At 43.5% G+C, this 57,671-nt stretch carries 49 protein-coding genes and 3 tRNA genes (2 of these 52 cut by a window edge); 25 read left to right on the top strand and 27 right to left on the bottom strand.

Going from position 1 to position 57,671, the window contains the following annotated elements:
- From K429_RS0123440 to K429_RS0123415, 6 genes are all read left to right on the top strand, one after another.
- On the top strand, positions 1-346 hold the 3' end of the coding sequence (locus K429_RS0123440; RefSeq protein WP_007213594.1) for an AraC family transcriptional regulator. Its footprint begins 473 nt before the window's first position; 346 of the gene's 819 nt are visible here — the last part of the coding sequence; its start codon lies beyond the left edge, outside the window; its stop codon occupies positions 344-346.
- A gap of 79 nt (positions 347-425) precedes the next feature.
- Positions 426-833, top strand: coding sequence for a pyridoxamine 5'-phosphate oxidase family protein (locus tag K429_RS0123435; RefSeq protein ID WP_007213593.1), 408 nt, complete (start codon positions 426-428; stop codon positions 831-833).
- 109 nt (positions 834-942) lie between these two features.
- Entirely contained in the window at positions 943-2,271 is a 1,329-nt protein-coding gene (locus tag K429_RS0123430) for an MATE family efflux transporter (RefSeq protein WP_007213592.1), read from the top strand.
- Between the two features lie 95 nt (positions 2,272-2,366).
- On the top strand, positions 2,367-3,041 hold the full coding sequence (locus K429_RS0123425; RefSeq protein ID WP_007213591.1) for an OmpA family protein: 675 nt from the start codon (positions 2,367-2,369) through the stop codon (positions 3,039-3,041).
- Between the two features lie 111 nt (positions 3,042-3,152).
- Entirely contained in the window at positions 3,153-3,887 is a 735-nt protein-coding gene (mtgA, locus tag K429_RS0123420) for a monofunctional biosynthetic peptidoglycan transglycosylase (RefSeq protein ID WP_029328285.1), read from the top strand.
- Between the two features lie 34 nt (positions 3,888-3,921).
- Complete coding sequence (locus tag K429_RS0123415; protein ID WP_029328284.1) at positions 3,922-5,163, top strand: DUF5103 domain-containing protein; 1,242 nt, start codon at positions 3,922-3,924, stop codon at positions 5,161-5,163.
- A 79-nt stretch (positions 5,164-5,242) separates the two neighbouring features.
- On the opposite strand, the gene K429_RS0123410 is transcribed toward K429_RS0123415, so the two are convergent.
- From K429_RS0123410 to K429_RS0123400, 3 genes are all read right to left on the bottom strand, one after another.
- Complete coding sequence (locus tag K429_RS0123410) at positions 5,243-6,388, bottom strand: cytochrome d ubiquinol oxidase subunit II (protein WP_022209500.1); 1,146 nt, start codon at positions 6,386-6,388, stop codon at positions 5,243-5,245.
- Between the two features lie 123 nt (positions 6,389-6,511).
- Positions 6,512-8,068, bottom strand: coding sequence for a cytochrome ubiquinol oxidase subunit I (locus K429_RS0123405; protein WP_007213587.1), 1,557 nt, complete (start codon positions 8,066-8,068; stop codon positions 6,512-6,514).
- Between the two features lie 68 nt (positions 8,069-8,136).
- Positions 8,137-8,364, bottom strand: coding sequence for a DUF4492 domain-containing protein (locus K429_RS0123400; protein WP_007213586.1), 228 nt, complete (start codon positions 8,362-8,364; stop codon positions 8,137-8,139).
- A gap of 190 nt (positions 8,365-8,554) precedes the next feature.
- Here K429_RS0123400 and K429_RS0123395 point away from each other — a divergent pair, with 190 nt between their 5' ends.
- The 6 genes from K429_RS0123395 (at position 8,555) to K429_RS0123370 (ending at position 15,235) form a co-directional block, all read left to right on the top strand.
- A complete protein-coding gene (locus tag K429_RS0123395; RefSeq protein ID WP_029328283.1) occupies positions 8,555-9,982 on the top strand; it encodes a TolC family protein in 1,428 nt (475 codons plus the stop codon).
- A gap of 96 nt (positions 9,983-10,078) precedes the next feature.
- On the top strand, positions 10,079-11,299 hold the full coding sequence (locus K429_RS0123390) for an efflux RND transporter periplasmic adaptor subunit (protein WP_007217864.1): 1,221 nt from the start codon (positions 10,079-10,081) through the stop codon (positions 11,297-11,299).
- A 78-nt stretch (positions 11,300-11,377) separates the two neighbouring features.
- Positions 11,378-12,124: an ABC transporter ATP-binding protein gene (locus tag K429_RS0123385; protein ID WP_007213581.1), complete on the top strand. Its 747-nt coding sequence runs from the start codon at positions 11,378-11,380 to the stop codon at positions 12,122-12,124.
- 12 nt (positions 12,125-12,136) lie between these two features.
- Entirely contained in the window at positions 12,137-13,357 is a 1,221-nt protein-coding gene (locus tag K429_RS0123380) for an ABC transporter permease (RefSeq protein WP_007213580.1), read from the top strand.
- A 110-nt stretch (positions 13,358-13,467) separates the two neighbouring features.
- Positions 13,468-14,562 carry a sensor histidine kinase gene (locus tag K429_RS0123375; RefSeq protein WP_007217862.1) on the top strand — a complete coding sequence of 365 codons (1,095 nt, stop codon included), beginning with the start codon at positions 13,468-13,470 and terminating at the stop codon, positions 14,560-14,562.
- On the top strand, positions 14,534-15,235 hold the full coding sequence (locus K429_RS0123370; RefSeq protein WP_007213578.1) for a LytTR family DNA-binding domain-containing protein: 702 nt from the start codon (positions 14,534-14,536) through the stop codon (positions 15,233-15,235). The genes K429_RS0123375 and K429_RS0123370 overlap by 29 nt, the downstream gene beginning before the upstream one ends.
- Before the next feature lie 714 nt (positions 15,236-15,949).
- On the opposite strand, the gene K429_RS0123365 is transcribed toward K429_RS0123370, so the two are convergent.
- Positions 15,950-16,975 (bottom strand): linear amide C-N hydrolase, encoded by a 1,026-nt coding sequence (locus tag K429_RS0123365; RefSeq protein ID WP_226810811.1) that lies wholly within the window; start codon positions 16,973-16,975, stop codon positions 15,950-15,952.
- A 792-nt stretch (positions 16,976-17,767) separates the two neighbouring features.
- Between K429_RS0123365 and K429_RS0123360 the strand changes: the two genes are divergently transcribed.
- The 3 genes from K429_RS0123360 (at position 17,768) to K429_RS0123350 (ending at position 19,564) form a co-directional block, all read left to right on the top strand.
- Positions 17,768-18,022, top strand: coding sequence for a hypothetical protein (locus K429_RS0123360; protein ID WP_029328281.1), 255 nt, complete (start codon positions 17,768-17,770; stop codon positions 18,020-18,022).
- On the top strand, positions 18,013-18,339 hold the full coding sequence (locus K429_RS0123355) for a type II toxin-antitoxin system RelE/ParE family toxin (RefSeq protein ID WP_029328280.1): 327 nt from the start codon (positions 18,013-18,015) through the stop codon (positions 18,337-18,339). Before K429_RS0123360 ends, K429_RS0123355 begins: the two co-directional genes overlap by 10 nt.
- 181 nt (positions 18,340-18,520) lie before the next feature.
- Positions 18,521-19,564 (top strand): DUF2776 family protein, encoded by a 1,044-nt coding sequence (locus K429_RS0123350; RefSeq protein ID WP_029328279.1) that lies wholly within the window; start codon positions 18,521-18,523, stop codon positions 19,562-19,564.
- A 20-nt stretch (positions 19,565-19,584) separates the two neighbouring features.
- Here K429_RS0123350 and pgl read toward each other — a convergent pair whose 3' ends face one another.
- The 3 genes from pgl to gnd form a co-directional block, all read right to left on the bottom strand.
- Positions 19,585-20,310 (bottom strand): 6-phosphogluconolactonase, encoded by a 726-nt coding sequence (gene pgl / locus K429_RS0123345; protein WP_007217857.1) that lies wholly within the window; start codon positions 20,308-20,310, stop codon positions 19,585-19,587.
- Entirely contained in the window at positions 20,307-21,794 is a 1,488-nt protein-coding gene (gene zwf, locus K429_RS0123340) for a glucose-6-phosphate dehydrogenase (RefSeq protein WP_022209407.1), read from the bottom strand. Before zwf ends, pgl begins: the two co-directional genes overlap by 4 nt.
- A gap of 93 nt (positions 21,795-21,887) precedes the next feature.
- On the bottom strand, positions 21,888-23,375 hold the full coding sequence (gene gnd, locus K429_RS0123335) for a decarboxylating NADP(+)-dependent phosphogluconate dehydrogenase (RefSeq protein ID WP_044097141.1): 1,488 nt from the start codon (positions 23,373-23,375) through the stop codon (positions 21,888-21,890).
- Positions 23,376-23,502: 127 nt separating this feature from the next.
- Here gnd and K429_RS0123330 point away from each other — a divergent pair, with 127 nt between their 5' ends.
- The 6 genes from K429_RS0123330 (at position 23,503) to K429_RS0123305 (ending at position 31,614) form a co-directional block, all read left to right on the top strand.
- The gene (locus tag K429_RS0123330; RefSeq protein ID WP_029328277.1) at positions 23,503-24,657 is read left to right on the top strand and encodes a dicarboxylate/amino acid:cation symporter; all 1,155 of its coding nucleotides are present in this window, start codon (positions 23,503-23,505) and stop codon (positions 24,655-24,657) included.
- Positions 24,658-24,737: 80 nt separating this feature from the next.
- The gene (gene gmd, locus K429_RS0123325; protein WP_007213539.1) at positions 24,738-25,814 is read left to right on the top strand and encodes a GDP-mannose 4,6-dehydratase; all 1,077 of its coding nucleotides are present in this window, start codon (positions 24,738-24,740) and stop codon (positions 25,812-25,814) included.
- Positions 25,815-25,835: 21 nt separating this feature from the next.
- Positions 25,836-26,912, top strand: coding sequence for a GDP-L-fucose synthase (locus K429_RS0123320; protein ID WP_007213538.1), 1,077 nt, complete (start codon positions 25,836-25,838; stop codon positions 26,910-26,912).
- A gap of 212 nt (positions 26,913-27,124) precedes the next feature.
- Positions 27,125-28,783, top strand: a complete 1,659-nt coding sequence (locus tag K429_RS0123315; RefSeq protein WP_007213537.1) for a long-chain fatty acid--CoA ligase — start codon at positions 27,125-27,127, stop codon at positions 28,781-28,783.
- 36 nt (positions 28,784-28,819) lie between these two features.
- Complete coding sequence (locus K429_RS0123310) at positions 28,820-30,376, top strand: sulfatase (protein WP_007213536.1); 1,557 nt, start codon at positions 28,820-28,822, stop codon at positions 30,374-30,376.
- Between the two features lie 5 nt (positions 30,377-30,381).
- Positions 30,382-31,614, top strand: coding sequence for an LA_2272 family surface repeat-containing protein (locus K429_RS0123305; protein WP_029328275.1), 1,233 nt, complete (start codon positions 30,382-30,384; stop codon positions 31,612-31,614).
- A 244-nt stretch (positions 31,615-31,858) separates the two neighbouring features.
- Here K429_RS0123305 and K429_RS0123300 read toward each other — a convergent pair whose 3' ends face one another.
- From K429_RS0123300 to K429_RS0123280, 5 genes are all read right to left on the bottom strand, one after another.
- On the bottom strand, positions 31,859-33,844 hold the full coding sequence (locus K429_RS0123300) for a fructose-bisphosphatase class III (protein ID WP_007213534.1): 1,986 nt from the start codon (positions 33,842-33,844) through the stop codon (positions 31,859-31,861).
- Positions 33,845-33,975: 131 nt separating this feature from the next.
- Entirely contained in the window at positions 33,976-35,640 is a 1,665-nt protein-coding gene (locus tag K429_RS0123295) for a putative transporter (RefSeq protein WP_029328274.1), read from the bottom strand.
- 116 nt (positions 35,641-35,756) lie between these two features.
- Positions 35,757-35,829: transfer RNA gene (locus K429_RS0123290), tRNA-Lys, on the bottom strand.
- Positions 35,830-35,847: 18 nt separating this feature from the next.
- Positions 35,848-35,919: transfer RNA gene (locus K429_RS0123285), tRNA-Glu, on the bottom strand.
- A 9-nt stretch (positions 35,920-35,928) separates the two neighbouring features.
- A tRNA-Ser gene (locus K429_RS0123280) sits at positions 35,929-36,015 on the bottom strand.
- A gap of 444 nt (positions 36,016-36,459) precedes the next feature.
- Between K429_RS0123280 and K429_RS0123270 the strand changes: the two genes are divergently transcribed.
- The 4 genes from K429_RS0123270 to K429_RS0123255 all read left to right on the top strand — a co-directional run bounded on the left by K429_RS0123270 (position 36,460) and on the right by K429_RS0123255 (position 39,818).
- Positions 36,460-37,800 carry an MATE family efflux transporter gene (locus K429_RS0123270; protein ID WP_029328272.1) on the top strand — a complete coding sequence of 447 codons (1,341 nt, stop codon included), beginning with the start codon at positions 36,460-36,462 and terminating at the stop codon, positions 37,798-37,800.
- 122 nt (positions 37,801-37,922) lie between these two features.
- Entirely contained in the window at positions 37,923-38,507 is a 585-nt protein-coding gene (locus K429_RS0123265; RefSeq protein ID WP_007213530.1) for a Crp/Fnr family transcriptional regulator, read from the top strand.
- Between the two features lie 243 nt (positions 38,508-38,750).
- Positions 38,751-39,383, top strand: a complete 633-nt coding sequence (locus K429_RS0123260) for a YiiX/YebB-like N1pC/P60 family cysteine hydrolase (protein ID WP_007213528.1) — start codon at positions 38,751-38,753, stop codon at positions 39,381-39,383.
- Between the two features lie 30 nt (positions 39,384-39,413).
- Positions 39,414-39,818 (top strand): DUF4878 domain-containing protein, encoded by a 405-nt coding sequence (locus tag K429_RS0123255; protein WP_007213527.1) that lies wholly within the window; start codon positions 39,414-39,416, stop codon positions 39,816-39,818.
- 14 nt (positions 39,819-39,832) lie between these two features.
- Here K429_RS0123255 and K429_RS0123250 read toward each other — a convergent pair whose 3' ends face one another.
- The 15 genes from K429_RS0123250 to K429_RS0123180 all read right to left on the bottom strand — a co-directional run.
- Positions 39,833-40,594 carry a creatininase family protein gene (locus K429_RS0123250; RefSeq protein ID WP_029328271.1) on the bottom strand — a complete coding sequence of 254 codons (762 nt, stop codon included), beginning with the start codon at positions 40,592-40,594 and terminating at the stop codon, positions 39,833-39,835.
- 62 nt (positions 40,595-40,656) lie between these two features.
- Positions 40,657-41,529 (bottom strand): AraC family transcriptional regulator, encoded by an 873-nt coding sequence (locus K429_RS0123245; RefSeq protein WP_007213525.1) that lies wholly within the window; start codon positions 41,527-41,529, stop codon positions 40,657-40,659.
- 186 nt (positions 41,530-41,715) lie between these two features.
- Complete coding sequence (locus tag K429_RS0123240; RefSeq protein ID WP_029328270.1) at positions 41,716-44,037, bottom strand: TonB-dependent receptor; 2,322 nt, start codon at positions 44,035-44,037, stop codon at positions 41,716-41,718.
- Between the two features lie 337 nt (positions 44,038-44,374).
- Positions 44,375-44,704 carry a hypothetical protein gene (locus tag K429_RS0123235; protein WP_007215033.1) on the bottom strand — a complete coding sequence of 110 codons (330 nt, stop codon included), beginning with the start codon at positions 44,702-44,704 and terminating at the stop codon, positions 44,375-44,377.
- A gap of 55 nt (positions 44,705-44,759) precedes the next feature.
- Positions 44,760-46,505: a bifunctional UDP-sugar hydrolase/5'-nucleotidase gene (locus tag K429_RS0123230; protein WP_029328268.1), complete on the bottom strand. Its 1,746-nt coding sequence runs from the start codon at positions 46,503-46,505 to the stop codon at positions 44,760-44,762.
- 9 nt (positions 46,506-46,514) lie between these two features.
- Positions 46,515-48,449 (bottom strand): HAMP domain-containing sensor histidine kinase, encoded by a 1,935-nt coding sequence (locus K429_RS0123225; protein WP_029328267.1) that lies wholly within the window; start codon positions 48,447-48,449, stop codon positions 46,515-46,517.
- 207 nt (positions 48,450-48,656) lie between these two features.
- The gene (locus tag K429_RS0123220; protein WP_029328266.1) at positions 48,657-49,613 is read right to left on the bottom strand and encodes a glycosyltransferase family 4 protein; all 957 of its coding nucleotides are present in this window, start codon (positions 49,611-49,613) and stop codon (positions 48,657-48,659) included.
- Between the two features lie 21 nt (positions 49,614-49,634).
- Positions 49,635-50,669 carry an NAD-dependent epimerase/dehydratase family protein gene (locus K429_RS0123215; RefSeq protein WP_029328265.1) on the bottom strand — a complete coding sequence of 345 codons (1,035 nt, stop codon included), beginning with the start codon at positions 50,667-50,669 and terminating at the stop codon, positions 49,635-49,637.
- 7 nt (positions 50,670-50,676) lie between these two features.
- A complete protein-coding gene (locus K429_RS0123210) occupies positions 50,677-51,531 on the bottom strand; it encodes a polysaccharide deacetylase family protein (protein WP_029328264.1) in 855 nt (284 codons plus the stop codon).
- A 19-nt stretch (positions 51,532-51,550) separates the two neighbouring features.
- On the bottom strand, positions 51,551-52,135 hold the full coding sequence (locus K429_RS0123205) for a DapH/DapD/GlmU-related protein (RefSeq protein WP_029328263.1): 585 nt from the start codon (positions 52,133-52,135) through the stop codon (positions 51,551-51,553).
- A gap of 6 nt (positions 52,136-52,141) precedes the next feature.
- Positions 52,142-53,353: a glycosyltransferase family 4 protein gene (locus K429_RS0123200; RefSeq protein ID WP_029328262.1), complete on the bottom strand. Its 1,212-nt coding sequence runs from the start codon at positions 53,351-53,353 to the stop codon at positions 52,142-52,144.
- A gap of 2 nt (positions 53,354-53,355) precedes the next feature.
- Positions 53,356-54,375, bottom strand: a complete 1,020-nt coding sequence (locus K429_RS0123195; RefSeq protein ID WP_029328261.1) for a hypothetical protein — start codon at positions 54,373-54,375, stop codon at positions 53,356-53,358.
- A 9-nt stretch (positions 54,376-54,384) separates the two neighbouring features.
- Positions 54,385-55,566, bottom strand: a complete 1,182-nt coding sequence (gene wecB, locus K429_RS0123190; protein ID WP_029328260.1) for a non-hydrolyzing UDP-N-acetylglucosamine 2-epimerase — start codon at positions 55,564-55,566, stop codon at positions 54,385-54,387.
- Between the two features lie 177 nt (positions 55,567-55,743).
- Positions 55,744-56,817 carry a polysaccharide biosynthesis protein gene (locus K429_RS0123185; protein ID WP_029328259.1) on the bottom strand — a complete coding sequence of 358 codons (1,074 nt, stop codon included), beginning with the start codon at positions 56,815-56,817 and terminating at the stop codon, positions 55,744-55,746.
- 1 nt (position 56,818) lies between these two features.
- Positions 56,819-57,671, bottom strand: the 3' portion of a protein-coding gene (locus K429_RS0123180) for a hypothetical protein (protein WP_155923472.1). Its footprint extends 332 nt past the window's final position; the window shows 853 of its 1,185 coding nt (coding positions 333-1,185); the start codon falls outside the window, past its right edge — the gene reads right to left on this strand; it ends in the stop codon at positions 56,819-56,821.

Here is a 57,671-nt window from a genome sequence, read left to right as displayed (position 1 = left end):
GATTGTATTTGCAATAAAACAGATTAACCGGCATCAGGGAAAACTGTCCGTGCAGTCATTGATGGAGAATATTTGTCTGTGCCAGCGACAATTTGAACGCAAATTCAAGATGAACACAGGTTATACCCCGAAAATATACAGCAGAATCATGAAATTCAAGAACGCGGTGGATTTATTAAGGGGCACTACCAGTGACAATCTGCTCTCTACTGCTATCCATGCAGGCTATTATGACGTGCCGCACCTCTCAAGAGAAATTAAAAGGTTATCCGGCAATACTCCCTACTCTTTCCTTTCTATTCCTCTGACAGAAGAAGATGTCACACTGACTTACGTAGAAGCATAAATGTCGTTTTTGTACAATGCAGGAATATCTCCGACTACCTATATTTGCACCATTCAATTAACAAAACAAATTCTGCATTATGGAAACAATGAGAGAAAAAGCCGCACAAATGTTGCGCGAAAGTGAAGTAGTCGTTCTGACCTCAGTAAATAAAGAAGGATATCCACGCCCCGTACCTATGAGTATGGTTAAATCCGAAGACATTTCAACAGTATGGATGTCAACCGGAAGCGACTCCATGAAGACCGAGGATTTTCGCAAAAATCCGAAAGGCGGACTATGCTTCTATGCACAGGGAAACAGTGTTTGCATGACAGGTGATGTGGAAGTAATCACAGACCAAAATGTAAAACAAGAGCTTTGGCAAGACTGGTTCATCAATCATTTTCCCGGCGGACCGACCGATCCCAACTATGTAATACTGAAATTTACAGCAAACCACGCCACTTACTGGATTGACGGAAAGTTCATCCACAAGAAAGTTTAATGGAGTCCTGTTGAAGGAATTCAACTCAATAGACAGAAAAGCGACCGGCAGCGTGGTTATTAACAAATAATCCGTAAATTTGCAGCCCGAAATTTAGAGACTGTAAAGAATGCAAGGAACAAAGAATCTGACTAAAGGTCCCATTAACCGCCAACTATTCAATCTGGCGATGCCCATTATGGCTACCTCGTTCATCCAGATGGCATACAGCCTGACGGACATGGCATGGGTAGGCCGTATAGGTAGTGAAGCTGTTGCCGCCGTTGGTGCAGTGGGAATATTGACGTGGATGTCCGGCTCCATAGCCTTGCTAAATAAAGTAGGTTCGGAAGTCAGCGTAGGACAATCCATAGGTGCACGCAACGAACAGGATGCCCGGCAGTTTGCTTCGCACAACATCAGTATTGCCTTGCTCATCTCCATCTGCTGGGCTGCTTTGCTATTCTTGTTTGCCAATCCCATCCTGCGTATATTCGAGCTGAAAGAGCATATCACGGAAAATGCCGTGACTTACTTGCGTATTGTCTCAACAGGACTACCGTTCGTGTTTCTGTCCGCAGCCTTCACTGGAATATACAATGCGGCAGGACGAAGCAAAACACCCTTCTATATCAGCGGCACAGGATTGATTATGAATATCATACTCGATCCGCTTTTCATCTTCGGTTTCGGCTGGGGAACGGTAGGTGCAGCACTTGCCACATGGCTGGCCGAGGCTACGGTATTCGGTATATTCATCTATAAGCTACGCTATAAGGACGATCTGTTAGGTGGATTTCCCTTCCTGACACGTCTCAAAAAGAAATATACCCGGCGTATATTCAAGTTGGGACTTCCGGTTGCCACACTGAATACTTTGTTCGCTTTTGTCAATATGTTTCTTTCACGTACAGCTTCGGAACAAGGTGGACACATTGGTCTTATGGCCTTTACCACCGGAGGACAAATAGAAGCCATCACCTGGAATACTTCACAAGGCTTCTCTACCGGACTAAGCACTTTCATTGCACAAAACTATGCCGCCGGAGAGAAGTCGAGGGTAAAGAAAGCCTGGTACACTACATTATGGATGACATCCATATTCGGCACACTATGTTCGCTGCTGTTTATCTTTTTCGGAAGCGAAGTATTCTCTATCTTCGTACCCGAACCGGAAGCATTTCGCGTAGGTGGTGACTTCCTGCGCATAGACGGTTATTCACAACTCTTCATGATGCTGGAAATCACCATGCAAGGGGTCTTCTACGGATTAGGAAGAACGATTCCTCCTGCCATCATCAGTATATCATGCAACTATATGCGTATTCCCGTAGCACTGTTCCTGGTACACATGGGAATGGGCGTAGACGCCATATGGTGGGCTGTAAGTGCAACAACTATTGCCAAAGGAATTATCCTTACCGCGTGGTTTATATTGATAAAGAGAAAAATACTCTAAAAATGCAGAACAAAAGACCTAAACATAATAACAATAGAATTGTTATATAACTAACTTTGCATTACAAACATAGTAACATTTTAAAAGAATAAAGTATGAAAAAGATTAAGATTAGTGTACTGCTATTGAGCGGTGCCATATTATTAGGAAGTTGCAGCACAATGAATAACACTGCCAAAGGTGGTGTGATAGGTGGTGGATCGGGCGCTGCTGCCGGTGCCATTATCGGTGGATTGATCGGTAAAGGTAAGGGTGCGGCTATTGGTGCAGCAGTAGGTGCAGCAGTAGGTACGGGTGCAGGTGTTGCCATCGGTCATAAGATGGACAAGAAGGCTGCCGAAGCTGCCAAGATTGAAGGCGCACAGGTAGAGAAAGTAACAGATACCAATGGCCTTGCCGCTGTAAAGGTTACTTTTGAATCAGGTATCCTGTTTGGCTTCAATTCATCTACATTGAGCAATACTTCCAAGTCTTCTCTGCGCGAACTGGCCCAGATATTGAAAGAAGACCCTACAACAGATATTGCAATCGTAGGCCATACGGATAAAGTAGGTACATATGAAGCTAACATGAAGGTTTCAAAAGACCGTGCATATACCGTAGAGAATTATCTGCAAGATTGCGGTGTGTCTCCTTCACAGTTCAAGAAAGTGGAAGGCGTAGGCTACAATCAGTATGACGACAGCATGTCAGCCAGCCAGAATCGCCGCGTAGATATTTATATGTACGCCAGCGAGCAGATGATTAAGAATGCAGAAGCAGGCAAGTAAGTTACGAGCTACAAAAGGCTACGAGCTACAGGTTATTGCGCTATCAGTCCGAAAGGCACTTGTAGCTTGTAGCTTGTAACTCGTAGCTTTTTAACATTAAAAACCACGACAATGAGTATAAAGAAAGTCTTGCGGATAGTCCGCAACCTGATACTCTTTTTCTTCATTTCCACTATTCTGGCAGTGGTGCTGTATCGCTTTATCCCTGTTTACACCACTCCCCTCATGGTAATCCGCAGTACCCAGCAACTCTTCAAAGGCGAAAAGCCGGTATGGCATCATACTTGGGTTTCTTTCGATAAGATCTCCCCTCACTTGCCGATGGCAGTTATCGCTTCGGAAGATAATCGCTTTGCCACCCACAACGGCTTCGATTTCGAAGAGATAAAAAAAGCCATGAAAGAGAATGAAACCCGCAAACGGAAACGGGGTGCCAGTACTATTAGCCAACAGACCGCAAAGAATGTATTCCTTTGGCCGCAATCCTCATGGGTACGAAAGGGATTCGAAGTTTATTTCACCTGGTTGATAGAGCTATGCTGGTCGAAAGAACGGATTATGGAAGTCTATCTCAACTCCATCGAAATGGGACAAGGTATTTATGGAGCAGAAGCTGCCGCCAAATATAAGTTCCATACCACTGCCGCCAAACTGACTGCAGGACAATGTGCATTGATAGCGGCAACACTCCCCAATCCGATACGTTTTGATTCAGCGCATCCGTCAGCTTACATTCTGCGGAGACAGTCGCAAATCCTTAGATTGATGAAATTGGTTCCCAAATTCCCTCCGGTAGAAAAGAAAGAAGTCAAGAAGCAGAAGGCTGAGAAGAGGAAAAAGAAATAATCTGTGTATATTTGTATGCTTAATATGGTAAGGAATGAAAAAAATCTTGTCGCTATTCTTGATTTGTATCATCTGTTGCGGGGTGCATGCCCAGCGTACGGAGGTTTATAATCAGCATATACATACGGTGCAGGTCATTGCCAACAATGATTATATGTCGCCTGCCGTCATCCGGCTGGGAGAGAATGAAACTGTAGAAATATCTTTCGACCACCTGACTCACGATTACCACCGCTACCAGTACATCCTCACGCACTGCAATGCGGACTGGACCCCTTCGGATCTTTCCGAAACAGAATACCTGGATGGTTTCAATGACAATCCGATAGAAGATCATGATATTTCCGTCAATACTACCCTACCCTACACGCATTACCGTCTGACACTTCCTAACGACCAGGTACAACTGAAACTTTCGGGTAACTACCGTCTGACTGTTTATGACGATGCGGATGGAAAGGATAAGCCGGCTTTCACTACCTGTTTCCGGGTATTGCAAAAGGAGGTGAACGTATCGGCACAAGTCAGCAGTGACACTGAGATAGACCGGAATAAGACGCACCAGCAGGTGAGTTTTAGCATTCAGTATAAAGGATATCCTATCCGCAATCCGCAGAATGAAGTCAAAGTACACGTTTTACAGGATAATCGTACGGATAACTGGGTAACAAATCTGCATCCTTCCTATATTGGTCCCGATCAGCTACGTTACGAACATAACCGGGCCTTGATATTTTCTGCGGGAAACGAATACCGGCGTTTTGAAATGGTGAGCACCCGCTATGCTTCGCAAGGTGTGGAGAGTATTCGTTATCATGCTCCTTACTATCATGTCACACTCCGCCCGGACGAGCCTCGCTTACTAAACTACAGTTACGATCAGGATCAGAACGGACGCTTCGTAATACGATATGACGAGGCAGTAGATAATACTACGGAAGCAGATTACTTCTTCGTTCATTTCTCTCTGCTATGGGAGAACCCGCTAACTGAAGGGAACTTCTATCTGCAAGGAGCTTTTACTTATGATAATTTTAATGAAGAGAGTCGGTTGAAGTATAATGCAGAAACGAATGCTTATGAATGCACGCAATTGCTGAAACAGGGAGCGTATAATTATCAATACTTATATGTGGCTCCCGGTACCACCGCAGGAAGTACCGCACAGGCAGAAGGGAATTTCTATGAGACAGAGAATGAATATCTGATCCTTGTTTACCACCGGGCCTTCGGAGAAAGATACGACAGGCTGATCGGGATGCAACAGGTGAAATAGTTACGAGCTACAAGCTACGAGTGTTTTTCAGCGTAACAGTGCAGCAACTCGTAGTTTGTAGCTCGTAACTCGTAACTATCTAATATGCGTGTCCTCCATCTTTCATTTCCTTTTCACTAATCTTATGTATATCAATACTTCTCCAAGCATAGAAGATATACGCAAGAACAAACGGAACCAGGAAGGAAACATAGAACATTACCCTCAGTGTAAACTGGCTGGAGCAACTGTTTGCCAACGTCAGTGAACTCTGTAAATCATTGGTAGAAGGATAATAAGCCGTATTATTATATCCTGCAACCAGCAACAATGCAAGTACCGCCAGCACCGTACCTATGCCCGTAAACCAGATACCTTTATCAAACTTTGTCTTCAACAAACTCTTTCCTATACCGAACAGCACCAGCACCACTCCTATCAGAAACAGCACCAGTACCAGCGGCATTTCGATAAAGTTCGTCAGATACTTATACGGTTCCATAAAGACTTCACCCGTCTCCGGATTCACCGCATATCCATCTGCCAACAGCGTACGGATAACAAACGACAGGAAGAACACCAGGAACAGCACCGAATTACCTATCAACGAACGTCGGCTACGCGCCACCAAATCCTTATCATCAATATTATTAATAAAGTAAAGAGCTCCCAGAATACGAGCCAGGAAGAACACCGCCAATCCAAGCACTACATTCCACGGGTTAGCCAACGCATCCAGACCATGCCAGCCATTTGCCCAATGACTGATAACCGGCATCACCGTATTCGTCATATTCCCCTTATCGATATAAAACTCCGAACCGGTAAAAAACGTAGCCACCGCACCGCCCAGCAGCACCGGACCTACTACTCCATTAATCACCAGGAATGTACGGTATGTATTCTTTCCCAGCAGATTTCCCGCCTTGCTCTGGAACTCATAGCTGACAGCCTGCAACACAAAGCTGAACAGAATAATCATCCAAAGCCAGTACGCACCACCAAAACTTGTACTATAAAACAATGGGAAAGATGCAAAGAACGCACCACCAAACGTTACCAGCGTAGTGAACGTAAACTCCCACTTCCGCCCGGTAGAGTTAATCATCATTTTCCTGTGCTCTTCCGTCTTGCCCAGGCAGAAAATAAGCGAATTACCACCCTGCACAAACAGCAGGAATACAAGAAGGGCTCCCAGCAATGATACCACGAACCACCAATATTGTTGTAGAAAAACGTAGGTCATAAGATTTACGATTTATAATTTATGATTTATAATTTATGGGGGATGATTTATGATTTATAGAGAATAGAATATGATTTATACCACGCCATAATTCCGCATGGCATAAATCTTAAATCATAAATCTTATAAATCTTCTCCTTCCGGTCCTTTCTTTATCGCTTTCAGCAAGATACCGATTTCGGCTATCAGCATGACGGTAAACAATACCAGGAAGATGAAGAATGTTGTCTGCACGGAGCCGACATCCAACTTTGAGATAGCTGCATTTACAGGCAGCATATCCTGTATGGCCCATGGTTGACGCCCACATTCGGCAACCACCCATCCGGCTTGTCCGGCCAGATAGCCCAATGGAATAGTCAGCAGAGCTACCCAGTGCATCCATTTCATTTTTGACAAATCCCGCTTGTATGCCAGGAACAATACAACTATAAAGAATAGTATAAAGTATCCGCCCAACATCACCATCACACGAAATGCATAGAATGTCAGTGGCACATTAGGCACCAGGTCATTTACATCCTTAATATATCCATAACCAAAATAAGCTACATTTTCCTTCAACACCTTGGCAGCTTCCACAGCTTCGGCATCGTTATCCGCAGCCTGTGCGGCACGATAAGCTGCCAGCGCACCAATCGCTGTTTTCCCGCGTTCTATCTTCTCCTCGGCAGAAAGTGCCTGCGTTCCGTCTTTCAACTGATAACCACCCTCAATAAGGTCCGTGATACCGGGCACGAATCCATCCAACTTCCTTTCCGCCAGCAATGAAAGCATCTTTGGTATCTCTATTCTGAACAGGAAAGGATCCTGTCCGTCATTATAAGTCTTTTTTTCAGGATTCAGCATACCGATGGCAACCAATCCGGCCCCCTGCTGCCCCTCATAATATCCTTCCATGGCAGCCAGCTTCATCGGCTGCGTCTGTGCCACCTGATAGCCCGAACCGTCTCCCGTCCATGCAGAGAGCAGGGCCGAAACCAAACCTACCCAGGCAGCTATCTTTATGCTGGACAATGCGAACTTCTTATTCCGCTTCTTCAGCAGAAACCAGCACGCCACACCTACCACAAACACGGCACCCAGCACCCAGCCGGACAACACCGTATGGAAAAACTTATTCACCGCCGTAGGCGACAAAGCCACTGCCCAAAAGTCCACCATCTCATTTCTCACAGTATCCGGATTGAACTCCATCCCCACCGGATTTTGCATCCATGCATTTGCCACAAGTATCCACCAGGCTGAAATCGTAGCACCAAGTCCCGTCAGCCAGGTAGATGCCAGGTGAAACTTCTTGCTCACCTTATCCCAGCCAAAGAACATGACTGCGATGAAAGTAGCCTCCATAAAGAAGGCCAGAATGCCTTCGATAGCAAGCGGCGCCCCGAAGATATCGCCCACAAACCAGCTGTAATTGCTCCAGTTGGTTCCGAACTCAAACTCCAGAATCAGTCCCGTCGCCACGCCTATGGCAAAGTTGATACCGAATAGTTTCATCCAAAACTTGGCGGTGCGTTTCCAAAACTCATCACCCGTACGATAATACATAGTCTCCATGATACCCATGATGACTGCCAGCCCTAGCGTGAGCGGCACAAAAATCCAATGATAAATAGCGGTCAGTGCAAATTGTGCCCTCGACCAGTCAATCAGAGAAGTGTCGATGTGTTCAAGCATAAGAAATCGAGTTATAGTTATTAATTGTTAGTTGCTTTACTCAGAAGTTAAAGGAGTTATTGCTTTACTCAAGGCGGATCACCAATAGCACGATGGATGAGTTCCCTGCCCACATACTCTTCTTTATCTCCGCCTACGGCCGGCGTATTCAGATAATTGGGAAAGAAGAAAAGGCGCAATATGAAGAACATGATGAAGAGTTTCACCAGAATAATGAACCATAAAGTTCTCCCAAGTGTCATACCTCGGAAACCATCGACGTAAAAACGCCAGATTTTCAGGACTGTATTCTTCATAATAGAAATTTATAATCATTACAAATATAAAACTTTTATATATTAAATAACAAATAAAAGGGCAAAAAGTTAGTCATCGACACAAAAAAGCATTCCGACGACGAAAAATTCAGAACTGTCTATCTCTTTTGCGGGGCATTTTCCGACAACGTATCTTCGCAAGCGTTAAACAATATAGCATAACGAAGATATGAGAAACGTAAGAAGATTGACAGTGATAACACTCTGCGTAGCAAGCGCCTGTGTCGGCAGCACGACACTGCGGGCACAGGACGCCGCTCCCATTGCATCGCAAGAGTTAACGGCATCCGATGCCGCTCCCAAAGCTGACACTGCACTTCCCGCTCAGTGGGATTTGCAGACTTGCATCGACTATGCCTTGCAACACAACATCACCCTGAAGCGTAACCGTATCAGTGCGGAAAGCGCAGAAGTAGATGTAAAAACGGCCAAGGCTGCTCTTTTTCCCAGCCTCTCGGCAAGTATCAGCCAGCGCATTGTGAACCGCCCGAACAGTGAAAGCGGTACCATCATCAGTGGCGACAACATCACCAGCAGTAGCAGTAAGACCTCGTACAACGGCAGTTATGGCATTGATGCCAACTGGACCCTTTACAACGGTAGCAAACGTCTGAACACCATCAAGCAACAGCAACTGAACAATCGCATCGCCGAGCTCAACGTTGCCGAGAGTGAAAATTCCATTGAGGAAAGCATTGCACAGATATACGTGCAGATACTCTATGCTGCCGAAGCTGTGAAAGTGAACGAAAATACACTTGCCGTCAGCCAGGCCGAACGTGACCGCGGACAGCAATTGTTGGAAGCCGGAAGCATCGCTAAGAGCGACCTTGCGCAACTGGATGCACAGGTCAGCACAGATAAATATCAGTTAGTGACGGCACAAGCCACCCTTCAGGACTACAAACTACAACTGAAACAACTACTTGAACTGGATGGTGAAAAGGAAATGAACCTCTATCTGCCCTCCCTAGGAGATGAGAATGTATTGATACCCCTACCCACCAAGACGGATGTGTATCAAGCCGCCCTCACTTTCCGCCCGGAGATAGAGTCGGGCAAACTGAATGTTAAGGCATCCGACCTTGACATCAGCATCGCTAAAGCGGGATATATTCCGACATTAAGCCTCAGCGCAGGTATCGGTACAACGAATGCCAATGGCAACGATTTTTCCTTCTCCGAACAGGTAAAGAATAATTGGAACAACTCACTGGGACTGACCGTAAGCATCCCCATCTTCACCAACCGTCAGACCAAGAGTGCCGTGCAAAAGGCCCGTCTGCAAAAGCAGACCAGTGAACTGGACTTGCAAGATCAGCAGAAAACTTTATACAAGACCATAGAAAGCCTCTGGCTGGATGCCAACAGTGCACAGCAGCAATATGTTGCCGCTGCCGAGAAACTGCGCAGTACGCAGACCAGTTACGATCTGATTCAGGAACAATTCAACCTGGGCATGAAGAATACCGTGGAACTGCTGACTGAGAAGAATAATCTGCTCAACGCACAGCAGGAAACACTGCAAGCCAAGTACATGGCAATACTGAATGCACAGTTGCTCCGCTTCTACCAGGGCGAAGGTATACAGTTGTAACCGCATGACGTAAACAAGCCTGTATGTCAGCATAATTCAGATATATAATATATCATTCAACGAGATAAGAAATAAACGAGATAAGAAATATAAGGTATGAGTAAAAAGAAAATTATCAGCTTAGCGGTCGGAGTCATTATTGTAGCCGGCATAGCTATTTGGGCATTTGGCGGACAAGCCAAAAAGCGGAAAGTGGTATATGAGACGGCCACCGTAGACCGCGCCAACATTTCCAATTCCGTGACGGCCACAGGCACTATCGAACCGGTGACCGAAGTGGAAGTAGGTACACAGGTCAGCGGTATCATCGATAGATTGTACGCAGACTATAACTCAGTAGTAACCAAGGGGCAGCTCATTGCCGAAATGGACAAAGTAACCCTGCAAAGCGAATTAGCATCGCAAAAGGCTACTTACGACGGTGCCAAAGCCGAATATGAATATCAACAGAAAAATTACGAGCGTAACAAAGGATTGCATGAGAAACAACTCATCAGTGATACGGATTACGAGCAAAGTCTTTATAACTACCAGAAAGCAAAGAGCGCCTTCGACAGTAGTAAAGCCTCTCTGGCCAAAGCAGAGCGCAATCTGTCCTATGCAACCATCACCTCTCCTATCGACGGCGTTGTCATCAGCCGCGACGTGGAAGAAGGACAGACAGTAGCTTCCGGTTTTGAAACCCCGACCCTCTTCACCATCGCTGCCGACCTGACACAGATGCAGGTAGTGGCTGACGTGGATGAAGCCGATATAGGCGATGTGGAAGAAGGACAGCGTGTAAGTTTCACGGTAGACGCTTATCCGAATGATGTGTTCGAAGGAAAAGTGACACAGATTCGCCTGGGAGCCACAAGCAGTTCAAGCAGTACCACTACCACCACTACGGTAGTTACGTATGAAGTAGTCATTTCCGCCCACAATCCGGACTTGAAACTGAAACCGAGGCTGACGGCAAACATCACTATCTACACTCTGGATAAACAAGGAGTACTGAGCGTTCCGGCAAAAGCGCTGCGCTTTACGCCTGCCGTTCCACTGGTAGGATCGAATGCAGTGGTTAAAGATTGCGAAGGTGAACATAAAGTCTGGACTCGTGAAGGTGACACATTCACTGCACATCCGGTCAGCATAGGTATCTCTAACGGAATTGTCACCGAAATTACAGGCGGTATCAACGAAGGCACACAAATAGTATCCGATGCGGTGATTAGCACAGGTGCCGAAACCGCTGTAGCCGAAGGCCAGGGAGACGGCGAAAGAAGTCCTTTCATGCCGGGCCCTCCGGGAAACAACAAGAAAAAGAATAGTAAATAACCAGCGTAGCGCTGGAGCAAAGTTTCCTTTCGGCATGCAAGTAATTTTTCATTTATTCAACGAAACAATTCCGAAACAATGAGCAAAACAGTTATAGAATTACAAAATATTCGGCGCGACTTTCAGGTGGGCGATGAAACGGTCCATGCCCTGCGTGGCGTCTCCTTCTCCATCACCGAAGGAGAGTTCGTGACCATCATGGGTACGTCCGGCTCCGGTAAGTCAACGCTGTTGAATACCCTGGGCTGCCTAGATACTCCCACCAGCGGCGAATACCTGCTAGATGGCATATCCGTACGCACCATGAGCAAACCTCAACGAGCCATCCTGCGGAACCGGAAGATCGGCTTTGTTTTTCAGAATTACAACCTGTTGGCAAAGACCACTGCCGTAGAGAATGTAGAGTTACCTTTGATGTACAACGCTTCCGTCTCAGCAGCCGAACGTAAGCAACGCGCCATTCAAGCCCTGCAAGCAGTGGGACTGGGTAATCGTCTGGAACATAAATCGAACCAGATGTCCGGCGGACAGATGCAGCGTGTAGCCATCGCCCGAGCCCTGGTGAACAACCCTGCGGTAATCCTTGCCGATGAAGCAACAGGTAATCTGGATACACGTACTTCTTTTGAGATATTGGTTCTCTTCCAGAAACTGCATGCCGAAGGACGTACGATTATATTTGTCACCCACAACCCCGAAATAGCTCAGTACAGTAGCCGGAATATCCGTCTACGCGACGGGCATGTGACGGAAGATACGGTGAACCCGAAAATCCTCTCAGCGGCAGAAGCTCTGGCAGCGCTACCAAAGAGTGATGAAGACTAATAAATATAAATTATGAACGGAACAAACCTTTTCAAAATAGCCCTCCGCGCCCTTGCCAACAATAAGCTTCGCGCCTTCCTCACCATGCTGGGTATCATCATCGGTGTGGCATCCGTCATCACCATGCTCGCCATCGGGCAAGGCTCGAAGAAAAGCATTCAGGCACAGATCGCGGAAATGGGTTCGAATATGATTATGATTCATCCGGGCGGTGATATGCGTGGCGGTGTCCGTCAGGATGCCTCGTCCATGCAGACTCTGAAGCTGACTGATTATGAAGCCCTGCGGGATGAAACCAACTTCCTGGCAGCCGTCAGCCCCAATGTATCGTCCAGCGGACAGCTCATCGCAGGAAACAACAACTATCCTGCCTCTGTAAATGGTGTAGGTACCGAATATCTCGAAATCCGCCAGTTAAGCGTAGAGAGTGGCGAGATGTTTACCGAAGCGGACATTCAGAGTGCCGCCAAAGTCTGCATCATCGGTAAGACCATTGTGGACAATCTTTTCCCGGACGGACAGGACCCTATCGGACATATCATCCGTTTCAACCAGGTACCCCTGCGTGTAGTGGGTGTACTTAAAGCCAAAGGCTACAACTCCATGGGTATGGACCAGGACGAAATCGTACTGGCACCTTATACCACGGTAATGAAACGTATGCTTGCCGTCACATACCTGCAAGGTGTCTTCGCCTCTGCCCTCTCTGAGGATATGACGGATTATGCAACGGATGAAATCACCACCATCCTGCGCCGCAACCATAAGCTGAAAGAAAGTGATGACGACGACTTCACCATTCGCAGCCAGCAGGAACTCAGTACCATGCTGAACTCCACTACCGACCTGATGACAACACTCCTGGCATGTATCGCCGGTATCTCGCTGGTAGTAGGCGGTATCGGTATCATGAACATCATGTACGTCAGCGTGACGGAGCGTACCCGTGAAATCGGTCTGCGTATGTCTGTCGGTGCCCGTGGGGTGGATATTCTCTCGCAATTCCTAATTGAGGCCATCCTTATCAGCATCACAGGTGGTATCATCGGAGTTGTCATTGGCTGCGGAGCCTCATTCATCGTAAAGAACGTAGCCCACTGGCCTATCTACATCCAGGCATGGAGTGTATTCCTCTCCTTCGCCGTTTGTACGGTCACCGGTGTATTCTTCGGCTGGTATCCGGCTAAGAAGGCGGCGGATCTGGACCCGATAGAGGCAATAAGATACGAATAAAAGGGATTAGCGGTTAGTGATTAGTGGTTAGTTGGGAATTCCAATACGCTACACAGCAATTAATCACTAATCACTAAACGTTAATCACTAAAATTAATTATTTTTGTAACATGATTATGCAAGACTCCCAAACTCGCCGGATTGTAGAAGTTCTCATCCATATCATCGGATGGGGAATCGTTTTCGCTTTCCCATTTCTGCTGATGAATCGTAGCGGATTTACGGTAAGCTGGGTAGACTATTTACGTCATGGCAGTGCGGTTCCGGTATCATTCCTGATCGTGTTCTACCTAAACTACTGTTTCTTCATCCCCCGTTTCTTATTTGAGGGACACATCAAGCAATATGTATTACTGAATCTCCTGCTCATACTTTGCACAGCTGTCGGCGTACACTTTTGGCAAGATTTCATCTTCCATACGTATGTGAAACCCGAAGCTCACAAACGTCCCGGACCTCCCAGTTGGATCTTCATCCTGCGAGATGTCTTCTCAATGGTTCTCACCGTAGGACTGGCCGCTGCCATCCGTATGAGTGGCCGTTGGGTAAAAGTAGAAGCCGCACGCCGGGAAGCCGAGAAAAGCCGCACGGAAGCGGAACTGAAAAACCTGCGTAATCAACTGAACCCGCACTTCCTACTCAACACCCTGAACAACATCTATGCTCTTATCGCCTTCGACAGCGATAAAGCACAAGCCGCCGTTCAGGAATTAAGTCGCCTGCTGCGTCACGTTCTCTACGACAATCAACAGAATTTTGTCTCTCTTGGCAAAGAGATGGATTTCATCCGCAACTACATTGAACTGATGCGCATTCGCCTCTCCGCAAACGTAACTGTAGAGACACAAATAGATGTTCGTGCCGATAGTCGTACGGAAATAGCCCCGCTCATTTTCATCTCCCTCATAGAGAATGCCTTCAAACATGGCATCTCTCCCACCGAGCCCAGTTTTATCCACATCCATTTCAGTGAAAGCCCCGGTCGGGTATGCTGCGAAATAACCAACAGCTACCATCCCAAAAGCCAGACTGATAAAAGTGGAAGTGGCATAGGACTGGAGCAAGTGCGGAAACGCCTGGAATTAACTTATCCCGGCCAATATGAATGGACCCAAGGAGTAAGCGACGATGGGAAAGAATATAAATCAATCTTATCACTCTTTAACATTCAACATTATGAATCTAACTTGTGCCATAGTAGATGACGAACCTTTAGCTTTAGATTTACTGGAAAGCTACGTCAACAAAACTCCGTTCCTGACATTGAAGGGGAAGTATTCCAGTGCCGTACAGGCTATGAAGGAACTGCCGGATAAGCAAGTGGATTTGCTTTTCCTTGATATACAGATGCCCGAACTTAACGGTTTGGAATTCTCCAAAATGGTAGATACACATACCCGCATTGTCTTTAGTACCGCTTTTGAACAATACGCCATTGATGGTTATAAAGTAAATGCTTTGGATTATCTGCTAAAACCTATTTCTTACGTGGATTTTTTGCAGGCAGCTAATAAAGCCGTACAATGGTTTGAACTCTTACAACAGCCTAAAGAAGAAATAGAAAGTATATTTGTAAAAAGTGACTATAAGCTGGTACAAATAGAACTTAAAAAGATACTTTATGTAGAAGGTTTGAAGGATTATGTTAAAATTTATACAGAAGATACCGCCCGGCCTATTTTATCGCTTATGAGTATGAAATCAATGGAGGAATTATTACCAACATCCCGTTTCATGCGGGTTCACAGATCTTATATTGTACAGAAAGAAAAAATAAGAGTTATTGATCGGGGACGGATTGTGTTTGATAAAACGTATATCCCTGTCAGCGATAGTTATAAACAGGTATTTCAAACTTTCCTGGATAAAAGGAGCTAGGAAATAACATTCATTTGTCGATAAAATATCCGAATCTGTCGACAAAACATTATTTCCTATTGCATATTAAAAAATGTTTTTTTACCTTTGCATCGAACAGATAAAGGAAGTTGTGAAACTTCCCCCAATAGAATAGTTTAGTTAAGTCTAGTTTAGTTTTTGTGTGAAGCACTTCCTCCGTAAGCGAACGATAGGAAGTGCTTTTTTTATTTACTATCTGCTTAAATCATCAGGTATATAAAATTCTAATATCCAAATAACTTAGATTTTTATTTATATATACGAGGACTTTTATTTATAACAAATGAAGGCAAAAGAGTGTGATTACTTAATCAAATCGCTTACTTTGCCCTATCTTGTATAGTCTGTGAAGACTAAGATAGGCAATTTTTGGTTAAGATGCACCCTTTCATATAGTTAGGGTGCATTTTTTCAAATGCTTGATATATAGCATTATTGCACTTTTTTTAATACACCCGGAGACTTTTATTTATAACAAGTAAAAAAGAAATAGAGACATTTCTTTCAAAATTAGCTTCCTTTGCAGTTACAAGGTTTTTGGATAGAAAACCTAAGATATATTTGTAGTATATATAGTATATCTCAGTTTTGGTCATAAAAGGTTGAAACTGTTTGTTTGTTTTGCAGAGATGCACCCTTTCTAAGCGTAGTCAGGGTGCATTTCATTTTTTTTTATGAGCGTAAAACTCCATACTATTTGATTCCCAAGAACTGGAAAGGTTTTGTAGCGACAAACTCTTTGGCAGTATTTCCCGCATACGTTTTACCGGAAAGAAGATTCAACTTCTTGACAGGCGCTTTCTCTGAGAAATCCACATCCTTAAAGTCAATCCAAAATACATTGGGATATAAAGTAGACTCAAAGTAATAAACTTTATCCTTCTGATCGGAAACTGTCCTCCATCGGGTTGAAGAAATATTCGGCTGATCAGGAGTGCTGATACCGAACGGAACGGAAGTATTGCGTATCACGCTGAATACACTGGCCAAGGCTGTACGGGTATCTTCTGTTTTAGGAATAGCATTTATATAGAAAGAAGCTCTCACAAAACGGTCGGCAGCACGATTGGTACCCGGTAAAAAAGTGGTTCCTCCGATATTCTTCCAGTAATCATCAAGCGCCAGTTGCTGATCAAACACAGGTGAGTTTGTCATTACCTGATATGCTTTGCTATGATGAATATCCAACTTTCCGTCCACATACTCAAAAATAGCATTATCACCCGTAGCGTCCGAAATGGAAAGATGAAGGGTAGCCATACGCGTACCGTCGGGCATCATATCCGACACCACATCGAAAGTATTCTTTTCTACCTCGGCAACAGCCTCATCCACCGTTGCAAAATTATCAAGCATATATTGCACCCAGGCGGCTATGGACAAAGCCGGTCTCTCACCGTTCCATTGGGGATAGGATGATTCTGCCAGCCACAACAGATTGGCAACGAGTCCTTTTTCATTCATACCGTCAGTGCTACAGATGTCATAAGCCGAAGTTATCACACTGCCGTATTTAGATTTCCAACGCATCGGGTCCTTCCCTACCTCTCCGTTGCGCTCCATACCTCGCGGGAAAATCCAGATATTACTACGGGTATCTTCTTTCCAATCCATAGTACGACCGGTTATTATCATATTATTATCACCCTGATAGACTACACGGGTACAAGCATTCAAATGATTTACAGATACTCCAAAGAGTGTAATCATGAATACCATACTATAAAGAACATTCACTTTTCGCATAATTGATTCATGTTAAGTTGTTAGTTAATTTGCAGTATAAACAAACAATCACATTGCAAAGTTCTTAAAATGAGTAGATACATATTCCAATTTCTCAGACATGAGATCAAAGGAAATTGAAAGGATTAGAAAGCAAAACATCATAATAATAGCAAAACAGTTAATATGCACTCATCATGGTAGCATTTCAATATGTTTAGTGACATACTATATTGCACATATTTACATTCCAGCATATTCTATGAATAAAATGATTATAACAATGCGCTATTTCAGTATATACTTGCAGTTTTAACTGCTTTTTATGCAGAAAAGGGTTACTACTTATGATTGATATGGTTACTAGATATGGGCAAAAAGGTTACTACATACCAACAAAAGGGTTACTACATATCAGAATTTGACTTATTGATATTATATTTCCCACTTATCAGTGCGTTTATTTCATCCAGAATAAATGTAAGTATTTTGATACCGCATTAACTATCTGACGTTTATTCATTTTCGTTTGCACGCTTCCAATCCTATTGACCTCCGGACAGAAATAGCACATTCTCAGTCAACTAAAAATACAAATTGTCAAAATGACAATACTACAGCACTGAGTATTAACGCCGGTATCCGGTTCATCGTGAATCTGAAAAGCGATGATACCTACAATGCACACGAAGACCATGAGGTTTTCCTTCGACAAGCATTGCTTTTCCGGCAGCGAATCCGTATCTTTGTCAAATCAATAACCTAAAAGAAAAAAGGAGAAACCATATGGCAACAATGAATCTATATGCCGAACTGCTGAGCGAACTCGGCACCATCGGTAACGATGAAAGTCTGCTGCGGAAAGTGCTCAGCGCCGTAAAGGCACTGAAGAAGGAGAAAGAAGCCCACCATACTGAACCACCCTGCTGCTATACAGCAGAGGAGATAGAGCAACGTGCAACAGCCGCCATCCAGCGGTACGCACATGGAGAGTACGCCACCAACGACGAAATGCTGAAACGTACCGAAAGATGGAAATAAGATGGGACACTGCTGCTCTCGATGACTTAGAAGCCACCCTGAACTATCTTGAAACCGAATTTTCATTCACCTCAGCCCGTAATTTTAGAGCAAAGATAGCTACACTTACCCAAAAGTTAGTCAGCTTTCCACAGATAGGCAAGCACGAACCATTGCTAACAACAGTTCTTGATGGACGCATCCGTTCTATCCCCATAAACAAGCTCAGTAAACTTATCTATATTGAAATTAACAATGACGTTCTGCTCATTATAGCTCTGTGGAACACCCGCCAGAACCCCGCATCCCTGACGAAGGAACTGCTGCAACGAGTATAAATCCAAAGAACATTTTCGGCCACTGCGACCGTCCAATCGGATTTATAATCCGCAAGATACTGAGGAGGAACATCTGGAAATGCCATCTTTGAGAACTAAATCTGTGGTGAACAAATATTAAAACCGAAAACAAACCGTAAGGAATACTGTTGGAAGGGGAAACTTAAAAACGATAACAGTTATGAATTACGGTATTAGTATCCTTTTCAGGGCTATCCCATTGCTGATGGCCCTTTTTTGTTTCGGCTACGGAGCCTTTGTGCTCGACATGGGGACGGACACGAACCGATTCGTTGCGGGGCCCGTGGTCTTCTCTTTAGGAATGATATGTATTGCGCTGTTCGCTACGGCAGGTACCATCATCCGGCAGATTATCCACACGTATAGTACGGCAGCAAAATATGCCCTGCCCATCATCGGCTATCTGGCTGCCGTGGTGTGTTTCATCGGTGGAATGACATACATTAGTGACGGCAGTACGGTAGCCCATTTCGTTGCGGGACATGTCATTTGCGGAGTAGCTTTCATCACTGCATGTGTAGCCACTACCGCCACCTCTTCCACCCGCTTCACCTTCATCACGCAAAATTCCAAGAAGACTGACCATGCCGTACCTGCCAAGTCATTCTCTTCGGCACAGGCGGACATACTCATCATTCTGGCTGTTGTGTTCGCCGTCATTACATGGGTTTGGGCATTCTGGTTATTGGGACAAAGTGATATCCACACCGCTTACTATGTGGCCGGACACGTTATGGCCGGACTGGCATGTATCTGTACGAGCCTGGTTGCACTGGTTGCTACCATTGTCCGGCAGATACGTAACTCTTATAGTGCTGCCGAACGAAAATGGTGGCCCGCCCTCGTATTGGTGATGGGTACACTGAGTATCCTGTGGGGACTTTGGGTGCTGACGAATGCCGACCCGGGCAAGTCTTCCACCGGATACATTATGATAGGTCTGGGTTTAGTTTGTTACAGCATATCCAGCAAAGTAATTCTGCTGGCTGTTATTTGGCGGAACGTCTTTAAGCTGGCGAACCGAATTCCGCTCATTCCGGTGTTCACCGCGCTTACTTGTCTTTTCCTCTCTGCTTTTCTGTTTGAAATGACAACACTGAATGATGTCTACTTTGTTCCCGCACGCGTATTGGCAGGATTAGGCGGCATCTGTTTCACGCTGTTCTCCATCGTCAGCATTCTGGAAAGCGGAACGTCCAATTGATGATAAATCACTCTCTTTTTTTATAAATCACTCTCATGGATGGGTTGGGGTTTCGCCAGCTCATCCATAAACACTTCCACATTCCAGGCATGGTGCGCCACATAGGCAGCCGGACCGGTATCACCCGAATCCAGAATATCGCGCACAACGTTGGACTTGTTTCTGCCTGTCACAAAGAAAATCAGCTGCTTGGCATTAAAAAGCAAACAGCCGGTCATGGCTATGCGCTTCTGCCCATTGTAAGGATTAACACTTACCTCGTAAGGATGGAAAGAAGAAAGCAAATACTCCTGACCGGGGAAAATGGACGAGGTATGCCCGTCTTCTCCCGCCCCCAACAGAACAATATCAAGAGCCGGAAAGCCATGCCAGAGTGGCGCATTGCAACGCACTATGCGAGAATAGCTATTCGCCTCATCATCGGGATCGTTGCTGCCGTCAATAGGAAAAATATACTCCTCAGGTATTCCCACTTCATCCAGCAACAGCCGGCGCATATTGCCATAGTTACTCTCCGAATCTTCGGCAGGTACACACCGTTCGTCCACCCAATAAATACGCATACGGCTCCACGGAGTGGCATCCTTGAATTCTTCCGCCCACAAATCGAACATGAGCGAGGGCGTGCTGCCTCCACTGAATGCTATGTGAAAAATCTTCTGCGGCTCTTCCTCCATCAAACTAATAAGGTGCTTGATGAGAGCGCGCGCCGTTTCGACAGCTGTACTATAGATATAAGTTTTCATAACTCACAATATTGATCAGTGTTCGTAAGGTTTTTACACGGATTGGTCCAGTCGGCACCATGTTCGTGCATCATAGCTTCACTTTCCAGAGGCCCCCAGGTTCCGACAGGATAACCGTAGAGAGGCGCGTCAGGATATTCATTCCAATAGCGCAGCACAGGATCAAAGAAACGCCAGGAGGCTTCGACAGCATCACTGCGGGTAAAGAGTGTCGGGTCGCCCTGAATGCAATCTTCAATCAGGCGGGCATAAGCATCGCCCGTGGCGCGTCCGCCCAGTTGGTCGTAACTGAAGTCCATCATTACTTGCTTCACATCGAATCCCGGTCCGGGAACTTTCATGCCGAATTTCAGCACAATACCCTCGTTGGGTTGCAGGCGGAGGATTAGTTTGTTAGCCCGCGGACAGTGTCCGCCATGGCAATGAAACATCTGATGGGGCGTTTCACGGAAGTGCACTACGATTTCCGTCACCTTGGTAGGCATCTGCTTTCCTGTGCGGATGTAGAAAGGTACGCCGCTCCAACGCCAGTTATCAATACCGATCTTCATGGCGATGTAAGTTTCAGTGCGCGAATCGGCGGGGACGTTCTTCTCTTCACGGTAGCCCTTTTTAGAACCGGAAGCGGTATATTGTCCGCGGACTATATGTTCATTCAAATCTTCATCCGTCAGAGGTTTCAGTGACTCGTAGACTTTTACCACTTCGTTACGGAAATTATCGGCGGTGAAGACAGCGGGAGGCTCCATGGCAGTGAGGGCCACCAGTTGGATAAGGTGGTTCTGTACCATGTCACGCAAAGCGCCTGTACCGTCATAGAAGCCGCCACGCTGTTCGATACCGAGATTCTCGACAGCGGTAACCTCTACATAATCGATGTAATTACGATTCCACAACGGTTCAAAAATGCCATTGGCAAAACGGAAAGCAAGGATATTTTGTGCCGTCTCTTTACCAAGGAAGTGGTCAATGCGATAGATCTGAGACTCTTCGAAAACGGAAGCATAGATATGGTTTAATTCTTGTGCCGACTTCAGATCGTAGCCGAAAGGCTTTTCGACGATGATGCGGGTATGTTTACGATTCAATCCGGCTGTTTTCAGATGTAGAGGGATGACGCCATAAAGTGAGGGCGGCGTAGCGAGATAGAACAGTAAATTGTCCGGTTCCTTTTCACCGGTGATTTCCTGCAAACGGCTGTCCAGGGTTCCGTAACCTTCTTCTATGGCAGGATCCATACTAAGGTAGTGCAAATGAGTGCAGAACTCTTTCATTCCCACTTCGGCCGGTGTGACAAAATGTTCCAGCTCGTTCAGGATATAATCGCGATAAGTTTCATCCGCATAGTCGGTACGGCCGATACCGAGAATGGCAAATCCTTCGGGCAAACGATTATCCTTGTAGAGCGAGTAGAGTGCCGGCATCAGTTTGCGTTTCGTCAAGTCGCCCGAAGCGCCGAATATGATCATTACAAATTTACTCATAGAATCTTGTTTTTTTTGATTAGCTTCTGCAAATTAGCCCTTGTAATAAATTCATTAGCTCTTGCTTCATAATTTTATTACCAGGGCTTCATTTTATACATTATAGGTACCTGATTTTGTATCTCCGCCATGTCCGGTCCAGTTTTCATGGAAGAACTGTCCGCGGAGTTCATCGGTACGCTCAAAGGTATGTGCGCCGAAATAGTCACGCTGAGCCTGAATCATATTAGCAGGGAGCTTCGCAGATACCAGCGAATAGAAATAGTTCAATGCGGAAGAGAAAGCCGGAACAGGCAGTTCCTCTTTCATCGCATGGGCTACAAGGTGCTTCCAACCGGAGAGCAACTCTTTGATTTCTTCCCGGAAATAAGGAGCGAGTAGCAAATGTTTCGGCTTCTGCTGTGCCTCAAAAGCAGCCGCTATATCATTCAGGAATATACTGCGGATGATGCAGCCTCCGCGCCACATACGGGCAATGGATGCCAGATCGAGATCCCAGCCGAAAGATTCGGACGCTTTTTGCAACACGGCAAAACCTTGTGCATAGGATACCAGTTTAGAAGCATACAAAGCGGAATAAATATCTTTCACCAGTTCCGGCTTATTATAGACCACTTGTGAGCGCTGGCAAATGAATTGTTTGGAAGCTGCCTCACGCAGATTTTTCTGCGCTGAAAGACTACGCTCAAAAACAGCCGTTGCAATCAGTCCCAGAGGCATACCCAATTCCATTGCATTGATAACGGACCATTTACCGGTGCCTTTCTGTCCGGCAGTGTCCAGTATCTTGTCGATCAGGTAACCGCCCGCCTTATCCTTATGCCGAAGAATATTGGCTGTAATTTCTATCAGATAGCTACGCAACTTACCCTCATTCCAGTGGGCAAAAACGGAAGCCATGTCTTCATTATTCAGTTGCAGAAGATTCTTCATCACCCAGTAGGCTTCGGCAATCAACTGCATATCACCGTATTCGATACCATTATGTATCATTTTAACGAAATGTCCCGAGCCGGCCGGACCAATCCAGTCACAGCAAGGAGTACCATCGGCAGCACGTGCAGCAATACTTTGCAGGATGGGCTTTACTTCATCCCAGGCAGTAACGGAACCGCCCGGCATAATAGAAGCACCATTCAACGCTCCTTCTTCACCGCCCGAAACACCGGCACCGACAAAGCGGAAACCTTTCGATTCGGCCAATGCCACACGACGGTTGGTATCTTCATAGTTTGAGTTGCCTCCATCTATCAAGATATCTCCCGGAGAAAGATGCGGAAAGAGTTGTTCCATCAATTCATCTACGGCACTGCCGGCACGCACCATCATCATGATTTTGCGCGGGGTGGAAATGGACTCTACAAAGTCAGGAATTTCAGTGTATCCTTCAATACTTTTCCCTTTGGCACGACCGTTGATAAAGCGTTCTACCACACCTTCTTCCACTCCCGGAACAGTACGGTTAAACACGGACACATGCCATCCCTTGCCCGCCATATTCAAAGCTAAATTCTCCCCCATCACGGCAAGTCCGATTAAGCCGATGTCTGTCTTTTGTCCTTTTTCTGTCATAACTTGCATTTTTTTGTTATTGTTTCATTGAAATGGAAACAATATGTCAAGGGCATTTGTTCGTATGAATTTCGAATAAAAATCGTACTTTTGCAAACATAACTCTATTTCAATGGAGAAACTTAAATTCAGTTTTATGAAAAAACTACATATCGGCTTACTGCCGCGTATCCTTATAGCCATCGCATTCGGTATTCTTTTTGGTAATTTTCTTCCCGGAGAATTGGTACGCCTGTTCGTTACATTCAACGGTATCTTCAGCGAATTTCTGAATTTCTCCATACCGCTGATTATTGTGGGACTGGTTACCGTAGCTATTGCCGACATCGGTAAAGGTGCCGGGAAACTGCTGTTGATTACCGCACTGATAGCTTACGGGGCAACCCTGTTTTCCGGTTTCCTCTCTTACTTTACAGGAGTAACTATATTTCCTCATCTGATAGAGTCCGGTGCCCCGCTGGAAGAGGTCAGCGAAGCGCAAGGGATATTGCCGTTTTTCTCAGTCGCCATTCCACCGCTCATGAATGTGATGACGGCACTGGTACTGGCTTTCACTTTAGGGCTGGGACTTGCCCAACTGAAAAACGATACACTGAAGAATGCAGCACGTGATTTTCAGGATATCATTGTCCGTATGATCAGTGCAGTGATCCTGCCGTTGCTTCCTATTTATATATTCGGCATATTCCTTAATATGACACATTCGGGACAGGTATTCTCTATCTTAATGGTATTTATAAAGATTATCGGCGTAATCTTCCTGCTGCACATCTTCCTGCTGGTATTTCAATATTGTATCGCTGCGCTGTTTGTCCGCCGGAATCCTTTTAAATTGTTAGGAAAGATGCTGCCCGCCTATTTCACGGCTTTAGGTACACAGTCTTCTGCCGCCACTATCCCTGTTACCCTGGAACAGACAAAGAAGAACGGCGTATCCTCTGATATTGCGGGGTTTGTTATCCCTCTTTGCGCCACGATACATTTATCCGGTAGCACGCTGAAGATTGTAGCATGTGCTCTTGCTCTGATGATGATGCAAGGTATGCCTTTTGATTTCCCCTTGTTTGCCGGTTTCATTTTCATGCTGGGAATCACGATGGTAGCCGCTCCGGGAGTTCCCGGTGGTGCCATCATGGCATCCCTGGGTATCCTGCAATCCATGCTCGGTTTCGATGAATCGGCACAGGCACTGATGATCGCACTCTACATTGCAATGGATAGCTTCGGTACTGCCTGCAATGTAACGGGAGATGGGGCTATTGCACTGATAGTAGATAAGATATATAAGTGACAAGCCAATAAGTTTTGTATTCTCGTAAAAAATAACGAATTTTGCCCCCGCAAAAAATAATCAATAAAGAAGCCTACAATATGAAAACAGCTTTAATCTCCGGAATAACAGGTCAGGACGGTTCGTTTCTCGCCGAATTCTTATTACAGAAAGGATATGAAGTACACGGTATTCTCCGCCGTTCTTCTTCATTCAATACAGGGCGCATCGAACATCTGTACTTCGACGAATGGGTACGCGACATGAAGCAAAAGCGCACCATTAACCTGCATTACGGTGACATGACAGACAGCAGCTCGCTGATCCGCATCATCCAACAGGTACAGCCGGACGAAATATATAACCTCGCTGCACAAAGCCATGTAAAAGTATCTTTCGACGTACCGGAATACACCGCAGAGGCAGATGCCATCGGCACGCTGCGTATGCTGGAAGCTGTCCGCATCCTCGGCATGGAGAAAAAGACAAAGATTTACCAAGCCTCCACTTCGGAACTTTACGGTAAAGTACAGGAAGTCCCCCAATCGGAAACAACTCCTTTCTATCCCCGCAGCCCATACGGAGTAGCCAAACAATACGGCTTCTGGATTACAAAGAACTACCGCGAAAGTTATGGTATGTTTGCCGTAAACGGTATCCTTTTCAATCACGAAAGCGAACGCAGAGGAGAAACATTCGTAACCCGCAAGATTACGCTGGCCGCCGCCCGCATAGCCCAAGGTTTCCAAGACAAACTGTATCTGGGTAATCTGGATGCACGTCGCGACTGGGGATATGCGAAAGATTATGTAGAATGTATGTGGCTGATTCTTCAACACGATACACCGGAAGACTTCGTGATAGCCACAGGCGAAATGCATACCGTCCGCGAGTTTGCCACCCTTGCCTTCAAGGAAGTAGGCATCGAACTGCGCTGGGAAGGTGAAGGCGTAGAAGAAAAAGGTATCGATGTGCAAACTGGAAAAACGCTTGTAGAAATAGATCCTAAATATTTCCGCCCTGCCGAAGTGGAACAGCTGTTAGGTAATCCGACAAAGGCCAAAACTCTTTTAGGCTGGAACCCGAGACAAACCAGTTTTGAAGAATTGGTGAAAATCATGGCAGCACACGATATGAAGTTTGTGAAAAAGCTATATCTGAGATCACTTGAAAAATAATATATAAAAATCAGAACTATAATGTTAGACAAGAACGCCAAAATCTACGTAGCCGGACACCGTGGTCTGGTAGGCTCCGCCATCTGGAAAAACCTGCAAGATAAAGGATATACCAATCTCATTGGCAAAACCCACAAAGAACTCGATTTGCTGGATGCCGTTTCCGTACGTAAATTCTTTGATGAAGAACAACCGGAATATGTATTCCTTGCCGCTGCTTTCGTTGGCGGCATCATGGCAAACAGCATTTACCGTGCCGACTTCATCTACAAAAACCTGCAAATACAGCAAAACGTCATCGGTGAAAGTTTTCGCCACAATGTGAAGAAACTCCTCTTCCTGGGAAGCACCTGCATCTATCCGCGTGATGCCGAACAACCCATGAAAGAAGAAGTGCTCCTCACCTCTCCGCTGGAATATACCAACGAACCGTACGCCATCGCCAAGATTGCCGGACTGAAAATGTGCGAGAGTTTCAACCTGCAATATGGCACGAATTACATCGCCGTAATGCCTACCAACCTCTATGGTCCGAATGACAACTTCGATCTGGAACGCAGCCATGTGCTCCCTGCCATGATTCGCAAGATACATCTGGCTCATTGCCTGAAGCAAGGCGACTGGGATGCAATATGCAAAGATCTGAACCAGCGTCCGGTAGAAGGTATCGACGGCAACAGCAGTAAGGAAGATATTCTTGCCATCCTTGCCAAATACGGTATCAGCAACAGTGAAGTGAAATTATGGGGTACAGGCACACCTCTTCGCGAATTCCTCTGGAGCGAAGAAATGGCAGATGCCAGCGTCTTCGTCATGGAGCATGTAGACTTCAAAGACACCTACAAACAAGGTGATAAAGATATTCGTAACTGCCATATTAATATAGGTACAGGCAAGGAAATCTCTATCCGCGAACTGGCCGAACTGATAGTTTCCACCGTAGGTTACCAAGGTCAGCTGACTTTCGACAGCACCAAACCGGACGGAACCATGCGCAAACTGACTGACCCCTCGAAACTGCACGCTCTGGGCTGGCACCACAAAGTGGAGATTGAAGAAGGCGTACAACGCATGTACAACTGGTACTTAGGGCGGTAATGCATTAAATTCACCACAGAGTAACACAGAGTTTTATTAATTTGAACTCAAGGAAAATAAAACTCTGTGGAACTCTGTGTTACTCTGTGGTGAGATTCATCCGTCAAGCTAAATTGTACATCCCCTCCGCTTTTTTCAGTTAAAAATTTGCATTCTTTCTATAAAGCCTTATATTTGCACAAATTTCAACTAAATGTGCAATATATAATATCATGGAACAAAGTTTTATCGCCTATATTGAGAACAGCATTAAACAGAATTGGGACCTGGATGCCCTGACCGATTATAATGGGGCTACCCTGCAATACAAAGACGTAGCCCGCAAAATAGAGAAAGTACACTTAATCTTCGAAGCAAGCGGAATCAAGAAAGGAGATAAAATTGCCATCTGCGGACGTAACAGTTCACACTGGGGAGTTACTTTCCTCGCTACACTGACCTACGGAGCCGTTGCAGTTCCTATCCTGCACGAATTTAAAGCGGATAATATACATAACATCGTAAACCATTCCGAAGCCAAATTACTGTTTGTGGGCGACCAGGTATGGGAAAATCTGAATGAAGCCGCCATGACCATTCTGGAAGGCATCATCCTGATGACGGATTTCTCTATCCTGATATCCCGTACGGAAAAGTTGGATTATGCCCGCGAACACCTGAATGAGTTGTTCGGCAAGAAATACCCCAAGAATTTCCGCAAGGAACACATCGAATATCACAAGGACCAGCCTGAAGAACTGGCAGTAATCAACTATACTTCCGGTACGACGAGTTATTCCAAAGGCGTAATGCTACCCTATCGCAGTCTGTGGTCGAATACAGCATTTGCATTTGAGGTATTGCCACTGAAGGCCGGGGATAAGATTATCTCCATGCTACCGATGGCGCACATGTATGGCCTGGCATTCGAATTCCTGTACGAGTTCTCCGCAGGATGTCAGATATACTTCCTCACCCGTATGCCAAGTCCAAAGATTATCTTCCAGGCATTCTCGGAAGTGAAGCCGCACTTGGTGGTAGCCGTACCGCTTATTATAGAAAAGATTATCAAGAAGAACGTGCTTCCGAAACTGGAAACACCAACCATGAAACTATTGCTTAAAGTCCCCATCATCAACGACAAGATCAAGACAACCGTACGCGAAGGAGTAGTCAGTGCCTTCGGTGGACGTTTTGCGGAAGTTATTGTAGGGGGTGCCGCTTTCAACCAGGAAGTAGAACAGTTCCTTCGCATGATAGAATTCCCCTACACGGTAGGTTACGGAATGACAGAATGCGGGCCGATCATCTGTTACGAAGACTGGTCACGCTTCAAACCGGGTTCCTGCGGTAAGGCCGTTCCCCGTATGGAAGTGAAAATCCTTTCTCCTGATCCGGAAAACATAGCGGGAGAAATCGTATGCCGCGGACCTAACGTCATGCTGGGATACTATAAAAATGAAGAAGCCACCCGTGAGGCTATTGATGCAGACGGTTGGTTGCACACCGGTGACCTTGCGCTGATGGATGCCGAGGGCAATGTAACCATCAAGGGACGCAGCAAGAACATGTTGCTCGGTGCCAGCGGACAGAATATCTATCCCGAAGAAATAGAAGACAAGCTGAACAACCTGCCGTATGTTGCCGAAAGCATCATCGTACAGCAAAATGAAAAGCTTGTCGGACTGGTATATCCTGACTTTGACGATGCTTTTGCGCATGGTCTGACCACTACGGACATCGAACGTGTCATGGAAGAAAACCGCGTTGCGTTAAACGCAGAGCTTCCGGCATACAGCCAGATATTCAAAATGAAAATCTATCCCGAAGAATTTGAGAAAACGCCCAAACGTTCCATCAAACGGTTCTTATACCAAGAGGCGAAGGGATAAGAAAAAGAAACTAACCTTTATAAAGTATCATCTCAAATGAAAAACGAATTATTACTATCTGCTGCCATATTGCCCATGTGTGGTATGGCAGGAGAAGCGATTGCGGCATCTCCGGCAAAGGGAGCGCCGAAAGAAAAGCAACGTCCGAACATAGTTCTGTTTTTGGTTGACGACATGGGATGGCAGGATACTTCGCTGCCTTTCTGGACTCAACGAACGCATTACAACGACACTTACCACACGCCGAATATGGAACGCCTGGCGGCACAAGGGAAGATGTTCACACAAGCATACGCTTGTAGTATCAGCTCCCCCACCCGGGTCAGTCTTTTTACAGGGATGAATGCCGCGCGGCATCGTGTGACAAGTTGGACATTACGCAAAAATACAACGCATGAACAACCGGACTCTGTGATGATCTATCCGGAATGGAATGTGAATGGTATTTGTCAGGAACCAGGAATCGAACGCACTACACAAGTCACTACGCTTGCACAAGTGCTTAAAGAGAACGGATATCAGACCATTCATTGCGGTAAAGCCCACTTTGGAGCCAATGATACTCCCGGAGCTGATCCGCTGACGATGGGCTTTGAAGTAAACATAGCCGGACACGCTGCCGGTTCACCGGCCAGTTACTACGGCAAGAATAATTTCGGTAATAAGCCGGACGGGAAAAGTCCGTTGGCAGCAGTTCCGGGATTGGAAAAATATCATGGCACGGACACCTTCCTCAGCGAAGCACTTACACTGGAAGCGATGAAGGCTTTGGATAGCGCACAACAGAAAGATGAACCATTCTTCTTATATATGGCTCATTATGCCATTCATACGCCTATACAACCGGACTATCGCTTCTATCAGAAATATCTGGATAAAGGACTTCCACCCGTAGAGGCCGCCTATGCCACCCTCATTGAAGGGATGGATAAAAGTCTGGGAGATCTGATGGATTATCTGGAACGCAACCATCTGACAGAAAATACAGTCATTCTCTTCATGTCCGATAATGGCGGACTGGCTGCACATACCCGTGCCGGAGAACTGCATACACAGAATTACCCGCTTAACAGCGGAAAAGGTTCCGCTTACGAGGGCGGTGTACGCGAACCGATGATCGTGAGCTGGCCCGGTGTAGTAGCTCCGGACACGAAATGTGGAGATTATCTGATGATTGAAGATTTCTACCCGACTATTCTTGAGATAGCAGGCGTCCAGAAGTACACTACTGTGCAAAAACGGGATGGTATCAGTTTTATGCCGTTGTTGACAGGAAAGGGTAAAGTCAAAGATCGTGATATCTATTGGCACTATCCCCATAGTTGGGGACCTTCGGGCCCAGGTATTGGGGCTACCTGCTCCATCCGCTCCGGTGACTGGAAACTTGTATATTACTTTGCGGACGGTAAACGTGAACTGTTTAATATTCCGGAAGATATCAGCGAGAAAAACGACGTGGCTATAAAGAATCCGCGTATCGTAAAGAAATTAGCACAGAAATTAAGTAACTATCTCCGGTCGGTAGATGCACAGCGTCCTACGCTTCGTGCCACCGGCAAATTAGCCCCTTGGCCGGACGAAATTAAAGATTGAAACCAATGAGACGATTATTTCCATCCATTATTGCATTACTGATGGTTGCGGGTACACTCCCTGCACAGACCACTGACAGTCCGTCAACAACAAAGAAAGACAGAGAGCCTGTCGGCATCAACCTATCCTTGTGGAAGAACATGTCTACACAGCAGACTGATACTGTCGGCAGTACCTGCCTCAACCTCGGTCTTTTTTCCTCCATGAACCGCCTGAACGGCGTGGGTATCAATCTACTGGGTGGAGTGGTGTTGCGTGACATGAACGGTGTACAAATCACAGGACTTGCCAACTTAGTAGGAGGCAGTATGCGAGGCGTCCAGATTGCCGGTATCAGTAACGTGAATGGGAATAATCTCAGTGGCGTATCCATATCCGGTTTAGTCGGTATCACGGGAAATCATGCACAAGGTGTCATTTTCTCGGGGCTCACCAATATAACAGGAGACAACACCAGTGGTGTTATCATAGGTGGTCTGCTGAACATTAGCGGTGAAAACTCTTCGGGTGTGCACCTGGCAGGATTAGCCAATATTGCAGGTGAGAGCTTCAATGGCATCACCACTTCCGGGCTTCTGAATATTGTAGGCCAAAGTCTGCGAGGCATACAAATCAGCGGCTTGGGTAACATCACAGGAGAAGACATGCACGGTATGCAAATATCCGGACTCGGTAACGTGGTAGGCGGAAGTTTTACCGGTGCACAACTTGCCCCCATGAACATGGCAAAAAGCGGAAAAGGATTGCAAATTGGATTATTCAATTACTATAAGGAGAACTTCGATGGCTTCCAGTTAGGTCTGGTAAATGCCAATCCGGATACGAAAGTACAGCTAATGCTTTTCGGAGGAAACACTACAAAGCTGAATGTAGGTGCCCGTTTCAAGAACAAGTTGTTCTATACCATCTTAGGCGGTGGTACACACTATCTGGATTTCAGCGATAAGTTTTCCGCCTCCCTCTTCTATCGTGCCGGTCTCGAATTACCTTTGTACAAGCAGTTGTTCATCAGCGGTGACCTGGGCTTCCAGCACATCGAAAACTTCAAGAATAAAGATTACGGTTTCCCTGCACGCCTCTATGCCCTCCAGGCACGCGTCAATCTGGAATATCGCTTAACAGACCGCCTCGGTATATTTGTCACCGGTGGTTACGGCGGCAGCCGCTACTACAACAAGGGAGTTACTTACGATAAAGGAGTGATCCTGGAAGGAGGAGTGGTGCTGTTTAAATACTAAGTATTAACGTAAATTCGATATAAGAATTGGCGTATAACGGTATAGTAATGAATAAGACTCACCACAGATTACACAGATTCACACAGATTTATTAATCTAATAATCAGTAAAATAGAATCTGTGTCAATCTGTGTAATCTGTGGTGAATTCATTCATAACCCGAAATAATGAGTCATTTACGTTATTAGGTCTTAAACATTTGTCAATACATTATGTGTAACAGTCAATACCTAATACTCAGTATTCAGTTCTTTTCCTTTATAAATCCCGTCCTATACGCTACCAGCAACTTCTTCAGGTCCTGTATCTGCGTTACCAGTACTTTTCCCTTATCGGTATCTTTCACCATCATGCGTTGTGAATTGAACTCGACGACGAAAGTATTGGATTTGATATCCTGTCCCTCCTCTATCGCCTTCTGACGGCTTTGGAACGGTTCGTGCTGCACTAGCTGTAAGCCATGTGAATGATATACCAGCGTATATCCGGCAATTCCGGTTTCCGGCTGATATGCTTTAGAGAATCCACCGTCAATCACCAGCAGTTTACCGTCTGCTTTTATCGGCTTCTCACCTTTGATAATCTTCACAGGCACATGCCCGTTAATGATGTGTGAATGAGGACCTGTAACCTCAAATTCCGCAAGAATACGCTCGCAAATATCCGCACGGTTACGCAAAGTATAATAATATCCTTTGGTCTCCTTAGACAGTTCTTTATCTCCGATGAAATAGCGTTCAAACGTTGCCATCTTATCCTTGTCAAACGATGGAGCATTTGGGCCACACCACATATACCACACATAATCCAGCGCAAAACTCTTCTCCTCCGTACCGTCTTCATCAAAATAAGCTGTACGTATCAGCTGATCCGTTTTACACAATAATTTCTTACCCCAATATTCTTTCTTTCCGATGCGGACACGCTTGAAACTGCCATCTTCATTCAGAGGCATCGAAGCATGATACAACAGGTTACTATTACAAATCAGATACATACCACCATACGTAAATAAGCAGCGCATGTGCTTCTTCAGCTTTTCACTGTTCATGAACGAAGCATGAATCTTATCAATCAACTCCCGTTCCTCATCTGACAGGCGATACGGATCAGCCGGATCAATCGTCGGGAAGTTGGTATCGCGAAGCGGATATTCCTTTCCTTCGTACACAAAAACGCCTTTCTCGAAATCAATCTTTTCCAGCAACTTTCGGTTCTGCATGCCAAACTCAGGACGACGATCTATAATCTCCGCTTCCAGTTTGAACTGTATCACCGTAATGGCTTTATGCATCTGGGTAATCAACCGCAAAGTCTTCTCGTTATAGTTACCATCTGCGAAGTTCATCTTCGGTGCAAAGATTGTACAGGGATCATCCGCATAGGTATCCATGGCAAACGTGGCAAGCGGCAGCAAGTTAATGCCATACCCGTCTTCCAATGTCGCCAGATTAGCGTAACGCATCGACATACGGATCACATTGGCAATACAGGCGTCATTACCCGACGCTGCTCCCATCCAAAGAATGTCATGGTTTCCCCACTGGATATCAAAGTTATGATAATCGCAGAGTGTATCCATAATGATATGCGCTCCCGGACCACGGTCGTAGATATCTCCTACGATGTGCAGGGAATCAATCGTCAGCCGCTGGATAAGATTACACATCGCGATGATGAAATCATCTGAACGCTTGGTAGAGATGATAGTGCTGATAATCACATTGATATAGGCATGTTTATTAGGCTCTACACTCGACTCATGCAGCAATTCCTGAATGATATACGAAAATTCTGCCGGAAGTGCCTTGCGTACCTTTGAGCGTGTATATTTGGAAGATACATTTTGGCAAACTTTCACCAGCTGGTTCAATGTTATCAGATACCAGTCGTCCAGGTCAGCCTCCTGTTCTTTAATCAGTTGCAACTTCTCTTCGGGATAGTAAATCAGCGTACATATCTCTTTCTTCTCACTTTCACGCAGGGTATGCCCGAAGATTTCATTCACTTTTCGCTTCACGGCTCCCGAAGCGTTCTTCAACACATGCTGAAAGGCTTCATATTCACCATGAATATCGGTCAGGAAGTGTTCTGTCCCCTTCGGGAGGTTCAGTATAGCTTCCAAATTGATTATTTCTGTACTGGCATCCGCAATTGTAGGGAAACTGCGTGACAGCAACTGCAAATAACGCAAGTCGCTCATGATGCTTTCAGGGGTAATATTACTCATGATATCTAATTACAAATTACAATTTACAAATTATATATGGCTTGTGTCTTCATTCCAAACCTCAACTCTACGTTTCCAATCCTCAACTCTACGTTCCCAATCCTCAACTCTACATTCCCAACTCTTCACTATCAACTTAAAAAGAACATCAACAGCACTTGTGCGATAATCACACGCAGGAACATGCACAAAGGATAAACCGTAGCATAAGAAACTGAAGGATTATCACCAGGAATGGTATCATTCACATAATTCAATGCCATCGGATTCGCCATACTTCCACACAACATACCGGCTACCGAACCGAAGTCCACCTTCATCCAACGAAAAGCAATAACTCCCATAATCAATACAGGAACTACCGTCAGCGCACAGCCCACAGCTATCCACAGCAATCCTTCGGGACGAAAGACTGTATCGAAGAAATGAGCGCCCGCGTCCAGGCCCAGACAAGCCAGATAAAGCGACAAACCCAGTGCACGAAGCATCAGGTTCGCACTGCGTGTAGTATACGTAACCATGTGCATTCTGGGGCCGAAAGTACCGATAAGGATACCTACGATAATCGGTCCGCCTGCCAATCCCAGCTTCACCGGAGTGCTTACACCCGGAATAGCAATAGGGATAGCACCCAGGGCAAGTCCCAGGATAATACCAACAAATACAGCCACGAGATTAGGTTCTTTCAGGCTCTTCACTGCATTTCCCAGTACTCTTTCCACATTCTGTATAGCAGCGGCCTCACCTACTACCGTCAACCGGTCGCCCAATTGCAAGGTAAGCTCTGCCGTAGCCAGCAGCAATACTCCGCTACGATATACACGGCTGATATTGATTCCATAATGATTGCGCAGATGAAGCGAACCCAATTTCTTTCCGTTCAGTTCCGGACGTGTCACCACAATGCGCTGTGAAATCAGCTGGCTGTCGATGGCATTCCAATCAATGTCTTCCTTGTTCCAGTCCGTATTTTCCTGCTCACCAAACAGTACGGTTAGTGCAGGCACATTCTTTTCCGAGGTGATGACCAGCAGGCGGTCGCCTTCTTTTATCACTTTCTCAGAAGTGGGAATGCTCACATTCCCATCCCGCCACAAACGGGATATGACGAATTTAGGATAACTCAATTGAGCTATATCCTTCACACTCATATTAAAGATTGCCGGATTGTGGACCTGAAATGCAACGATATACGGTTTGTTCGCATCGTCTTTCTCTTTGATCTCCAAGTCTTCCTTACGAACCAGTGCCTTGCGTATCATCAGAATACCAAGAATTACTCCCACTACGCCCAACGGATATGCCACCGCACATCCCAAAGCCGGCGTATTTGCTTCGATACCCATCTGTTTCAGAGTTTGCTGTGCAGCACCCAACGCAGGTGTGTTAGTAGTAGCACCACAAAGAATTCCCACCATATCCGGCAGCGATATTCCCAGTCCGTAACTTCCTAAGAGTGTCATCACCGTACCAATCAGCACTACCCCCACAGCCAGCATATTCAGTTGTACGCCGCCCGTACGGAACGAACTGAAGAAACCGGGGCCGACCTGTAAGCCCAACGCATACACAAAGATTACCAACCCGAAACTCTCCGCATAGTTCAGCATTTTCGGGTCGATAGACAACCCGAAATGTCCGGCAATGATACCTGCAAAAAACACAAACGTCACGCCTAACGATATGCCGCAGATGTGTATTTTTCCCAGTCCCAAGCCGATAGCGGAGATCAACGAGAGTACCACAACCGCCTGTAGAGCGGAATGTTCAACGAATAAACTGTATAACCAATCCAATGTGTTTACGCTTTTAATTGATTTCGGAGTGCAAAGATAGGAAGTATTCCCGGAGAATGAGAATTAATTGCATAAAAAAAGCGGTCATCATTATTTGATAACCGCCTTATACCTTGTACACCCTCAGGGACTCGAACCCTGGACCCATTGATTAAGAGTCAATTGCTCTACCAGCTGAGCTAAGAGTGCATTATGCTTTTTTTACCGTAGTGGATACGAGAATCGAACTCGTATTACATGCGTGAGAGGCATGTGTCCTAACCGTTAGACGAATCCACCGGCTGTTTGCGGAAGCGGGGGGATTCGAACCCCCGGTACAGTTACCCGTACGTCAGTTTAGCAAACTGGTGGTTTCAGCCACTCACCCACACTTCCTTAAACCTGCATTGTTTCTCAAATGCGGTGCAAATGTATGGGAAACTTTTGGACTATGCAAATCTTTCCATCATATTTTTTTCTGACTTTTTTCAATAAAAGATGTAATCTGTTAAAAGTCAAAAGCAAAGCATAGAAAAAAAAAGATGAAAGAGTGAAAGAATTTGTGTTCAAATTGAAAGATCCATTTATTTCTTTTCTTTTCGGTTATGAATTAATTCACCACAGAGTAACACAGAGTTTCACAGAATTTAATCAATTTGAAATCAAAAGAATAGAACTCCGTGAAACTCTGTGTTACTCTGTGGTGAAAACTCATTACTATACCGAAACGAATTAATTTTGATGCGGTGCCCCTGAAAATTGACTCATATCAATTCCCCTATCCTTCCCTTTGCGTACCTTTGCGCGATTTTTCATCACCGTGTCTCAAACACATACGAAATGATACATCAGGAAAGTTTAAAAAAGAGGCTTGCCAAACTTGCCGCCCCTATTTTTATAGAAACTCTGCTCATTATGATGCTGGGTGCTGTAGATACTATTATGCTGAGTCGCCACTCCGATAGTAGTGTTGCGGCTGTAGGGGTGGTCAACCAGATTATCATGCTCACTTTTCTCGTATTCGAGGTCATCAATCTCGGAACTTCCGTCCTTTGCTCCCAATATCTCGGTGCCCGCCTGCAAAAGAAAGTAGTGCAAGTGGTCGGTGTTTCAATCCTTGTGAACATAGTGGTAGGCGTATCCGTCAGCCTGCTCCTTTTCTTTGGTGCCGGACCTATCCTGCGCCTGATGGGACTGACTTCCGAACTGATGACTGACGGCATGGATTATATGCGTATTGTAGGCGCGTTTGCCTTCTTCCAAGCCATTTCATTAACGCTTTCCGCCTCCCTGCGCAGTGCCAACAAAGCCATTTATCCAATGTTAGTAACCGTTGTTGTCAATATCCTAAATATAGTAGGTAATTACTCACTCATCTTCGGTCGCTTTGGTTTTCCCGAGCTCGGCGTAGAAGGAGCTGCCATCTCTACTGCTTTCAGCCGGGGTGTATCTATGATACTTTTATTCATTATCCTGTTTCGCAAACATATCCATCGCTTCCCCGTTGCCTATTTCCGCCCGTTCCCATGGATAGAGCTAAAGAACCTGATGAAAATCGGCCTTCCCTCCGCCGGCGAACAACTTTCCTACAGTTCTTCGCAAGTAGTGATTACCTTCTTCATCAATATGCTGGGAGTCGAAGCTCTTGCCACACGCACCTATTGTGTCAATATCATCATGTTTGCCTATCTGTTCAGCATCTCCATGGCGCAGGGTGGTGCCATTTGCATCGGGCATCTCATCGGAGAAAAGAAACCTCATGCCGCTTTCCTCATGGGTAAATATGTTATGAAGAAATCCGTCATGATCACCGTTATACTCTCCACCATCCTTGCTATATTCGGAAACACGATCTTCCATTGGCTTACCACCAATGAAGAAATCATCCGGCTCGGAACCACCATCCTCATCATCGACGTCATTCTTGAAATCGGACGTCCCATCAATATTTTCGCAACAAATGCCTTGCGTGCCGCCGGGGATGTCACCTACCCCTTCTATGTCGGTCTGGTTGTTCAGTGGAGCGTTGCCGTCGGCTTGGGCTACATCATCGGTATCCCTCTGGAGTGGGGAATCTGCGGTATGTGGGTCGCTTTCTTGCTGGACGAGAACATCCGTGGAGCCATCTTCGTAAAACGCTGGTACAGTATGAAATGGACGACAAAAGGGTTTGTTAAGTGATTAGTAGCCTGAACAATGCTAATCACTTATCACTAACCACTAATCACTTAATAAGATTTGATATAAATCAAATCTTTTATACCTTTGTCCCCGGAAACAGTTACAGAAACCAGCGAACAATTATGGATACACTATTAAAAGAAACAGTTGATGCCACTGTGAACTCTCGTTATCCGGGCATGGCACCTGAAGGTAGAAAACTGATAGAAGATATTCTGATCCGCAAAGAGCTGGAAAAGGGTGAACTCTTATTCAAGGAGGGACAAGTCTGCCACCACATGGTATTTGTCGGAAAAGGCATGATGCGTCAATTCTATTATAAAAACGGTAAGGACGTCACCGAACACTTTTCCTACGAGGGTTGTGTCATCATCTGCATCGAAAGCACTCTGAAACAAGAACCTACCCGCCTGATGGCAGAGGCCCTGGAGCCTTGTACAGTCTACCTTCTCCCCTACGACAAATTCATGAGATTGACCGAAATCTCCTGGGAAATAAATATGTTCTATCGCAAGATATTGGAATACTCACTCATCGTATCCCAGGTGAAAGCCGATTCATGGCGTTTCGAGACAGCCCGTGAACGCTACAATATGCTGATGCACACCCATCCGGAAGTTATCAAGCGGGCGCCATTGTCACATATCGCATCTTATTTGCTAATGACACCCGAAACTCTCAGCCGTGTACGTTCGGGGATATTGTAAGAAATACGATAAGAATATTCAGTTTTTGATTTATATCAAATCATTTTTCCCTGAAACTCTCTACCTTTGCGCCATCAGAAAAGAAATAGAATTAGTTTTTATAGGTAAAAGAGATTAGTTTTTAGGGTATAAATTAAAAAAGAGGTAACAACTGAATAAGGTTGTTGCCTCTTTTTTCGTTTACACTACAAAAATCATTTAAAAAACATGTAATGATGCAAATTAATTTATATATTTGTACGGATGGAAATGAAGACACACGTATCACTACTGAAAACAATATTGTTTCTTACCCTTGTACTGGTCGGATGCCAGGGAAGTTCAGATAAAGAGACACCTCCGGTAGAGCTACCACAAGAACTATTCCGGGATGGGGATATCGCTTTCAGAAGAGGAACAGGGATTACCAGTAGAGTAGTGTTGGCTGCAGACCGGGAAGGTGCTTATTCGCATACCGGCATCCTGAAAAAGAAAGCCGGACAATGGTATGTGATACATGCCGTGCCTGGTGAACCGGATTTTAAGGACGACCCTGATCGTGTAAAAATGGAAACCGTAGAAGTGTTTTTTGAGAAAAGAAAAGCTGTTAACGGAGCTATCATGCGTGTATCAGGAGATTCGGTAGCCAGATACCGGGCAGCAACTCACGCGGAACATCTTTATGAGAGCCATGTGTTATTCGATCATGATTATGATTTGGCAGACACCACCAAGATGTATTGCACGGAGTTGATAGACTTTGTATACAGAAAAGAGGGAATAGATTTACCCGAAGGGCGTGTCAGCCACGTAAATATTCCCGGATTCAGAGGAGATTATCTCCTGCCCAACGATATTGCGCAGAGCAAGCGTCTCTGTTTGATATACTATTTTTAAATACACATTAATCACTTTAAAAAAAAGCGTATGAAAAAGGTATTTTATTTTAGTCTGATGGTTATGACTATGTTTTTAATGACAGCTTGCTCTTCAAGTGGCCCGGGAGATGCTATGAAAAAGTATGGTAATTATCTCATCAAAGGTGACTATGAGAAATTTGTAGACGGACTTGCATTCGATGAGAGCGTAGGTGCGGAGAAAATGAAAGAGCAAAAGGACGGGCTTGTGTCCATGCTGAAAGAGAAAGTTTCCAAAGAATATGAAAAAAAGGACGGACTGAAAAGTATAGAGATCATATCAGAAGAAATATCGGAAGATGGAAACACCGCAACAGTAAAGATTAAGCAAACCTACGGAAACGGAGAAACGCAGGATGGTACACAATCAATGGTAAAAAGAGATGGCAAATGGCTAATGTCAGTAGATAAGTAAGCTTTTCTTTTTGCTTAGTAGAGCTCACCTTGCCCAACTTCCGTAAAGAGTTGGGCGAGTTTTTCTATTACTGGTTTTACATAATGTGCTCCTTTTTCTGCTGAAGCTTTTCTGGGATTCCCTACCCCACTATCTATCGTAGCTTTATCCCAATGACGAGGTGCCCAGCCCACCTTCTCGTTCAGCGAAGGAATGGCAAACGGCTTGGATTCTCCATCGCCTGCTTCATCCAGATTCACTAATTCCGGATGGTAATGCATCATCACAGAAGTTTCCGATTCACCGGCGTGATCGTCTATTTCAGCTTCAAAGTAGCCTTTGGGAGAAACAATACTGAACCAGTCAGTGGCTATAATCAGGAAATCCGGATAGACAAAAGCAAGGTCACGTATCATGCCTTTGAAGTTATTGCCTCCATGCCCGCTGATAATAATCAATTTACGCATCCCCTGAGCATGCAGGGAAGCTACAATATCTTCCAGAATGGCCTGCTGGGTAGAGTAGCGGGTGTGTATGCAGAAAGGAAGTTCACGCTGTCCGGGATTATGAGCACCAAAAGGTACGGGAGGCATCACCATACAGCGCACACCTGAATACTCCAGTGCCAAAGCAGCGGCATCTACGGCTATATCATGGGGCAGAATACAATCAGTAAGATACGGAAGATGCAGATTATGGGGTTCCGTAGCGCCCCAGGGGAGTATGACAACATCATACTTCACATCCTTTACTTTTCCATAGCAGGATACAGTAAGATCAATTTCTCTTTTTTCCATGCTTTCTTATTTTTGAGAGTATTTGATAGCTGCAAAAATAAAGAATATTCCGACACTGTGTACTATTGCTTACGATATTCTTTCGGAGACATACCTGTATGATGCTTGAAGTATTTGCCAAAGAAAGACTGATTGGCAAAATGAAGCTCGTCCGAGATCTCCTGAATACTCATTTCAGAAGATTTCAACAGAGCTTTGGCTTCCAGAATAACAAGACTGTCAATCCATTCACCGGCTGTCTTTCCGCTCACTTCTTTTACAGCTGTAGAAAGATGCTTGGCTGTGAGGAACATCTTGTCGGCATAATAAGCCACACTTCGTTCTACCTTATATGATTCGGAAATCGAACGAATAAAACGTTCAAAGAGATCTTCTTTCCGAGTTTTCGTTTTTCTGACCGCAGGCTCATTGCCCTGATAGATACTATATATCTCATAAAACAAAGAAAGAATCAATCCTTGTGTAATCTCTTTACGGAAAGGGTTGTCCTTCAGTTTTACTTTCTTCTGAAGGAAAGAATAATATTCCTGAATGGCATCCATCTCTTCCGGTTTAAGGTGTACACAGGGCTGTTCCTTAATCATGAAAAACAAAGGGAACAACTGCTGCACCGTAGGAAGTACATCATCAATGAACTGTCCGGATACTACAATGAAAACTCCGGTAAAATCATCCGAGCGCTCCACTTGCTGCAATATCTGCTCGGGCAGCGTGACCACCAGGACACCTGCGGTTAGTTCATGCTCTTTCAGATTGATGCGTATCCGGCAATGCCCTTTCAGGCAAAGTGTCAGGCAAGACGCATTCAGACGCGTAGGGTAACCAAACAAGGGAATATCTCCTATATTGTCGAATATGGCAAAATCATTCCCGATAAAATCCATTGCCGGAAAACGGCGAATAGTTGCTATGTCTACGTTCTTTATATTTTTCATCTCCCTTTCTTAATTACGCGGCAAACATAAGCAATATTTCGCTGAAAACCGTCCGAAATCTCCTAAAAAAAAGAAAAAAGGAACATTTGTATAAGAAAGGGCTTCTGAAATTATGCTCTTACAATAAATTCATAAGCCCTTGCAATAATTTCGGAAGCCCCCGCAATATTAAATTTAGACCTTAATCTAATTCATAATCTTAAAACCGATAAAAAACGTTCTCGGCTGTGTAGGTCCGTAAAAGTAACCGGAGTCGCGGAACTCCCCTTTATCCAGGTCTTTTTGGAAACTATTAAAGATATTTTGTACACCGGCATTGAGTTGCAACTTGATATGGTCATGCAAAATAAAAGTGTAATTCAACTTCAGATTGAGATCGAAGAAATCGGGAGTATTCTCCATACGGTCTTTCTCGATATTACAGAAAGCTCCTTCAGGAGCATCTACCGGTGCATAGTGAGGAACGATCATCTTACCGGTGTAGATACCCGACAAAGAGAAATCAAAGTTCTTCAACGGCGCAGAAGAGAAAGTAAAATAACCGTAGTAATCCGGTGTACGCATCATACGCTTGGTGGTCAACTCTTCATCATCTACTTCGGTCCAAACTTCAGCTTTCGTATAGCGGCTACGCTGTGCCGTGAAACCTAACTGGAACTGCGCTTCTTTGCCATGAGCCAGCTTTGCATCCAGATTGACACCGTATACACGTGCTCCACTACCATTGCGACGTTCTTTTATCTTGTCACCGTTCTCATCTTTACCGATATCTTCCAACACGAATACATGGCGCAGATCTGTGTAGAAACCTTCCAACAGAACGTTTGCCTGCCAGTGTCCGAGGTATGTACTCCAATCTATAGAACCGCTGTAACTATTAGAGCGCTCTTCACGCAGATTGTCAGCCAGCTTAATCTGAACGCCCTCACCGCCTACAGCGGTCACATGCAAGTCTTCATCATAAGCCTGTGGTGCACGGAAACCGGTAGAATACGTCAGACGAGCCTGAAAATCTTCAGTCGGCTTATAGAGGAAATTGACGCGCGGACTGAAAATTAGTTTGTCTATCAGATTATGCTTGTCAAGGCGGGCACCTACCAACATGGTAAGCTGACTCATCTTCCATTCATTCTGAACAAAAGCACTGGCAATACGTACATCCTGCTTCATATCACGGTGATAACCGGTCATGACATCATGCAGGGAGTTATTCTGATATTCCAATCCACCGGTAAAAGTGGCCGGAGCAAAGAAACAGTTATTCATATTACCAACATACATACCACCGGCAACCCAGGTCAGATCATCAGTCTTACCATAAGCATTCAGGTCTTGCTGAGCCCCATAGTAACTGTTTCTGTCTGTATGCTGCACAGAGCCGTAAAGAGATATTTTATGCTTATATTCACGCCAGAACAGATCGTAGCTGGCACCTCCACTATTGATGATGTGCTTGGTCTGTTCTGTGATGTCGGACTCATGGGGCTGCAAATCAAACTTATTGCCACCGCGTCGGAACTCGTTGGTTGTATGATATTCCAAATTGATGCGACTGAAGTGTGTAGGACGATAGTAAGCACGGAAACCAAAGGTATTCATGTTCAGCTTACCGAGTTCGGAGAAGCCGTCATCGTCACGGTCATAGGGATTACGGTTGCGATAGCTTTCATACAAGGCAATACCATAGGAATTATCTTTAGCAACCAAGGAGACATTACCGCCCATATATTGCTCCCACGACTGTCCGTCCATGCACGAAAACATACTGGAAACTTGGAAGGAATTACTGATAGGGTCTTTGGTGATAATATTGATAGTACCTCCCACTGCATTCGCTCCGAACAGGGCAGAGCCACCACCACGTACAACTTCTACCCGCTCTATCATATTTACAGGAATTTGCTCCAGTCCATACACGCCGCTAAGGGCACTAATGATCGGACGACTATTAATCAGAATCTGAGAATACGGGCCTTCCAGACCATTGATACGCACCTGGGGAAAACCGCAATTCTGACAATTGTTCTCTACACGCAAGCCGGACTGGTAATTCAGAGTCTTTGCCAAGTCGGTGGAGTTCACCATCTCAAAAAGTTTGGTACTCATCACATTCACAACAACCGGGGCATTCTTCCGGCTCACTTCATTGCGATTGGCAGATACAACCACTTCATCAGTCATGAAGCTTTCCTCCGCCATCGGGAAGTGCACAACTGCGGTAAAATCCTTACTGACAGTTACTTCTTTTTCCTGTGTCTTATAACCTACAGCTGATACACGAAGCGTATATTTTCCGGCAGGAAGCTTGCGAAATTCGAACTGGCCTTCTTCATTTGAGACTGTTCCCTGGCCGTTTTCTTTAATCAATATAGTTGCATAAGGTATATTTTCTTCTGTTCCTTTCACAATCACGTGACCGGAAATCATGTTGCCTTCCTTTATAGGATTTACAGCATAGAGGCTGATGCAAACCACCGTAAGCACCAGCGCAAGTATATGTTTTTTCATTAATTTGCGCTCAAAAAATGTATGTATTGATAAAAATTAAGTAACGCTTAAAAAAGAACTTGGTGCATAAGCAAGTTCTGAGAGTAAGCTTATAAATGATAATTTACCAGCGTAGCGCTGGAGCAAGGTTCTCCTTCGGCGTGCAAGTAATCTTTCAGACACGGATGACACGGATGACGCGGATTCTTTTTTCCTTCGGTGTGATATGCCGGTATGTATAGCGCAGCTTTAAAAATCCGCGTCATCCGTGTCATCCGCGTCTAAAAGATTAAAGTCCGCGTTCCTCCGCCTTATCCGCGTAGTCCGCGTACCCATTCCCTCGCCGCTAAATTATCATTTACGCCGCGAGCGCCGGCGGAGCACGAAGAGAAATAGTCTGTTTTCCCCCTCCTTTTATCAAAGGCGACACCTGTTCTGCTTCCAGCACTGCCAGAAGTATTCGCATGGGGTGCAGATCTTCATATACATCAACCTCCGGAGCCTGGAAAGTTGACAAACGACCAATAACGAGAAGTTCGGATTTGGAGTGTGTATGTTTACCGTGAAACGGATGGGAGTGCGTAATGATGACTCCATTGACATAGTGAACATGAGTAAAAGCTGTAATACTTGTCTGATATGCCACAAACAGCACCAACAAGCATACAGCTCCTATAATTCTTTTCATCTCTTTGTTCACGTTCCTACCACCCTTTTAAAATTTGCGACTGCAAAGATAGCGATTATTTTTCCACTTTTCCAAACAAGTATTCATAATCCCTTTTGGCGGCAGGCTCTACCCATTCTTCGGGAATAAATTTCCATTGCCCTAATGCATGTGGCTCAATCACACCCTTTTTCTCTATATACTGCATCAAGTAATAACGCAGATCTTTATCTGTAGAGAACAAGATACGCCCTTTCAATTCATCTTGAGGAATCCCGGCTCCCTTAGTCAACAATTCTCCACCACCATTACCACGGTATGAATTCAGTGCTACTTTATACATCTTGTCCATAGAAAAAGGAGTGCCATCAGCCATACTGATAATAGTAATCTTCTCCCCTTTCGGTTTTGTTACATCTACCGTATATATGATGCCGGCTGCCGAATCGAAGTTAAAACTAAAATTCTGGAAAGAAGCACGATCCGTTGCACCTTCACGACGCTGTTTGCGGAACAATAACAGATGGTCATCAGCTGATTTCATCTGATTCGTCCACAAGTTATATGACATTTCCAGCGCATCCTTCACCTCCTTACCGGACAGTTTCATGGTATAGAGCATGTTCTCATACTTATATAAGTTGAACATATCGCTCACAAACACATCCCCCTTGTTAATTTCCGTATCATACGACAGGGGCGCAGCAAGCGATATATCAGCATTGGTTATTTCAAGCTGCAACAAATGAATCAGGTCAATAAAGGCAGAAGAACCGAAATAGGCAGGACGCGTGGAAATGGTCTCTGTGAAGCTGCCTATTTTCTTGGATACGAAATCCTGCACCGCATTAAACTGGGGAGCAAAATGCTTCATGAAATCCTCACTTGCAGCATAATCTTTCATATCCGTCAAAGCACCGTCAATATGCTTCTCTATGACTTTTCCTTTTCGAAGTTTCAAAGTTACATCTGCGTTTGCCACAACAATTCCCTTGCTTGCGGGATCCATAATCAAGACAGAATCTCCGGCTATATTTTTAATCTTCTTCAATTCACGGGCATGATCGTGTCCCATCAGGACGATATCGAATCCGGGAACGTTACGAGCTACTTCTACAGAAGCATTTTCACGATACTTACCGCCCATCAGCAATGCATCCTGTCCGGCATGGAAAATACCGATCACCAGATCAGGCTTTTCTTTTTCCCGGATAATCTTCATCCATTTGCGAGCCGTTTCTTCCATATCATCAAAGCGCAGTCCTTTCCATAAGTTCTCCGACAACCATACAGGAATAGCAGGAGTAATCATACCCAACACTACGATCTTCACGCCATCTCGCTCCAATACTTCATAAGGTTTGAAATGAGTCTCTCCCGTAGCCGTATCAATAATATTAGCGCCTAAAATGGGAAACTTGCAGTCGTCTGCCCAACGGTCGAACACGGCACGTCCGGTCTCCACATCATGATTACCCATATTGCCGGTATTATACTGCATATAGTTCAACACTTCAGCTGCCAGATGCGGAGAAACAGTGTCAATATAATTGTAATAATAGGCACAAGGCTGGCCTTGCAGAATATCCCCGTTATCTAATAGAAGCAGGTTATCTTTATAGACTTCGCGCTCTTTCTGCACAAAAGCATGTATGCGCGCCAAACTTCCTCCAGCCTCATGGCGGAGTATGAAATCATAAGGATAATAGTTCCCATGTATATCACTGGTCTCTACTATTTTCAGCTTTACGATCTTATCCTGAGCTGATACAGCTACTATCAGGAGGAATATCCACCCTAAAAAAAAGGAAACTCTCTTCATAGTTATTAGTTATTTCTTTGGTTGTTCGATGTCTAATGGATGTGTAAACACAAATCTTGCCCCATCCGTATATCCCGGATCCACCCAGATCTCTCCTCCCCACTTCTCTACGGTCAACTTACAGATGGAAAGTCCCAATCCTGTGCCCTGTACGTACTCGTTCAGTTTTTCGAATCGCTCAAATACAAGCTTCTGTTTTTCCAAAGGAATACCTGTACCCGTATCCGAGACAGAAAACAGGACTTCTCTCTGCTTCTCATCGACTTTCAGCCCCAAAGTAATCTTACCATTCCGGGTAAACTTATCGGCATTGGAAAGCAGATTTATGATAACCTGTTGCAGACGCTGAGTGTCAGTGCGCATATCCATGCTTTCACGGTCACACTCAAAGATAAATTCATTTTCTGACTTGCGAGCCTGACTGACGGAAGCCAAAACGCGTTGGCACAACGGCACTACATCACATTCCTCAAATGTAAACGTAACCCGGTCCGCCTCCAGACGGGAAACATCCAGAATATCATTTATCAAGCGGAGCAGCAAATCAGAATTGGTTTTAATGATATCAACATACCCCTGCTGTTCATCTTCCGAACTTCCCCCGGAAGCCAACACATCCGAGAATCCCACAATTGCATTCAGCGGAGTACGGATTTCATGACTCATATTGGCGAGGAAGGCACTCTTCAGACGGCTGGACTCTTCTGCACGGTCTTTCGCATCTCTCAAAGCACTCTCCGACTCTTGCAGTTCATCTTTCAGCTTTTTGGTATGGTAATAGAAGTACAATGAAACAAACAACCCCGCAGATAACACGACTAAAATGGTTGCAACAGTCCAGATATGATATTTATATTGTTCGTAGAACGATGGATTTTCATTCACCATTTCTATCGGCTGATGAATAAAAGACAGATCCAGACGCTTTTCCTTCACAATCTTACTATCCATCATCACTTTATTAGGGATGACTTCTACTTCTATACGATCACTGTCAGCTCCTTGCAGCAGACGGACTGCCTGATACGCCATATCCTTGCCCAATGGCCGATAAGAGGGTGTCACTCCACCTATAGCCCAATAACCGATACCGACAGAACTAATGGAAAATGTAGGTACATCACCCGCAGCTTCCATCATGGTATAAGTTGCATTACGCATAAAATATCCGTCGTACATATCCACACGCCAGGTACCCATCAACAAAGCTGTATTCGGGGGCAATTCATGAAGCTTATCACTGATGGTATAAATCGTATTGGTACGTCCATCCAGTAGAATCAGATTTAACTCCGGATGTTTCTTCATCTCCGCTACTACATGGGCTTGCAAGGAAACGCCCCCATAACTGTTATCAGAAACAAAAGCTATATTCTTAGTATTCGGATATAAGTGTTTTATCAGATTGATATTGGCTTCCACATCATATTCATAAACAAAACCGGCTTTGACTGAAGAATCAGTAAAGTCATTAAAGAAATCCACTGCACCAGGCATCCATGTTTTCAGATTTACAGAATCATCCGGAAGAATAATGGCATTGCGGCTTGCCAACGAAGTCAGTACCGGGAACTTTCCACGTATAGAATCTGCTTGCGACAGATAGGCAGCCCATGCCTCCTGACCAATTAAAACAAGTAATACAGGCGCGCGCTTTCCCTCATACTTATCCAGTATCTCCGCCATTTTCGATTTCCACTGTGGCGACTCGGAGAAGCTTTTGCAGTTCATGTTTTCCAAGGCTATCGGAGCTTTTCCACCCAGACGCTCAAACTCTTCCATGAAATCGTATATATTTCCGGAAGTCTGACGAGCATCCGGATTATACGAACTGATAATCAGTACTGGGTGTTCTCCAGTCACCGCAAAGGCTGATGAAAGCCCCCAAATGGATATCAGTAAGAAAAGAAAAAAACTATATATTATTTTCCTAAATAAGCCCATTCAGTGAATATAGAATTGTTTCGGCAAATATACAATAAAGTTATAAGGATAGAAAAAAAGTTGTAGAATTTTAAACTATAAAAAAAGAAACGGGCGGTAAGAGATAGTTTATCAAGCTACCGTCTTACCGCCCGTTATTATAAAAAAAAACAGGATATTTTTATTTAGATATTCATCGCATTGTTTCCTAAAGCCGGAGACTCATTTTTATTTTCCCTTTTGAATATGCAAATGAAAATACCTTCTCATAAACAACACATAAATGCCACTCAACAATACAATTATTCCCAACAAATACCAATAACCATATCTCACGAAACAGAAATAACCTAATATGACCAAAGCCTGTGCCCCCATATAAATTAATGATACCCCAACATGAGGTATTTTCAACTCGTTTGCCATCAATTGATACATGTGTTTTCGGTGGGGCAAACCGATGTTCTCATGAAGCATCAGGCGATGAATGATAGTCAGAACACTATCGACACCATAAACGGATAACAGGATTATCCAACTGAAATCTTCTGTTTTAATGATGAGCTTCCCTATCAGAAAAAGGAGAATAAAAGCGATACTCACAGAACCGACATCACCCGCAAAACACTTCGCCTTCTTACGGAAATTGAAGAAACAAAAGACCAGGACTGAACAAAGAACGGTATTAATCAAAGCCGGTTCAACAAACGTAGTGATCTCAGAATTGATATAAGCTAATGCACCAAGGATAACCAATGAATAACCACCTGTGATACCATTGATGCCATCCATAAAATTATAAGCATTGATGATACCCGTACAAATAATCAAAGCTATAATGATCCACCACCAGGAAAGCGAAAACAAGCCCCATTGGTAAAACATTAGAGCCATAGCAGTAAAGTGAAACACCAACCTCAGACCTTGGGAAGTAGAACGGATATCATCTACAAAACTGATAAAAGTGATCAGAGTCAATGCCAACATAAACCATGGATACTCCCAATGATTACTCAGGAAATAGGCTAAAGCTCCAAAATAGAAGATTATACCGCCACCACGCAAAGTTATCCGTGAATGAGAACTACGCTCATTGGGCTTATCAATGATATTACACTTATCAGCTACTCTAAAATAAAAAAGTTCTGCTACAAAGAGCAGAACTAATATAATGATATAATACACGATTTACAATTTATAAATAGGTTAGAAACTCCGTATTGTTTTCATTATTCCATCCGCCGCACGGACAGGCATCCGGTCAATACCAAGAGCTGATTTTATCTTCTCATTACTTACCACGTAATTCTCAGTCAGTTTTCTCAGCCGTTCTGTATTCAAAGGCAAATGAAGCAGCGTACCCAAGCCTGCGCAACCTTCCATCATTTTTCTGTTCATTTTCCAGATGTGAGGCTCCTTACCCATAGCTTCACACATAAGAGCAATCAGTTCATTCGTAGACAAAGCTTCGTCATCACCCATGTGATAAATACCGCTCGCTACGTCTTTTGTCAACAAACCTTCCACTACATAGCAAAGATTATCTATAGAAGTAAAAGAACGCTTGTTCTCAAAATCGCCTAAAGGCCAGGGGATACCTTTCTTTACCACATTATAAAGCAAGTTCAGATTACCCTTATTACCAGGACCGTGGATCATACAAGGACGCAAGATATACACTCGCTTATCAGAGTATCTTACATTCTCCTCCTCCGGAGAGGTTGTTTTTCCCCGATTAACGGGAGAGTTAAGAGGGGGTAAGTACCCGGAGGAGGTGGTAGGTAAAATAAAATGCTCCTTTATATAACTTTCAGCTGCAATCTTACTTTCTCCATAAGGACCAACCGGAGTCGGTATCACATCTTCTGTCAGCATATCCCCCACTACACTGTCTGCGGCAGCTTTCACAGAACTGAAAAAGATAAACTTCTTCGCAGATGATTCTAAAAAGAAATCAAATATCTTCTGTGTCAGCCCTGTATTGATATCAAAATATACCTGAGAAGCAGACCGATTCTTTGTATCATGCGCTTTGCCTGCCAAATGGATGATAGCATCAAACTTTGGTAATTGTTGCATGGGAAAAGAAGTTGTTTCAATATCTTTCCAAGAAAAAGTCTTTACCACCCCCTCCTTTTCAGGGGCAACAATATCAAGACCATAAAGGGAATAGTGTCTTTTTAAGGCAATAACAAGATTAGAGCCCACAAAACCGTGAATACCTGTAATTAATATATTCATGATTCTCTTATTTTAAACTATCTAATTGTATTATAGGAATAGTATCCCAATTTATCAGTTCATCCGCCTGTTCCACATTATAGAATTCATAGTGATCCAATAGTCGTTGAAACTTAGTAAACGCACCTTTTATACCCACATAACTTTTAAAACGACGTACAGCAGGTAAGTTCTTCATGACAGGTTGTCCTTCATCAAAATCTCTCGGATGAAAATAAGTCATCATGTAATCACTATGTCTTCCCCAATGATTAATTAGCCAGTAAGGAAACAAACGGAAGAAACCACCACCGGAAAAAACAATATGTTTGCCCATTATCCGATGGATGTTTATAGGAAACTCTTTGATAATCCTTCCATCACCAACATCAATGCGTTTCGGAACACCTTCTCCATAACTTGGCATACCACCATAATCATGAGGAGCAGGAAACATCGAACAGTCATATCTGAATCCCATCTCTGCCAAACAATAAAGCGCCCAAGTATTATTCTTAGTGATAGAAAATCCCGGGGCACGAAATGCATTCACTTCCTCTCCCGTTACATCTTCTATCAGGCGTTTCGCCTTCAATGTATCTGCTTTAAATGTCTTCTCATCAAAACGGAAAGACAACTCATGCTGGTAGGAATGACAACCTATATGATGCCCTTGCTTTTGAATAGAACGAATCACATCTGGATGTCTTTCCGCAATCCAGCCAAGGCAAAAAAATGTTCCTTTTTGATTCCGTTTCTCCAATTCTGTGAGAATACGGTCCACTCCCTGATATATACGCACTTCATGTTTATCCCAATTGAAATCACCTGAGATAAAGTCGCAATTATACCAGTCTTCAATGTCGAAGGTTAGTATATTCAAAACAATAATATTTACTAGATTATTTTACAGAAATTCTCTGAGGAATTTCTTTCACGACCTTAGCAGGTCTACCTGCAGCAACTGTCCATGCTGGAATATCTTTTGTAACCAAAGAACCAGCACCAACTATTGCCCCCTCACCAATAGTAACACCAGGCATAATAAATGATTCCATACCAACTAAACTACCCTTTTTCATATGGATTATACCTAGTTTATAACCAAGCTTTGCATAATCATCTCCAACACAATAATTAGACAAATCTCTTTGATGGCATAACAAACGAGTACCACTAGCTATATGCACATGATCTTCTAATATTATATGATCTGCATGATTCTCATCTACAACAACATGATCTCCAATAAATACTCCCTTACCTACCTTACAGCCAAGTCTCCTCAATAGAAAAGGACGTAACATTCTCGGATTTATTGGTTCAAAAATAACCCAATTCATCATACTCAATAAAAAAGCATGATACATGTTTCCAAAAAATTTTCCAATAACTTTAAATAGACTGACATCGCCATATTCCTCCTCTGAATAATTTAAACCTATAAAACGAAGGAAACGATATGTTAAACTTAGTTTTTTCATCATAGTTAATTAAAAATCCTCTTTGAGTATTCGACACAGATTATCTATACAGATATCTTTTTGGAATTCTCTTTCAAAGTAGCAACGACCATTATGTCCCAAAGTTTCAAAAGCCTCCTTATTCACCAGTACATTATTTCGAATTATAGTAGCCAAAGCCTCATAATCTCCCGCAGGAACAGCATAACCACAATTAGCTTCTTTTATCACGTCTGCCCCACCATTACCAATCATTGCTAAAACAGGTCTTCCAGCAGACATATATGCCTGTAAACGTGCAGGAACTACCATTCCCAAATGAGGGAATCCTGATCGTAAAGTAACAAGCAAAGCATCAGCCTTTTTAAAGAATCCCGGCATTGCTTCAAGTGGAAAACGCCCTAATGTAAATGCTGTATCACTCAACTTATTAGCTTCTATAAAATGATCAAGCCATTCCTTTTCACTTCCATTACCTATAAATATCCATTTCAAGTCCTTTATATCTCTTAAAGATAGAATCAACTGAACAACTGCATCTAAATTTTGGGAGTGCCCTAAATTTCCAGCAAGTATTATTTTAAAACCATCTGGTAATTGAGGGATAGGATATTCCGAGTCCGCTTTCAATAAATCATCACTCCAATTCGGAAAATACTTTATTTTATCAATAAAATCTCCTTTAGATAAAATAGATTCAGTAAAACGCTTACTACTAATTAAGATTCTGTCACATTGACTATAGATATTTACCACCAATCTATTTACAAACGATAAGATTTTCTTATTTTTAATTCCGCCACCAGACATCATGGCATCAGGCCATATATCTAATACCCATAAATATACCGGAACTTTTCTTAGTTTCCGCAGAAGAATAGCAGGATATGCTTGAAATATTGGAGAGACTTCATGTACAATTATTGCATCATAATTTCTCCAAGCAAAATAAAAAAGTACATTAAAACACGAAGAAAGAACAAAGCTCAGATAGTTTATCATTAACTTTAACCCACCTCCTGTACCCCGTGGTATTTGAAAGGAACGGTATACATTCACTCCTTTTATACTCTCCCGACGTTTTTTAAAGAGACCATATCCACTATAAATTTTACCTTCTGGATAATTAGGGATACCTACTAATGCATCTACTTCATGTCCTCTCTTCACCAGCTCAAAAGCAATATCATTACTTTTAAAATTTTCAGGATAAAAATACTGTGTTATTAGTAAAATCTTCATTTCTATTCAATAGATATTGAGAGCGAACATCCATCTATATTCTTCAATGCTCTCCCATTAAAGAATATTCTTTGCAATACTCTACTACATTTATATCTGGGAAATTCTATACTACCAAATTGAAATATAAACGGCCATATATCTTTCTTCTCTTTGAAGATTTCACGCCAACTTATGCCATCATCCGTAATCCACAAATGTGAGTATCTATCTTTATTCATTTCAGATGGTTCTACTGTCGTCGAAAGAAAAGATATATTCCCTAACTGTCCTCCCTTTATGGCAGTTCCCTGTATTTTTACCAATGAATTAATTTGCATAGAATCTCTAGCAAACATTTTGATTTCATTCTGCACATATTGAGAATCTGTAGCAAAAACAACAAAATGTTCATAAAAGAACAACTGACACGAACGATATTCTTGGTTTCCTCTAAATACCTCAACTATTGTCTTAAATTCATCCTCAGTATAGCCAATAATACATTCATTCTCTCTATCTCCTGTGCAAAACCATAACCGGTTTGTAAATTCATCCCAAAATAAGCCATGAATATGATTTATATTGCCTTCAGAAAAAGTGTAGGCTATTTTCCAAGTCAAGCCACCATCAATAGATACATATACATGAACAGCTTCTTTTCCAATATTGGCAAAGTATTCACCCCAATAAATATGCCCATTAGGCAACTCACACAAATTTAAAGGTCTAGATCCTCTTGGTATAGAAAACACCTTTCTAAAAACAGAAGAATGATTATTTTTATAGAATATACCTTTCTTTGCAATTACCAAATAGCCTCCATTTTTTAGTGAATATAATCCATTTATCTCAGCACGTAAAAATCTCCGAAGTAAAGAATATTTAGAAAAAAAACTATATTTATCTATGACACTAGCAAAAAAATCATATTTTTTTAAAGAAAAATCATATTTAAAAATTTGGTAACCTTTAGAACCTAAGAAATAATCATCAGTTACTTCCAGAACTTTTATACCTTTAAACTTCTCAAGAATTGTCATAATCCTTCTCTACTTTCTCCAAACCATCTTGTTTACTACTCCAGTATAACTCTGAATAAGTTTCACAACTTTAGTCGATACATTCTCATCCATATAATCAGGAACAGGAACGCCATTATCTCCATTATTATTCATTTCAACAGCCGTATCTACTGCCTGCAATAATGACTTTTCATCAATGCCAGCCAATACAAATCCGCCTTTATCCAACGCCTCCGGACGTTCCGTACTTGTACGAATACAAATAGCAGGAAAAGGATAACCCACCGAAGTAAAGAAACTGCTTTCCTCCGGCAAAGTCCCACTATCACTCACTACAGCATATGCATTCATCTGTAGACAATTGTAATCATGAAATCCAAGAGGTTCGTGCTGTATTACACGAGAATCAAGTTTGAATCCACTTGTAGTCAACCGATTACGACTACGAGGATGGCAACTATAAAGAATCGGCATGTCATACTTTCCTGCCATAGCATTAATGGCATTAAACAAAGAACAAAAATTCCTTTCTGTATCAATATTCTCTTCTCTATGAGCTGACAGCAAAATGTATTTCCCTTTTTGCAAATTCAATCTTCTGTGGATATCTGAAGACTCTATTTCCTGTAGATTCTCATGGAGTACTTCTGCCATAGGCGAACCAGTCACATAAGTACGCTCTTTTGCGACTCCTGAAACATTCAAATATCTGCGAGCATGTTCCGAATAACAAAGATTCATATCGGAGATAATGTCTACAATACGACGGTTAGTTTCTTCTGGCAAACATTCGTCAAAACAACGGTTACCAGCCTCCATGTGAAAAATAGGAATATGCAATCGTTTAGCGCTTATTACACTGAGACAAGAATTTGTATCTCCCAGTACTAATACGGCATCAGGCTTCACTTGAAACATCAGTTTATAACTGGCATTAATAATATTTCCCATTGTGGCACCCAAGTCATCTCCCACAGCATCCATATACACTTCTGGTGCTTTCAATTTCAAGTCACGAAAAAAAATCCCATTCAAGTTATAATCATAATTCTGTCCTGTATGAGCCAGTATACAATCAAAATATTTACGGCATTTATTTATGACAGCCGCCAAACGAATAATCTCTGGACGTGTACCCACAATAATCAAGAGTTTCAGTTTACCATTCTCCTGAAACTCAATATCTGAATAATCTAATTTTATGTTCAATTTATTAAGTATAAATTAGTACAAATAACCATCATCTACCTAAATTTAAATTAGGTAGTTATTCTAGTTAATCTATTAAAACAAATTATAACTGAAGATGTCAGATAGGCGAGAGGTAGATAAAAAACAACTAAAATCTGACATGAGAAAATGATCTCTACTGAGAATATATAAACTTTACTCTGAACGTATTTCTTTCGCTTTAGAACGTTGCTGAAGACCTAAATCTTCACGAATAAATCGAAGCTTTAGAAGTAATTCTTTCATTCCCCCTATATCAAGACGACGAGTGTTATGACTATGATAATCTTCTATTTTAGCAATTTCTTTATTTCCTTCATTAAAAAATTTATCATAGTTCAAATCACGATTATCACAGGGAATACGATAATAATCCCCCATATCTATAGCCTTAGCCATTTCTTCACGAGTAACAAGTGTCTCATAAAGTTTTTCTCCATGACGAGTACCAATAACTTTCACTTCGGTGTCACCATACTTAGGATTAATTTCTGCATAAACCTGCTTTAAAGCTTCTGCAAGCGTTTCAAGAGTAGCTGCTGGAGCTTTTTGGACAAAAAGATCTCCATTCTTCCCATGCATAAATGCATAAATAACTAAATCAACTGCATCATCCAATGTCATCATGAAACGTGTCATATTGGGATCGGTTATAGTTATAGGGTTTCCCTGTTCTATTTGCTCTACCCACAATGGAATCACCGAACCACGACTTGCCATTACATTTCCATAACGCGTACAGCAAATAGTCGTTTGCGCATTTTCCCCCAATTCACGTCCTTTGGCCATCGCAATTTTCTCCATCAGTGCCTTGCTGATGCCCATAGCATTAATAGGATATGCAGCCTTATCTGTCGAAAGCACAACCACATTCTTCACACCATGTTCAATTGCTGATGCAAGCACATTACCAGTACCTATCACATTGGTCATTGTTGCCTCCATTGGAAAAAATTCACAACTTGGCACTTGTTTTAAAGCTGCAGCAGCAAACACATAATCTACACCACGCATAGCCACATCAACAGAAGCCTTATCACGTACATTACCAATATAAAATTTCACTTTAGGATTTTGTAAAGCATGACGCATATCATCCTGTTTCTTTTCATCTCGTGAAAATATACGTATCTCCTTAATATCTGAATCAAGAAAACGACGTAAAACTGCATTACCGAAAGAACCTGTACCTCCAGTAATCAAAAGAACTTTACCTTTAAAAATTGACATTTTACTGTTTATTTACTATTTTACAAATTTCTTCAATCGAATAATCATTATAGAATAAAACACATTTATTATAAACCTCATATTCTACTGCAAGAGTTGATCTATATGATATTACGAAATCAACATTCGGAAAAGTATCGTTTTCTATTAAAATATAATTTCTTTTCCTTTGTAATTCTTTATACTTAGAAATATCTTGCACCCCAGGATGGAGTTTCAAAAAAAGATTTACCTTGTCCAAATCTATTCCATATATTAGATCTCTTTCCTTATCAAACAATCCATAAGCTGGATATCCAACTATCAACACATTAGATTTATTTTCCACATTATAATTTGTCAGTTGAATCGTTGGAGGTAATATCCTCACAATCGGTTTTGAAAGAATAGTGGCCTTTATTAATAACTTTGCTTCGTTTTTTGATAATGCATATAAAAGAGTTATATTTTTAAGTTTAATAGGCCAATCAGATTCAGGCATTTCTATTCCATGTTGAAAAAGAACTTTTCTTTTTTGAGGCGCATGATCAAAAAGAATTGCCCAACGATCTATTTGATTTGCAAATGATATCTCAACATCATTAGATAACTTTTTTAAAAAGTCAGCTGTTAGGTAATACTCAAAACAAACATAATTTCTAAATAAATATTTAAATCGCAAAAAAAAGACAGATATTAATATGGTGAATATAGAATACAAGTAGGCCTTAAAGACATCGAACACATTTATACCCTCAAATACATTATGTACATTTTTATCCACAACCTTTTCCATCGATGTAGGAATAAACAATGGATATAGCCAATCGGTAGATGATGAATACAAGTCTGCTATTTCAACTCTTTTCCTTAGA

Source organism: Bacteroides sp. 14(A), from assembly GCF_000526555.1.
In the GTDB taxonomy this organism is placed as follows: domain Bacteria; phylum Bacteroidota; class Bacteroidia; order Bacteroidales; family Bacteroidaceae; genus Bacteroides; species Bacteroides cellulosilyticus.
The sequence above is the reverse complement of the archived record's forward strand: the minus strand, read 5'-3'. Positions and strand labels throughout refer to the sequence as shown.

What these genes read in the sequence shown, in the direction of transcription:
- K429_RS0123260 (WP_007213528.1), top strand. Translation starts at nt 38,751, where the DNA reads ATGGAAATGAAGACACACGTATCACTACTGAAAACAATATTGTTTCTT.
- K429_RS0123350 (WP_029328279.1), top strand. Translation starts at nt 18,521, where the DNA reads ATGAATTACGGTATTAGTATCCTTTTCAGGGCTATCCCATTGCTGATG.
- gmd (WP_007213539.1), top strand. Translation starts at nt 24,738, where the DNA reads ATGAAAACAGCTTTAATCTCCGGAATAACAGGTCAGGACGGTTCGTTT.
- K429_RS0123185 (WP_029328259.1), bottom strand. Translation starts at nt 56,817, where the DNA reads ATGTCAATTTTTAAAGGTAAAGTTCTTTTGATTACTGGAGGTACAGGT.
- K429_RS0123400 (WP_007213586.1), bottom strand. Translation starts at nt 8,364, where the DNA reads ATGAAGAATACAGTCCTGAAAATCTGGCGTTTTTACGTCGATGGTTTC.
- K429_RS0123300 (WP_007213534.1), bottom strand. Translation starts at nt 33,844, where the DNA reads ATGAGTAATATTACCCCTGAAAGCATCATGAGCGACTTGCGTTATTTG.
- K429_RS0123235 (WP_007215033.1), bottom strand. Translation starts at nt 44,704, where the DNA reads ATGAAAAGAATTATAGGAGCTGTATGCTTGTTGGTGCTGTTTGTGGCA.
- K429_RS0123205 (WP_029328263.1), bottom strand. Translation starts at nt 52,135, where the DNA reads ATGATGAAAAAACTAAGTTTAACATATCGTTTCCTTCGTTTTATAGGT.
- K429_RS0123365 (WP_226810811.1), bottom strand. Translation starts at nt 16,975, where the DNA reads ATGGTATTCATGATTACACTCTTTGGAGTATCTGTAAATCATTTGAAT.
- K429_RS0123225 (WP_029328267.1), bottom strand. Translation starts at nt 48,449, where the DNA reads ATGGGCTTATTTAGGAAAATAATATATAGTTTTTTTCTTTTCTTACTG.
- K429_RS0123230 (WP_029328268.1), bottom strand. Translation starts at nt 46,505, where the DNA reads ATGAAGAGAGTTTCCTTTTTTTTAGGGTGGATATTCCTCCTGATAGTA.
- K429_RS0123320 (WP_007213538.1), top strand. Translation starts at nt 25,836, where the DNA reads ATGTTAGACAAGAACGCCAAAATCTACGTAGCCGGACACCGTGGTCTG.
- K429_RS0123240 (WP_029328270.1), bottom strand. Translation starts at nt 44,037, where the DNA reads ATGAAAAAACATATACTTGCGCTGGTGCTTACGGTGGTTTGCATCAGC.
- K429_RS0123435 (WP_007213593.1), top strand. Translation starts at nt 426, where the DNA reads ATGGAAACAATGAGAGAAAAAGCCGCACAAATGTTGCGCGAAAGTGAA.
- K429_RS0123195 (WP_029328261.1), bottom strand. Translation starts at nt 54,375, where the DNA reads ATGACAATTCTTGAGAAGTTTAAAGGTATAAAAGTTCTGGAAGTAACT.
- pgl (WP_007217857.1), bottom strand. Translation starts at nt 20,310, where the DNA reads ATGAAAACTTATATCTATAGTACAGCTGTCGAAACGGCGCGCGCTCTC.
- K429_RS0123265 (WP_007213530.1), top strand. Translation starts at nt 37,923, where the DNA reads ATGGATACACTATTAAAAGAAACAGTTGATGCCACTGTGAACTCTCGT.
- K429_RS0123200 (WP_029328262.1), bottom strand. Translation starts at nt 53,353, where the DNA reads ATGAAGATTTTACTAATAACACAGTATTTTTATCCTGAAAATTTTAAA.
- K429_RS0123405 (WP_007213587.1), bottom strand. Translation starts at nt 8,068, where the DNA reads ATGCTTGAACACATCGACACTTCTCTGATTGACTGGTCGAGGGCACAA.
- K429_RS0123390 (WP_007217864.1), top strand. Translation starts at nt 10,079, where the DNA reads ATGAGTAAAAAGAAAATTATCAGCTTAGCGGTCGGAGTCATTATTGTA.
- K429_RS0123370 (WP_007213578.1), top strand. Translation starts at nt 14,534, where the DNA reads ATGAATCTAACTTGTGCCATAGTAGATGACGAACCTTTAGCTTTAGAT.
- K429_RS0123315 (WP_007213537.1), top strand. Translation starts at nt 27,125, where the DNA reads ATGGAACAAAGTTTTATCGCCTATATTGAGAACAGCATTAAACAGAAT.
- zwf (WP_022209407.1), bottom strand. Translation starts at nt 21,794, where the DNA reads ATGAGTAAATTTGTAATGATCATATTCGGCGCTTCGGGCGACTTGACG.
- K429_RS0123425 (WP_007213591.1), top strand. Translation starts at nt 2,367, where the DNA reads ATGAAAAAGATTAAGATTAGTGTACTGCTATTGAGCGGTGCCATATTA.
- K429_RS0123415 (WP_029328284.1), top strand. Translation starts at nt 3,922, where the DNA reads ATGAAAAAAATCTTGTCGCTATTCTTGATTTGTATCATCTGTTGCGGG.
- gnd (WP_044097141.1), bottom strand. Translation starts at nt 23,375, where the DNA reads ATGCAAGTTATGACAGAAAAAGGACAAAAGACAGACATCGGCTTAATC.
- K429_RS0123360 (WP_029328281.1), top strand. Translation starts at nt 17,768, where the DNA reads ATGGCAACAATGAATCTATATGCCGAACTGCTGAGCGAACTCGGCACC.
- K429_RS0123330 (WP_029328277.1), top strand. Translation starts at nt 23,503, where the DNA reads ATGAAAAAACTACATATCGGCTTACTGCCGCGTATCCTTATAGCCATC.
- K429_RS0123250 (WP_029328271.1), bottom strand. Translation starts at nt 40,594, where the DNA reads ATGGAAAAAAGAGAAATTGATCTTACTGTATCCTGCTATGGAAAAGTA.
- K429_RS0123355 (WP_029328280.1), top strand. Translation starts at nt 18,013, where the DNA reads ATGGAAATAAGATGGGACACTGCTGCTCTCGATGACTTAGAAGCCACC.
- K429_RS0123375 (WP_007217862.1), top strand. Translation starts at nt 13,468, where the DNA reads ATGATTATGCAAGACTCCCAAACTCGCCGGATTGTAGAAGTTCTCATC.
- K429_RS0123305 (WP_029328275.1), top strand. Translation starts at nt 30,382, where the DNA reads ATGAGACGATTATTTCCATCCATTATTGCATTACTGATGGTTGCGGGT.
- K429_RS0123310 (WP_007213536.1), top strand. Translation starts at nt 28,820, where the DNA reads ATGAAAAACGAATTATTACTATCTGCTGCCATATTGCCCATGTGTGGT.
- K429_RS0123410 (WP_022209500.1), bottom strand. Translation starts at nt 6,388, where the DNA reads ATGACCTACGTTTTTCTACAACAATATTGGTGGTTCGTGGTATCATTG.
- K429_RS0123270 (WP_029328272.1), top strand. Translation starts at nt 36,460, where the DNA reads ATGATACATCAGGAAAGTTTAAAAAAGAGGCTTGCCAAACTTGCCGCC.
- K429_RS0123385 (WP_007213581.1), top strand. Translation starts at nt 11,378, where the DNA reads ATGAGCAAAACAGTTATAGAATTACAAAATATTCGGCGCGACTTTCAG.
- K429_RS0123245 (WP_007213525.1), bottom strand. Translation starts at nt 41,529, where the DNA reads ATGAAAAATATAAAGAACGTAGACATAGCAACTATTCGCCGTTTTCCG.
- K429_RS0123395 (WP_029328283.1), top strand. Translation starts at nt 8,555, where the DNA reads ATGAGAAACGTAAGAAGATTGACAGTGATAACACTCTGCGTAGCAAGC.
- mtgA (WP_029328285.1), top strand. Translation starts at nt 3,153, where the DNA reads ATGAGTATAAAGAAAGTCTTGCGGATAGTCCGCAACCTGATACTCTTT.
- K429_RS0123215 (WP_029328265.1), bottom strand. Translation starts at nt 50,669, where the DNA reads ATGAATATATTAATTACAGGTATTCACGGTTTTGTGGGCTCTAATCTT.
- K429_RS0123430 (WP_007213592.1), top strand. Translation starts at nt 943, where the DNA reads ATGCAAGGAACAAAGAATCTGACTAAAGGTCCCATTAACCGCCAACTA.
- K429_RS0123380 (WP_007213580.1), top strand. Translation starts at nt 12,137, where the DNA reads ATGAACGGAACAAACCTTTTCAAAATAGCCCTCCGCGCCCTTGCCAAC.
- K429_RS0123255 (WP_007213527.1), top strand. Translation starts at nt 39,414, where the DNA reads ATGAAAAAGGTATTTTATTTTAGTCTGATGGTTATGACTATGTTTTTA.